Origin of the sequence: uncultured Parasphingorhabdus sp., assembly GCF_963975555.1 — a bacterium.
GTDB lineage: Bacteria > Pseudomonadota > Alphaproteobacteria > Sphingomonadales > Sphingomonadaceae > Parasphingorhabdus.
In genome coordinates, this window is the sequence record NZ_CAXBHH010000009.1 from 56,804 (window position 1) to 114,474 (window position 57,671).

A 57,671-nucleotide genomic window follows, 5' to 3' on the forward strand; every position below is an offset into this window, starting at 1 on the left:
GGGCGTCTGCCGGTACCACTCTGGGTACTAGCGAGACGCCCTCTTTAGCTATCTGGCCCGTAAGCTCAAACAGCCTTTCTAATGCATTTTTCAATGCGGAATAAGCTGAGCTTACTCGGTAACTGCGTCAGCAGCTGCACAAGCGGCATCGCCGGTTGCATCAGCAGCGGCACAAACAGCTTCGCCAGTTGCTTCAGCAGCGGCACATGTTGCTTCTTCAGCGGCACATGTTGCTTCTTCAGCAGCACATGTTGCGTCTTCAGCAGCACATTCAGCTACCGCAGCAGCGTCGTCAGCCTGTTCTGCGCATGCAGAAAGAGCAGGAACAGCAAGTGCAAGGCCGCCGGCTACAGCCAGCATTTTACGGAAATTGGTTTCGGTAGTCATTTAATATATCCCCTTTGGATGAACTAGACTTTTCCCTTTATCTGGAAAGATATGGGCATGGCAAGTCTATTTCGTAAATATTGCATTAATCTGAGCGATATCCGGTCGGTGATCCGGTTTTGGGACACTCGTTCAGGCCGATCATAACGGCTGTGATCATATGACCGGTTCCTATCGCTCGACGCCGCGAATTTTCCCCCATTGTCGGGTCACGGTATAGCCGAGATAACCAGTGCCGAAGAGGGCATAAAGCGGCTCCGGTATGCCGGCGAGATAGGCGTTCATGCCTGTGGCTATATCGCGAGCGGCCTCTGGGCGGAACGCGGCGATAAGCCCCATTGGTACCGACCAGAGTAGCAGAAAATACATGACATAGAGAAAACTGGGGCGCGCCCGACTCGTCCAGGGATCGGCCGATTGGGCCTCTGCCAATATGGCGGACATCTGGATACGGGCTTCCTCCAGTTCCTGACTGCTTTCCAGTTTGAGCAGTTCCAGCTTGGCTCTGTCACGCGCTTCCTTGTCGGGAATGATCTTGTCTATGATGTTTGAAACGGGTCCGATCAGGGTCGAGAGAATGGACATTTTAGAAGTTTCCTTTCTGTGTGTCAGATTTCTAGAGTTTGCTAAGCTTGGGCTAGAACCGGACTCTTCAACGGGCTCTTCGGGGGAGGGAAAGTGAAGAAAGAGTCTGAAGAGGCTCGCTGAACTTTACAAACTTTACACTGTTATAAGAAAAATAGATTTTGGCGGAATTCAGCCGATCCGGTTGGCCAGCCAGCCGTAGAGGAAGGCCTGGTTAGCCGGACGTGTTTCCGCAAGTTTGATATAGCGGGCGGCCTGAAGCGCCTCGATGGCCTTGAGCAGCACGGTTTTGCCCTGAGGGCCCCGTTTACGAAGAAAAGCGTCGAGAGCAGCCAGCGTTTTCCTGCCAATTGCACAATCGACGGATATATCCTCATAGTCGCGCCCGTTGCGGTTGAGCGCATTGAGTGCGCGCTGCAGGAAGCCTGAAGCTGTACCCGTGCCCATATTGATCCCGGTATCGAAAAGTTGGGCCGCGATGTCCGGCGCATGTTGGGCGATCTGGTCAAAACCGGGCCGCAGCCAATATTTGCGTTTGTAAATTGCGGCGGCATCCTCGCGCGGGAAATGTCGCATATCGCCAGCATAGCCATGAGCCCGTGCGACGGCTTCGGTAACGCCCCATCGGGTCGGGCCACCCCGGTCCGCGGGATGATTGGAGTAATCACCTTCAAGTTTTATGACTTCGTCGATCAACATATTGATATCCTGGGAACTGGTCATCGGGGAATCGCCTTTCGTGGTTGAAAGCCAAACAGATAACCTATTTGGTTATATGTAGGAAAGCATCGACCACTGCCTACAAACGGATCGCAAACCTTAACATTGCAGGTTTTACGTAGGTTTACGGAGTTATTCGGCTTTTTTCCGTGTGTATCTCGAGGCAAATGTTGGAAACTTCCCAAAGGATAATTTAGATGTCATTACATATTGGCGATACCGCTCCAGACTTCACCACAGACAGCACAGTTGGAACGATCAATTTCCACGAATGGGCAGGGGAGAGCTGGGTGTTTTTCTTCAGCCATCCTGCCGACTTTACCCCGGTGTGCACAACCGAGATGGGCCGGACGGCGCAACTGGCGGACAAGTTTGCCGCGCGCAATACCAAGCCGCTAGGGTTGTCAACGGATACTGCAGAGGAGCATTTGAAGTGGATATCGGACGTCAATGAGACGCAGCATACCAACCTGCAATTCCCGATCGTCGCCGATGCCAGTCTCGAGGTCGCCAAGCTCTATGACATGATTCATCCGGAAGAGAGTGATACGGCGGCCGTGCGTTCGGTGTTCATCATTGATCCGAAGAAAAAAATCCGGTTGATGATGACCTATCCGATGAACGTCGGCCGGAATTTTGATGAAATATTACGCGTGATCGACGCGCTGCAACTCTCGGATGCAAAACGCATCGCAACCCCGGCAGACTGGCGTCCCGGTGACAAGGTCATCATTCCCCCGTCCATCTCCAACGACGAAGCTAATAAACTTTTTCCTCAAGGTTGGGACGAGTTGCGTCCTTATCTGCGCCTGACTGACATTGCTTGAGGATTATCAGCATGGAAGATTCCAAAATATCCGAAGTCAGGGAAGCGGTCGGCATATTCGATGGCGAGGAAAGTTTGCAGGCGGCAATTGATGATCTGCTGAGCCACGGATTTGATCGCGCGGAAATTAGCGTGCTCGCGCCGGTCTCAGCGGTCGAGGAAAAGCTCGGGCACCGTCTTAAATCGGTGGCAGAAATCGAGGATGATCCGGAGGCGATGTCAAAAGCCTATATTCCGGTCGAAACGATCGGCGATGCCGAAGGGGCGGTGATCGGCAGCCTGCTATATGTTGGTGCCTTTGCCGGGATCGTGCTTGTGGCGTCGGGCGGCGCTTTGGCTGCTGCATTGGCGGCTCTTGCCCTGGGCGGTTCAGGTACGGCCGTTGGAGTTGCTCTGGCGCGGTTTATCAAACAACATCATGCTGATTATATCGCGGAGCAGCTTGAGAAAGGCGGTTTGTTGCTATGGGTGCGGACATGGGATCAGAAAGATGAAGAAAAAGCAGTAGAATTGCTGTCTGCCCATTCCGGTCATGACGTCCATATCCACGCGCTTCCGGCACAAGATTAGCATTCGACCTACGCAATATTGCGTATCGCGCGGGCGGGTGCACTCGTCCAGACACGATGCATGACCTGGAAAACAATCCGCCTTGAACTGGCCCGAACCGCTGACCATCCCAATGGCTCGTCAGCCCATGCATATGTCTTCCGCGTTCCGTTGAACGATGAAGGCTTCATTGAACCGGAGGCGCTGAAACAGGCTGAAAAACGGCCTGTTGTGCGGCGGTTCTGGCCGGGGGAAGCCGATCAGAGCGGGGTGGTAATTGCATCACCCAAGGGATGGGTCTTTTCCTACAAAGTCGGCGATGATGATGATGAAAGCATTTTTCGGCTCAAGGATCATCCGCTCAAGGTCGGTGAATATCTTACAATCACGGAAACCGATGGCAGCGAGCTGCCGTTTCGCGTCATCAGCTGTCACGAATAAAGACCAATTGAGATATTACGGGGAAGATATATGTCTAAGAGATTGAACATTGCCGGCTTATTGTCGGTCGCAGCACTGGCGCTGACACTGGCGAGCAGCCCTGCCGCAGCGCAATGCGCGATCGGCTCTGAGCCGTTATCTGACCCGTTCGCGCCCTATGAAGAGCCGGGCGCAATCGTTCACAAGGACAGCGGCTTCGTATTTCCTGCAACAGTCGCGGGATTTCGCCGCCAGTGTGAAATGACAACCGATTTTTCCGGCAATAATTTCGAAATCGGCTATTTGCGGGATTTCGAAGATCATGAAATTGAAATTAAGATCGCGATTATTCATCTCGAGCAATTGAATGCCGAGGATCACTATAAAATCGTAAAACCCGACATGCTGTCCCACTATTCAAGCGCGGCCGTCGTTTCGGAGGGCGAGTATTTCGTATCGGGACGTCCCGATATTGCTGCCTATCAGGGCATTTTCGACGGTGACAGCGATGGAGTGCCTTGGCATTTCAGCGTGACCGCGCTGGACTACGGCTATTGGGATGCGCGATTGACGGCTTCCTATCCGCAGGAAATCGATACCGCAGCGCAAGAGGCTATCATGGAATTGATCACGGCCTTCCAGTGGCAGACACCGACCGGTGGAAAGACAGAAAAAGCGGCGCCGTGAACGGTGAGGGAATCTCTATCCGTATTATTCCTTATACAGGTCAGGGATTTGGCTAGCTAGTCTTCACCCAATGACTGGTCCTGAGCGGGACTTGCAATTCCGGGAGATTATATATGAAATCCGTGCTGCTATATATTGCCGATGATGAGGGTTTTGAGGCCCGCTTTCAGGCCGCACTCGATTTGACCCGTTCGCTGGGCGGGCATCTTCATTGCCTGCGCGTCAATCCCTATAACTCGCAAGTGGCTTTTGACGGCGTCACCGGCATATCGGTGATGTATGATGTCAGCCAGATGTCGCGTGAATTGGATGAAAAACTGCGGGCGGAGATCGAAAAACGTCTCGCTGATGAAGATGTTTCATGGGATTATCGGGAAGAAAATGCGGATCCCGCGCGCGGGCTGTCCAAAAACTCCTCGTTGGTCGATATCATTGTTCTGAGCTCTGCCAGCCAGGATAAAGATAACGCCTTGCCGCTAGGAATTTTGGGCGACGTCCTGTTTAATGCGACCGCTCCGGTCATTGTTCAGCCTGATGACGTGAAAAAGTTCGATGCCTGTGGTGCTGCTCTGGTTGCCTGGAACGGCAGCTTTGAAGCAGGCAATGCGTTGCGCGCTGCGGTGCCATTGCTGAAAATGGCCAGTGACGTCCATATCCTGACGGTCGAGGAGGACAAGGATCACGATCTTCCGCAGCTCGCCGCATCGGAATATCTGGCCTATCACGGTATCAAGTCCGAAATTCACAGCCCACCGGCCGGCAAAGCCCCGGTGGATGCCACGCTGCTCGCAGAAGCGAAAAATGTGAAGGCCGAATATATCGTGATGGGCGCTTATGGGCACAGCCGGGCGAGGGAATTTCTATTTGGCGGCGTAACACGCAACCTCTTCAAAAACTGCCACATACCGCTTGTTGTCTCCCACTGAATGACAAAATATCGTAGCATCGGCAGATCAGATTTTCTTGTGGCAATGCCTCCATTCTGTGTAGGACATGCATATTCGCTAGTTGCGATGGGGCAGCCAAGGGATAGACATAGCAGGTGCGCGAAACGATTGCCTTTGACACAAAGCAGATTCCCTATCTGGAATCTATTCTGTCCGGGCTACCCAATTGTGTTATGATTGTCGGGCGCGATCTCCAGGCAATCAATTGCAGTTTTGCTGGGTTGAGCGTCTTGGGCGTCTCCAGCTTTGCGGAGCTGCCACAAGGCGCGCCGGGCACTTGCGTCGCCGAGGGCCATCGACCTTTTTTCAATGAAGCCATGCTCAGTGCATTCGATGTGCGTCCGAACATGGATATTGAGCCGTTTGAAGTGAAGCTCGAGTTTCCGGATGGCCGTTCCATGCTTGCGCTGTGCAATCTGGCTCCACTGGCCAATCCACAGGGTAATGTCGACGCCGTGATGATATCCTTTCAGGATTTAACCGCGCTCCGAACGACCGAAAGCAAACTGGATCGCGCCAATTCCATATTGAAATCGATCCTGACAACCATACCCGACGCCATGATCGTGATTGATGAAGATGGCTTGGTCAGTTCTTTCAGCGCGACGGCAGAAAAGATGTTCGGCTATGATCAGGAAGAGATAATCGGTAAAAATGTCAAAGTCTTGATGCCCGAACCTTATAGAGCGGCGCATGACGGCTATATCGAGCGCTATATAGAAACCAATGAAAAGCGGATTATCGGTATCGGGCGAACCGTCGTTGGCTGCCGGAAAGATGGCACAACCTTTCCGCTGCAACTGGAAGTCGGGGAAGCAAAAATCGGTGATGAGCGCTATTTTACCGGCTTCATTATAGACCTGACCGAGAAAAAGCAGACGGAAGCGGAGCTTCAGTCGCTGCAGGCGGATCTGGCTCATGCCTCGCGCTTGAGCGCCGTTGGAACATTGGCCTCTGCGCTCGCCCACGAGATCAACCAGCCGCTAACCGCGATCGCGAATTATCTTTCGGCCGCGCGGGATATGGTGGACGGCGATTTGGCGGAGAACCGGGAGCTTTTCCGCGAAGCACTGCAGGAAAGCGTGTCCGAGAGCTTGCGGGCAGGAACCATTGTCCGGCGGCTGCGGGAATTTGTCTCGCGGGGGGAGATCAACCGGCGGGTTTTATCCATTGCCCAGGTGGTGGAAGATGCGAGCGTTCTCGGTCTGATCGGAGCGCAGGAAAAAGGCGTGCAATTTTCGATTGATATCGCGCCCGATACCAATCATGTTTTTGTCGATCGCGTGCAAATCCAGCAGGTGATGGTCAATCTGATGCGCAATGCCATCGAAGCGATGGCCGATAGCGTTACCAAAAATCTGCATATTGGCGTTACGTCGATCGATGATGACCGGGTAGAAATAGCTGTATCAGATAGCGGATCCGGCATTGATCAGGAATTGGGGCACAGGCTGTTCGACCCTTTTGCCAGCACCAAAGGCGACGGCATGGGCCTGGGCCTTTCGATCTGCCGGACGATTATCGAGGCGCATGGCGGGACAATCGGTGTCGAACCCAATCCCGAAGGCGGGACGATATTCAGGATAACACTGGAAAAGGCAGGACAGGAGCAAGATGATGAGCAATGAGCGGCTGGTCTATGTCGTCGATGACGATGATTCCGTTCGGCGATCCGCTGCATTCATGTTGCGGCACGCCGGTTTCAAAGTCGAACCGGTCGAGTCCGGGGTTGCCTTTCTGAAGCTGGCGAAGGGCGCGGAACGGGGCTGCGTGCTGCTGGATGTGCGGATGCCGGAAATGGACGGCCTGCAGGTTCAACAGCAGATGATCAAGGATGGCATCGACATGCCGGTGGTGATCCTGACCGGTCACGGTGATGTTGAAATCGCAGTCCAGGCGATGCGGGCCGGAGCGATCAATTTTCTCGAGAAGCCCTATGAGAAAGAAGCGCTGATCGGGGCGATGGAAGAAGCGTTCAGCCGGTTGGAAAATAGCAATCTCAAGGAAATGGCCGCATCAGAAGCGAAAGTCCGGCTCGCCTGCCTGACCGGACGGGAGCAGGATGTGCTCGACGGTTTAATGACTGGCTATCCCAACAAGACCATCGCTTTTGATCTCGGTATCTCGCCAAGAACGGTTGAGATTTATCGCGCCAATATGATGGAGAAGCTGCGCGTTCGCAGTCTGGCAGAAGCCCTGCGGATCGGATTTGCAGCGGAAAGTGGTGAAGACCATGATGCGCGGGCTGAATAGCGGGCTGTTGAAACTCAGCTTTTCGGACTTTTCTTGCGTGACAGGCAGGCGTGGCACGGTTTCGCGCAATCATTCTTGCCATCATTCTGTTCGACAGGAATGGAAATAGTTCGCACCTGGCCATCAGCCGAACAAAGCTCGATATTCATCATTTCGGATTTTGCCGAGAGCGGCATGGCTGCAAGCGGCAGCGCAATCGCTGCGATTGCAAATTGGCTGAACCGTGAATTTCTGATGATAGCGATCATGATGGCTCGTCTTCCTCGTCGTCGATCAGGACCCGCTGGGCGGCGCCGTCGAGATCTTCGAACTGGTCGTTTCGCATCGCCCAGAAGAAGAATACCAACCCGCCAAGCCCCATGAACAGGGCAACCGGTATCAGGATTGCCAGACCGCTCAATTGGCCGCTCCGTTGAGGCGCAGGGCGTTGCCCACGACGATCAGCGACGATAATGACATGGCAATCGCCGCGATCAGCGGCGTGACCATGCCGGTGAGCGCCAGCGGGACGGCGAAGATATTATAGCCGATAGCGAGAGCGAAATTCTGGTGGACGATCTGCATGGTGCGCCGCGCAACCCTGACCGAAAGCGCTACCGGCATCAGGGATTCGCTGGTAAAGACGGCATCGGCGGCTTGCTGACCGACATCGCTGGCCGTACCGGGCGCAATCGAGACATGGGCTGCGGCAAGGGCAGGGCCGTCGTTCAGGCCATCGCCAACCATAAGGACTTTGTGGCCACTATCGGTCAGCCGCGTGATTGCTTCGACCTTGTCCTGAGGCGAGGCACCGGCTTGGGCGGTGATTCCAAGAGCGTCGGAAACCTGAGATACAGACATGGCATTATCACCGGATATGATTGACGCAGGCAATCCCAGCATCTGCAATCTTGCAATGGTCTCTGCTGCATCCGGCCGGATTTCATCTTGTAGCTGGAGCACGACTATTTCGGTTCCAACGGTCAGCTGGCTGGAAAGATGGTCCTCGGATTTCTCGGGCTTGCCGAGCATTACTTTTATGCCGTTCCAGCTTGCCGCCATGCCTTCGCCGGGCAATTCCTGAATGTCTTCCAGCGCGGCCGGTTCGATATCGAGCGCCAGCAATCCGGAGCGTATACCTTTGCTTACCGGATGACGGCTGGCTTGGGCCAGGGCCAGAGCAATCTGCTTTTGCGCCAGGCCAAGATCATCGAGATTGACCGGTGTCGGTCGACCGAGGGTGAGTGTGCCGGTCTTGTCGAAAAGCGCATAGTCGACCTCTGCCAGCCGTTCCAGTGCGCTGCCGTCCTTGACCATCACGCCTTTGCGCAACAGCGCGCCCGAGGCCACGACCTGTGCTGCCGGTACTGCAAGGCCCAGAGCGCAGGGGCAGGTGATGATCAGCACGGCGACCGCGATGAGCAGGGACTGGTGCCAGCCGGCGCCGGCAAACATCCAGAATATAAAGGCGAGCAGGGCGAGGCTATGCACCGCAGGCGCATAATAGCGGGCAGCCCGGTCGGCGACGCGCACATAGAAGGAACGGCGCTGACCAGCTTCGTCCATCAAACGGGCGATGTCCGATACGCTGGTGTCTTCGCCAGTCGCAGTGACCTGCACAATGACCGGCGATGAAAGGTTGAGCGTACCGGCAAGCGCCATATCGCCTTTGCCTCGTCGTTGTGGTTCGCTTTCGCCGGTCATCAGCGAACAGTCAAAGCTGCTTGAACCGGACTCAATTAGGCCATCTGCCGCCAGGCTTTCTCCGGCTGCAACCATCATCCGCATATCGGGAAGCAAGTCCTTGGCGGCGACCCACCGTGTCTTGCCGTCATCGTCCAGCACCATGGCACCCGGAGCGGCCTGTTTCAGCAGCGCGCCAATGCCTTCGCGCGCGCGGTCGCGCATCATGCCGTCGAGCACCCGCCCCGCGAGCAGGAAGAACAACAGCATCACCGCTCCGTCAAAATAGGCATGTTCGCCGCCGGTTGCGGTCTCGTATATACTGAGGCCGGTTGCCAGCAATATGCCGATCGAAATCGGCACATCCATATTGGTCCGGCCATAACGCAGCGCCATGGCCGCAGAAGCAAAGAACGGGCGTCCTGAATAAGCGATCACCGGAATCGCGATTAGCGCGGAAAGCCAGTGGAACAAGTCCCGCGTGACACCGCCTGCGCCAGCCCAGACGCTGACCGACAGCAGCATGATATTCATCATCCCGAAGCCGGCAACCGCGAGCGCGCGGATCAGCTTGTCTGTGCTGCCTTTTTCCTCGGACAAAGGATTGTCTGCCAGAATCTGGACATCAAATCCCAGCGCCTCGATTTTGCGCTTGAGCTGAATTTCGTCCAGTTCCGGGAGATGCGATATGGACACCTGTTTGGTCGAAAAATTGACCCGCGACGATAAAATGCCTGGCACATCACTCAGGCCATTCTCAATTTTCGAAATACAACCGGCGCAGCGAATTGCCGGTACTGCAAAGCGCGATACAAACTCCTGTGATCGATCGCCGCCTATCGGTGCAATTGCGTTCACCTTATATCCCGAACCACGCGCATCATATTGTCATTCTGGCTAACGATGATCTTCAATTTCCAACGGCCCTCGGGCAACGGCTCGATACTCTGAAACTCTCCTTCGCCGATATTGGCAAAACTGATCTCGAAAGGCTCCGTCCGACCAATGGGATGCTCTGCCAGGGCCTCCATTGTTGCGCTTTGCAACCCAGCACCATCGGGTCCGGTTACTGTTATACTGGCCTTGTCCGCTTTTCGAACGGCCGGAGAAACGGTCCAGCCGTGCGCTTTCTGTGTGCGGGCCTGTTCCAGCCATTGATTATATTTCTGGCTCGCGACATAACTATTGTCGACCACCGTGCCGCTGAATGTCGAAAGCGCGAACCGCGCCATAATCATATTCACCGTGATAACGACAGCAAAAAACGAAACGATCATGATCGTGGCGTGATAGCCCGTAAATTTTTTCACTTCGCCCGAATTCTTGCTCATTCACCTGTCTCCGGCCGTTCAAAAAATACCTCGTCAATATCATTGGCCTCGGCATCATCGACCGCGGTAACCGTTACGGCAAAGTCCTCGCGGACAGGCCCTTCGCCGGGTGCCGCTACATAGAGCCGCAGTCTGGCTACGCTATCGGCCGGTACTTTGGTTATCAGTGTCTGTCCTGCGGTTTCGCGTGATCCACTATTGGACCACATCACTCCGCCTTTAAGTTCCGTCATGCCGATGATCATGTCGCGCGGCCGGTTCTGCATATTGCGCAGGTTGATTGTGTAGCTGTTGCGGACGTGGCCGTCGGCAAGCTGGACATAGACCGGGTTGCGGTCCTTGTTGGCACTGATGTCGATGCGCGTCCGATTGCCAACCGCAAACAGCATTGCCAGACCAATCGCGCCCCAGATCGAGAAATAAGCGATCGTACGAGGACGAAACAGAGTTTTCAGAACCGGCTCGTGGGGCTTTCCGGCTTTTTCCAGCTCGGCATCTTCCAGTGTCGCATAGTCGATCAGCCCGCGTGGGCGTCCGACCTGATCCATCACCTTGTCGCAGGCATCGATGCAAAGAGCGCAGGTGATGCAGCCGATTTGCGGTCCTTCGCGAATGTCGATGCCGGTCGGGCAAACCGCGACGCATTGATTGCAGTCGATGCAGTCGCCAAAGCTGCCCGGCTGGGCTTCCGCCTTTTTAACGCTGCCGCGTGGTTCGCCGCGCCAGTCCTTATAGGTGACGGTCAGCGATTTTTCGTCCATCATCGCGGCCTGGATACGGGGCCAGGGACACATATAGATGCACACCTGCTCGCGCATGAAACCGCCGAGTATGAAGGTGGTCATCGTCAGTACGCCGACCGTCGCATAAGCGACGAAGGCCGCCTGACCGGTCCAGAAGTCGACAACCAGAGTGGGGGCATCGGCGAAATACATGATCCAGGCGCCGCCGGTCCAGAAGCCGATGAACAACCAGACCGACCATTTCAGCAGGCGCTTGCCGATCTTCTTTGGTCCCCAGGGAGCGTCCTTCAGCCGGAACTGGGCGTTGCGGTCGCCATCAATGGCGCGCTCGACATGCTGGAACAGGTCGGTCCAGACGGTTTGCGGGCAGGAATAGCCGCACCATGCCCGGCCCACGGCAGAGGTGACGAGGAACAGCCCGATACCGGCCATGACCAGCATACCCGCAACATAATAAAATTCATGCGGCCAGATTTCGATGCCGAACATGTAAAAGCGCCGGTTGGCGAGGTCGATCAGGACCGCCTGATCAGGCGCATAGGGACCCCGATCCCAGCGGATCCACGGGGTGATATAATATATGCCGAGGGTGATCGCCATAATCACCCATTTTAAGCGGCGGAAGGTCCCGTTAACCGCCTTGGGAAAGACATCCTTGCGCGCTGCGTATAGCTTCAGATCGGGATCCAGAATTTCCTTAGGATTGTTCATCATCTCCGCTCTCAGCTTTTGGCTCAGCCGCTGTATCTGCGGCCAGAAGCTTTTCACCGCCACCCAGAGAATGCACGTAGGCAGCGAGCATCCGGATCGTCGCTGGGTCAAGCCTCTGGCCCCAGCGCGGCATTACGCCATAGCGGGCATTGGTAATCGTTTCGGTCAACGTAGCGCGATCAAGGCCGTAGAGGCTGATCGCATCGGTGAGGTTGGGCGCACCCTGAACCCGGTCACCTGTGCCATCGGCACCGTGGCAGACTACGCAATTGGTTTCGAACAAGGCGGCTCCCCGCGTCGATGCTGCACTTTTCTTTTCCCGACCGGACAATAATCGGACATAAGAGACCAGATCCTGAATCTCTTTCGATTGCAATATGCCGTCTCTACCGAACGCCGGCATTTGCGAGAAACGGGTCTTGTCATGGTCCGGGTTCCGGATACCGTGGATCAGCGTATATTCGATCGTTTCGAGATCGCCGCCCCAAAGCCAGTCATCATCGTTGAGATTGGGATAGCCCTTGGAACCCGCTGCACCGAACCCGTGACATTGTACGCAGTGGACCTTGAAGGCTGATCGTCCACCTTCAATTGCCTGTTGCATAAGCTGCGGATTATCTTCCAGCGCGCGCATGTCGGTCGAGACCAATGCCTGTCGAATCGGCTCCAGTTCTGCTTGTCGTGCGGCCATTTCCTGCTCGAGCTGACCCCGGCTGGTCCAGCCTAGCGTACCTTCGGTGGCGGAATTTAACATGGGCCAGGCAGGATAGAGAATGACATATCCGATCGCCCAGACAATGCTTAAATAAAGCGCCCACAGCCACCAGCGTGGCATGGGCGTGTCCAGTTCTTCGATACCATCCCATTCATGGCCAACGGTTTCTGTCCCGGTCGGTTCGTCAATGCGCTTTTTATTGGTCATCATTGCCACCTTTTTCATGGCTATCATCAAAGATTATATTGGCGGCGTCCTTATGGTGCCGGTCCGCGTTCGGGCGGAATGTCCATCCGATAAAGGTCAGGAACACCAGACCCATGAATATGAGACCCCAGCTATCGGCAAAATGACGCATGGCATCATAGCTCATCTTGCCTGCTCCTGCGCTTCTCCGCTTTCAAAGTCGACCAGCGTACCCAACATCTGGAGATAGGCGATCAGTGCGTCCATCTCGGTCAGCTTGTCGGGATTGCCGTCGAAATCACGGACTTGTGCCTTAGGATAGCGCATTTCCAGATCGGTTGAATTGGCCATGGGATCGGCCTGTATCGCCATATCTTCATTTGCTTTTGCAACGTCATCCTTGCTGTAGGGGACACCAAGCCGGACCATGGCTTTGAGGTGAGCGCCCATATCGCCCGGATCCAGCTCCTTTTCCGCAAGAAATGCATAAGGCGGCATGATCGATACCGGCACGACAGCGCGCGGGTCCGTCAGATGCTGGACGTGCCATTCGTCGGAATAGCGTCCGCCAACCCGCGCCAGGTCCGGTCCTGTGCGCTTCGATCCCCACTGGAACGGATGATCGTACATCGATTCTGCGGCCAGTGAATAATGGCCATAGCGTTCGACTTCGTCGCGGAACGGACGGATCATCTGGCTGTGACAGGTATAGCAACCCTCGCGGACGTAGATATTGCGTCCGGCCAGTTCGAGCGGCGTATAGGGCCGCACGCCTTCCACTTCCTCGACCGTATTGTCGATCCAGAACAGCGGAGCAATCTCGACAATTCCGCCAATGGCGACGGCGATGAAGGCAAAGACCGCCAGCAGGGTTATGTTGCGCTCAAGCTTCTTATGGTGATGTGCAAGTTTTGACATATCCCGCCTCCTATTCCGCTGGCTCGGCAATGATCGGCCGATCGGCCTCGGCATTGTGAGGAGTCTCGGTCATCGATTTTTCCACCCGCTGGTGACCGGCAATGGTCATCCAGACGTTGTAAACCATGACTGCGCCTCCGGCGAGATACATCAATCCGCCAGCTGCACGGATCAGATAAAGCGGTTCCATTGCGGAAACGACTTCGCTGAACGCATAGACGAGATAGCCATCGTCACCATATTCGCGCCACATCAGGCCCTGCATGATACCGGCAACCCACAAGGCAGCGGCGTAAAGCACGATACCGATGGTCGCGAGCCAGAAATGCCAGTTCACCATGCGCAACGAATAGAGCCGTTGCTTGTCCCAAAGGCGCGGAACCAGATAGTAGATTGCCGCAAATGTGATCATGCCGTTCCAGCCGAGCGCACCGGCGTGGACGTGGCCGATTGTCCATTCGGTGTAATGGGAAAGGCTGTTAACGGCCTTGATCGACAGCATCGGTCCTTCAAAGGTAGCCATGCCGTAGAAGGCGAGGGCAAGCACCATCATCCGGATGATCGGATCGGTGCGGATCTTGTCCCATGCGCCGTTCAGCGTCATCAGGCCGTTGATCATCCCGCCCCAGCTTGGCATCCACAAGACGATCGAGAAGACCATACCGAGCGTCTGAGCCCAGTCCGGCAGCGCCGTATAATGAAGGTGATGCGGGCCCGCCCAGATGTAGAGAAAAATCAGCGACCAGAAGTGAATGATCGAGAGCCGATAGGAATAGATCGGTCGCTCCGCCTGTTTGGGGACGAAATAATACATCATCGCCAGGAACGGGACGGTCAGGAAGAATGCCACAGCATTATGTCCGTACCACCATTGGGTCAGGGCATCCTGCACGCCGGCAAAGGCGCTGTAGCTTTTCGCGCCCAACAGGCTGACGGGCATCGACAGGCCGTTGACGACATGCAGCATGGCGATGGTCAGAATGAAGCTCAGATAGAACCAGTTTGCGACGTAAATATGTGGCTCGGTTCGCTTCACCAGCGTGCCGATAAAGACCACGGCATAGGCGATCCAGACGATGGTCAGCCACAGATCGACATACCATTCCGGTTCGGCATATTCCTTGGACTGGGTAATGCCGAGCAGATAGCCGGTGGCAGCCAGTATAATGAACAGCTGATAGCCCCAGAAAACAAAACGGGCGAGACGGGGGAAGGCCAGCCTCGCCCTGCACGTGCGCTGCACGACATAATAAGACGTCGCGATGAGCGCATTGCCTCCGAAAGCAAAAATAACCGCAGACGTATGCAGCGGTCGCAACCGTCCAAACGTCGTATATTCGAGCCCTAGATTGAGCGCCGGAAACACCAGTTGCAGGGCAATATAAAGGCCGACTGAAAAGCCGGCGATGCCCCAGAAAATGGTCGCAATCACACCCCAGCGGATGGGATCGTCGTCATATTTCCCGGGATCGGCGGGCGCTTTCAATATTCCGCGACCGATGGCAGCATAATCCGCCTTGCTCACGGTGACCCAGAGGGCAATCAGGCAGGCAAGCATGATGATTGCCATATGGATAGCGAAGCCACTGTCCACAGCCAATACCATCGCAATGAATGCCAGAAATACGAGCGCCAGCCATCCGCCAGCCTTCAGCAGTAAATTGTCCATAACGTCCTTCCACGTTTAGTCGGAATGCCGCTACCAGCCCACCGTTGAACGCGACATAGGTAGAGTTACGTATACGGTTAATCGAACGGGAACAAGTTGTCAGTCGACCGCGATTTGGGCCCAGACCGGCAAATGGTCGGATGCCTTGCGGGCCGCCGGACTGTCGTGAACACCCGAGGCCGACGATTGGATGTCGTCGGAATGCATGATCCGGTCGAGCGTCGCGATCGGACTGCGGGAATGAAAACTGCGGCCACAATCGACCATCTCGAAGGCCTTGCCAAAATCCTTCAGGCAACCGCTGGCAGCGCTCCATTCATTGAGATCGCCCATCAGCACGACCGGGACATCGCGTTGCTTTTCCTGCGCGAGCTTGATGATCGCAGCGGCCTGCCGTCTGCGCCATAGGCCAGACAGGTCGAGATGCATGCCGAAAATCGCCAGCTCTTTGCCCTCCCACTCGCAATGGGCCATGATCGCGCCGCGTGGTTCGAGGCAGGGTATATGCATGACATCGTGCGCGATCACCGTTGCGGATTTGCGGACCAATATTGCATTGCCGTGCCAGCCCATGGAATCGATCTGTACATCCAGCGGAATCGCCCGATAGTCGCTGTGCATCTCGAGCAGCTTCTCGGGAATAGCAGCGGCCCTTGCGCCAAAACGGCGGTCAGCCTCCTGCAGCGCGATAATATCGGCGTCGATCTCGTTCAGCACGTCTACGATCCGGCCGGGGTTGCGACGCCTGTCGGTGCCCACCCCCTTGTGGATATTATAACTTGCGACCTTCAACATTAGTTTTTTCGCTGAATTAGAATGGGTTGATCGTGTAGCCTTGCTGTTGCAGCAAAGCGTGCGCGGTCATTGCTGAGAGCGACATTTTTACGCCCGGCAGAAGATCATCATTGCTAATGCCATTGGCTGCTGCGCTTTGGCCGCACAGGTAAAATTTGACGCCATGGTCCTGCAATTGTGCGATGGCAGCAGCACTGGCATTTTTCCTGCCGTCTTTTTTTGCCGCGAAGAAATTCTGATTGGTCAGGTCGACGGATGCGCCGCCATGTACAACGATGGCGAGATGGATATTCTCTTCCGGAACCCCGGCTTTCACTTGCATGTTGATGAAGCGGGCAGCGCTTTCGATAGTGCGGTTGATCTTGTCCGGATCAGCCGCCGTCGAGACGTCGAAGGCAATGTGAAATGTCGAGTCTGCAGCCAGGGGCTCGCTTTGCTCAACCGGCGCAGTCGGACCGAAATCCGTAAAAACCGGGCCGGGCTTGAAATTTTCCATCTGGGCCGACGCGGGTTGCGCGAGGGCCAGTAGCGGCAACAGGGCGACAAGAAGGGTTTTGTGCATTTTCATTCCATTTCATTATGATATTTGAGGCAAAAGTGATGCTTGCTTAATATCCAATCGCCTGACCATCTTTGCGCATTTCGGTGGCGCCGGTATAGACGCCTGTCTCTGCGTCGCGGGTGATCGCCTGATAGCCGCCGAACATCGCGCCGTTATCAACAACTTCTACAACATGTCCCATCGCCCTCAGCCTTTCGATCGTTTCCGCCGATATGCCCGGTTCGACATTGAGTATACCCAGCAGATCGGCACCGGTTCCAGCCAGATCATCGGTTGGCTGGCGTCCGCCGTCATGGTTCAGGCGCGCCGCGTCTCCGGCTTCCTGCAGATTCATGCCATAATCGACCAGATTGATCATCACCTGGACATGGCCCTGCGGCTGCATGCCGCCGCCCATCAGGCCGAAAGACATGAACGGTTTGCCGTCCTTCTTCATGAAGGCGGGGATGATCGTCTGGAATGGACGTTTGCCGGGCGCGTAGGCATTGGGATGGTTGGCATCGAGCGAGTATAATTCTCCGCGATCCTGAAACATGAAGCCGAGCCCGTCTGCGACCAGCCCGCTGCCCATGCCGCGATAATTGGACTGGATCAGGGACACCATCATGCCATCCTTGTCGGCAACGGTGAGATAGGTCGTGTCGCCTTCGCCTTCCAGCTTCGGCTCGCCCGGACCGAAGCCGGGTGTGGCTTTGGCCGGATCGATCAATGCGAAACGCTCCTTGCCATAATCATCCGACAGCAGCCAATCCAACGGGGCAGGGGAGGCCTCTGGATCAGCGTAAAAGCGTGCGACATCCTCAAAGGCCAATCTTTTCGCTTCGGTAATATAATGCAGCACCTCGGCGCTGCCGCGCGGCCATTGGGTCAGATCGACATTCTTGAGGATATTCGCCATCTGCAGCGCCGCGAACCCTTGCGAGTTAGGTGGCAGTTCGCACAGCTCATAACCCTTGCGATAGTCAACGCAGCCCGGTTCGACCCACAGACTGCTGTGCGCGGCGAAGTCCTCGTAACGCAGATTGCCGCCAATCCGTTTGAAATAGCTATCGATGGTTCTCGCAATTTCGCCTTTGTAAAAGGCATCGCGGCCACCGGTGGCTATCTTGCCGAGCGTGTTGGCGAGATCAGGATTCTTGAAAATCTCGCCCGCCTTGGGCGCACCGTTTTTGAAATAGGTGTTCCGCGCATTGTCAAAATCACCAATCATATCGAGGCTTTGCTCGAATCTCTTGAGATTGCTGTCGAGATAATAGCCGATCACCGGCGCTACCGGATGGCCTTCCCTGGCATAGGCGATGGTCGGCGCGAGGATATCAGCCATGCTCAGCTTGCCGAATTTTCCGTGCATTTCGAACCAGGCGTCGACGGTCCCGGGAACGGTAATCGGCATCGGGCCGAAGGGCGGGATGGTCTTGCTGCCCTTGAGCTGCTTGATGAACTGCTTGTAGCTGGTTCCCATCGGGCTTTTGCCCGATCCGTTGAGGCCGTATAATTTCTGTGTTTTCGGGTCCCAGATGATCGCGAACAGATCGCCGCCCATGCCGTTGCCGGTCGGCTCCATCAGACCCAGCGCCGCGTTCGCCGCAATCGCCGCATCGACCGCCGTGCCGCCCTTTTTGAGAATATCTATGGCGATCTGGCTGGCCAGTGGATGAGCGGTCGCCGCCATGCCATGCTGGGCATATACCGGACTGCGCGACCAGGCTTCACCTACTGGCCGCCCGCCGGCACCTATATCCAATGCCGGTTTCTCAGGAGTTTTTGTGTCCTGCGCAGTGGCAGGGCTGGCCGTGAACGCGGCGAGGGCGATGGTGGAAAGAAGCAGGTTGCGCATGTTATCATCCGTCTTGAAGGGGCGTGTGTATGGCGTGGTGCGTGAAATGCCCACTCTAACCAGTCTGCTTCCCGCATCAAGTAGGAACGATGGTTGTAGTCTCGATTTGAATTGCCGCTTTTGGGTCTCGGCGGCTATTCAGCCAGATATAGACTCATCGCCCACGGTGGGCCCACGAGCGGACATTGAAATGTTGAAGCTGTCAGTCAGCAACCGCCCCAATTGCAGCCGCTGGTATTTATGATAATGGAAGACCCATGAGCTTACTAACTCCACCTTGCCCTAGCTGTGGAATAGCAGTGCCGTTCAAAAAAACTCAGTGGGGGTTGGGGAAGCCTTTTGCGTGTGAAGGTTGTAACGCCAAGCTACTGATCTCGCGCAACTACTGGATAGGTTTAGGGGCTTTCATAGTCTTTTGGCGTCTTAAAGGGCGTGCGGAAACCACGGCAGAAATTTTACTCCTGCTTGTTGGACTTCTATTAGCTGTTCTCATTCTCTCCCGCGTCTTTCTTACCCCGAGAATCGTTTGATCCCAATGGCCGCTCGCCACCCAAGTTCGGTCATTCAGCCGCAAATTGGGATGTGCTAAGAGCGGAAGACCCTCGCTTACCCTTGATGAGGTCAGGCGCTTTAGATGCAAGCGGCCAAGCCGCTAGTTGAATTTTTACGAAGCAGGGAATATCTGTGCTGTGCTAGAATTTTAAACATCGCTCGAGCACATCGTGTATCCGCCAAAATCCGAAGCGGCGTTCTGGCAGGACTTACGGTCTGAGAATCGGTGGATCAATTGATGCGAGAAAATTATTGTTTGAACGATTGAAAGTCGCGTCCCAGTACATGCTGCCAAAGCGGGGCCTTACTGCCTTTGCCGGGCGCGTTGCCGAAGCAGAGCGAGGCGAGCGAACGACCCGGCTGATACGCTGGTTCGTCGACAAATATGCTGTCGATATGAGCGAGGCAGAAAATCCGGACATCTCGAGTTATAACAGCTTCAACGCCTTCTTCACCCGTCCGCTCAAAGCCGGCGTGCGACCTATATCGGAAGCGGATTTTGCCTGCCCGGTGGATGGCGCGATCAGTCAGGTCGGTGCTATTGATGACCACCACATTCTTCAGGCTAAGGGCCATTCGTTTACTACGACCGAGTTGCTTGGTGGCGATACAGCATTAGCAGCAAAGTTCCGCAACGGCAGCTTCGCCAATGTTTATCTGTCGCCCAAGGATTATCACCGCTTGCATATGCCTTGCGACGGCAGGCTCATGAGCATGATCTACGTGCCGGGCTCGCTGTTTTCCGTTAATCCTATTACTGCGCGCGGCGTGCCTAACCTCTTCGCGCGAAACGAACGGGTGGTATGTATATTTGAATCAGCGGAGCATGGTACGTTCGCGATGGTCCTGGTTGGTGCTACAATCGTCGGTAGCATGGCAACGGTTTGGCACGGCGTAGTCAGACCAAAGCCTGCCAAGAAGATTATGCAATGGAATTATACGGATCTGAATGTCACGCTCGAAAAGGGCGAAGAGATGGGGCGGTTCCTGCTCGGCTCCACGGTGATCATGCTGTTCCGGCCACAGACCGTCGCTTTCTCAGCTGACTGGGCACCGGAGAAATCGGTGCGTCTCGGCGAAAAAATGGGCAATCGGCCGCGTTTGTGAAGTTTCATCGACCAGCATCGCAAGTCTTCCAACTTGGCAGCGTCTGGCAGTTCGCTGCTATTCGTTGAACCATCCGTTTAGTCCGCTTTCGTGGGCGGCCTCGACCGGTGGGATGCGTTGCGGAGCTATGTAGCCACAGCGGCGCGAAAACGAGAGCGCAGCTTCACTCCGAGCGGATCAATCCCGCCTCGCGCATCAGCGTCTCCAGCTTGATCCCGCCAAAACCATAGGCCTTTTTATAAGCTTCATATTGCTCAAGATATTTGGGGGACGGCTTGTTCTTCTTGATGGCTGTGATCAGCGTGTTCTTTTGCGTGTGCTCGGTAGAGACGAAATCGATGACGTCGACTTGGTAACCCTGAGACCGGAGCAGCATCACGCGGCTGTTGTCGGTGATCAGGTCGGCCTGTTTTTGCAGAAACAGGCCGTGCGAGATGAACTTCCGGTTTTCGGTCTCGCTTTTTTGCAGGTCCACGAGAACTTCGTGCTGGCAGCAGGGGGCGCAGACGATCAGTTTGGATTTCGACCTTATGCCATAGAATAAGGCATCATCGGTCGCCGTGTCGCAGGCGTGCAGGGCGATGATCGCATCATAATAGCCCTGAACGAAATCCTCGGCTTTCATATTGTGAAATGCCAAATTTTCAAAACCGGACGTTTGCGCCGCTTCATTGCAAAGGTCGACCATCTCCGAGCGTGTATCAACACCGTCTATCTTCGGGTTTAGTCCGGCCTGGGCCAGTTGGTCATACATCGCAAAGGTGAGATAGCCCTTGCCCGATCCGATATCTAGAACCTTGACCCGCTTCTGTTTGACCGCCTGCGTCCGCTCGATCCGTTCAATGAAAATCTCGACGAAGCGGCAGATCTGGCGATATTTCCCGTATCTATTAGGCTTGATCTCTCCGGCGTCGTTCGCAACGCCTAGCGCCTTCAGAAAGGGGCTGTCGCTTTTGATCCGGTAGTTCTTGTCGCGGTTATGGGGCTTTGTATCGGTCATCGGCTAGGCCATAAATATATTTGTCAGGATTGATAGTTTTTTGGTGATTACCGGGTTCGGGAATTGCCAATCGGGTTAGTGGTGCCGCTCCTAACAACGCGATTACCCGCAGGGCTTGCGCCTCAAGCACTATGAGGAAAATCATCCCAAAAGCTGTAAGTGATGGACCCTATCCACAGAGGACAGGCTGGCCCACAAGATTTTCGTTCCACCTATAAGGTGAGGTTATACCTTTAGTGCTGCATATGATATTACCGCTGGAGCCCAATCGCCTACCAAAGGGTCGAACTCTAACAACGGTCGGCGCTATGATACAAACTCCATATCTACTTTATCTCGGATCCACGTCAGATCCTTTATCGATCAAGACCTCCCGCGGGATTGCGATGTTTCGTCCTGATGATTGCGTCGGAGAATTCGTGCATGAAGGCAGTCCCCTGACCCTCGGCTTGCCTCAAATGGCCTTCTCGCAAGCAGTGCAAGCGGGAGCCAAGACACTGGTCCTCGGAGTTGCGAGTGCAGGCGGGGCGCTAACCGACGAACTTATAACAGATGCGGAAGCCGCGCTGAACGCAGGGCTGGACATCGTCTCGGGATTGCACAGCCGTTTGCGGGACGTTCCCAAGCTTGCGGAAATAGCCGCGCGCAATGGGCGCAGGTTGATTGACGTGCGCGATCCCGCCACGGATTTGAAGGTTGGAACCGGGGTGCGCCGCGAAGGACTACGTCTTCTTACCGTCGGCACCGATTGTTCGGTAGGAAAAATGGTCGCAACGCTTTGCATTGAAAAGTCGATGCGGGCTCGCGGCTATCGCGCGGACTTCCGCGCCACCGGTCAGACAGGCATAATGATCGCCGGGTCCGGCGTGCCGGTTGATGCCGTTATCGCCGATTTTATTTCCGGTGCGATCGAGCAGCTTGCGCCAGAGAGAAATGACGGTGGATGGGATCTGATCGAAGGGCAGGGTTCGCTTTTCCATCCGTCTTTCGCCGGCGTTTCAACGGGGCTTCTCCATGGCGCCCAACCCAGCGCGATTGTTATCTGCCATGAACCGATGCGGACACATATGCGCGGGCTTCCGCATTATCCGATGCCAACCCTTGAAAGCACGATCGCCGCAAATCTCGAACGGGCACGTCTCACCAGTCCGGACGTAATCGCGGTCGGGGTTGCGGTTAACACCTCCATGCTGGCCGAAAAGGACGCTCGGATTGTGTGTGACAGAATTGCGGAAACGACTGGTTTGCCTTGCGTCGATCCATATGCACAAGGCGCTGATCCCATAATTGACAGGATTGAAAAATGCTTCGCCATCTCTCGGCCATCCACGTCCCTTTCCGCCTGAAGCGGCCTTTTCGCATTTCGCGGGGGATCAAGTCGGTATCCGACACCATCTTCGTGGAAATTCGTGATGGCAACGATATAGGGCGTGGTGAAAGCGTGCCTTATGCCCGTTATAATGAAACGATTGACGGAGTGCTTGCCCAGATCGACTCTGCTCGCGGAGAAATTGAAGCGGGCGCTGATCGTGAACGGTTGTTGGAGATCATGCCGCCGGGCGCTGCCCGCAACGCCATTGACTGCGCGCTTTGGGATTTGGAGGCGAAGCAGACGGGCCTATCCGTTACTGAACGGATAGGCTGGGAAAAGCTTAAGCCCGTCTCTACGGCCATAACGGTGAGCCTGGATATACCCGAGAACATGGCAGCGGCAGCACAGCAGTTGAAAGATGTGCCGCTGCTGAAAATAAAGGTCGATGCTTCCAATCCGATAGATGCTGTGCGCGCGGTTCGTGCAGTCGCGCCAAATCCTCGAATAATAGTAGATCCTAACGAAAGCTGGTCCATCGAGCAGCTCGCATTGTGGCAGCAACAGCTTGTAGACCTGCGGGTTGACCTGCTCGAGCAACCTTTGCCCGCCGAGAATGACGCGGAACTGGAAGGTTTCGAGGCGCTTATTCCGCTCGCAGCTGACGAGTCCGGCCATGTAGCCGACGACCTGGCGCAGTTGGCTCGCCGCTATGACTATGTGAACATTAAACTCGACAAGACAGGTGGCCTGACTACTGCGCTCGCGATGCTGGAGGCGGCTGAACGCGAGGGGCTTGGCCTGATGGTCGGCTGTATGGTTTCCAGCTCGCTTTCCATCGCACCCGCCATGGTAATCGCGCAGCGTTGCGCCTTTGTCGATCTCGATGGTCCGACGTGGCTTATGGACGATCTCAAAAACGGGGTGATAGAAAATTGTGGAACTATGACTCCTCCAGCGCCCGGCTTCTGGGGGTAGGTATATCTTATGGTTATACTGCACTGCACAAAAATCATTGGCTTAAGCATAGCGAACGTTCAAACTGCACATAATATAATTATCATTCGGGGGTTATTATGAAGAATATTATACCAGAAACCGCACGGGCCGTCGCAAGTTCATTGGCGGTCGGGTTGCTGTTGAGCGCCCCGGCAACGGCACAAACCCCGGAACCCGCTACATCAGTTGATATTCTTATAGCAGGCGGAACGATTTATCCGGGCGGCGCTGAACCCTATGTTGGTGATATCGCCATTTCAGGGGACCGGATTGTTTTTACGGGGCAGCATTATGCCGGAAAAGCGCTGCGCACTATTGATGCAAAAAATATGATTGTGTCACCCGGCTTCATAGACACACATACCCATGTCGGCGATGCGTTAACGTCAGATTTGCCGGCCGCAAGGCTGGTAATGCCGTTTCTAACCCAAGGTGTGACCACCGCGTTTATTGGCGTCGACGGCGGAGGGGAAACTGATATATCAGCGGTTTTTGCCAAGGGTTCCGGTCGTGATTACGGTATCAATTTCGCGAGTTATATCGGTCTGGGCGCGCTTCGAAAAAATGTGATCGGAAGCGATGATCGTGCTCCGACGAAAACGGAGCTGACCGAGATGACGACATTGGTCGACGAAGCCATGTGTCAGGGAGCCCTCGGGCTGTCGACTGGTCTATTCTACGCACCTCAAAGTTACGCCAAAGAAGGTGAGGTCGTCACATTAGCGAAGGTGGCGGCCAAACACGGCGGAGTTTATGACAGTCATATCAGGGATGAATCGAGTTACACAATAGGACTCGAAGGTGCTGTTTCCGAGGCGATAGCCATCGGGAAAGAAGCCGGAATTCCAGTACATATTGCGCATATCAAGGCGCTGGGTGTCGATGTACATGGCAAGGCATCCGCTATTATTGAAACGATAGAGAAGGCTCAATCGGCGGGGCAGGTCGTTCATGCCGATCAATACCCGTGGTCAGCGTCAGGCACTGGGCTCGATGCGTCGTTGCTTCCCCGATGGGCCCAAGATGGTGGCCGAAAATCAACTTTGGAGCGATTTGACGACCCTTCACAACTGGCAAAGATCAAAACAGAGATGGCTGACAACCTGCGGCGACGTGGTGGCCCGGATTCGCTGTTGATTACAAGCGGTCCGGCCGATGTAAAGGGCAAGACCCTGGCTGAGCTGGCTCAGGAAGCGGGGGTTGACCCTGTGCAGGCGGCGATCGATTTGTTGCGCCGGTTTGATCTTAGAGTCGCCTCGTTCAATCAGGATGAGGCTGATATTGCTGCCTTTATGAACCGGCCCTGGGTCATGACCAGTTCGGATGCGTCATTGGGGCACCCGCGTTACTACGCCAGCTTTGCCCGGAAGTACGACACATATGTGAAGGATCTCGAGGTAATCAATCTCAGGCAGTTTATCGACCAGAGCACTGCGGTGCCGGCAAAATTATTCTCGCTGGAGGGCCGTGGAACGCTTTCAAAGGGCGCCTATGCCGATGTGCTTGTATTTGATCCTGAAACCTATGCGCCGCGAGCAACGTTCATTGAGCCGACGCTTTTCTCGGCCGGTGTGCAAACCGTGTTGGTCAACGGTGTTCTGGCGATCGACAAAGGAGTGCCCACAGGCAAGGCCGCAGGTCAGCCATTGCCGCGGAAGCCGAAGAACAATGGTTGTTAAGTACCAGTAGGAACGTACTAAATTAATATAATTAACCAGATTTAATAGATACATTTACGCCAAGTAATATGGTGAAATGATTCTAGTGATATAAGTAAAAATAGGGAGTTTAATAATGTCGGGTAAACTAATCACTTCACATATAGCGCTGGCGGCCAGTCTGCTTTTTGCGCCGAACAGCATAGCGCAAGCCCAAACCCAATCGGACGATAGTCAGAAAATCGAAGATAAGGGTAGCGCGCCGATTGTGGTAACCGGCACGCGTATCCAGCGAGATGGCTACAGCGCGCCCACCCCGCTAACCGTATTGAGCACCAGTGACATTGAAGCGAGCGCGCCAGCAAACGTGGCCGACTTCGTAAATGAAATTCCTTCGGTGGTCGGGAGCGCCACGCCTGCTAGCACCAACCTCAACATGAGTTCGGGTACTTCCGGTCTCAATACCATCAATCTTCGCGGACTGGGTTCCAGCCGGACACTCGTTTTGCTCAACGGACAGCGCTCGGTCGGTTCGGCACTTGGCGGACAGGTCGACGTCAATACATTTCCCCAAGCCCTGATTTCCGGAGTTGAGGTTGTAACGGGAGGCGCTTCGGCTGCCTATGGTTCGGACGCGGTCTCCGGTGTGGTAAACTTCATTCTTGATGAAAAATACACAGGTTTGAAAACTAGCGCCGAAGCAGGCATTTCAACATATGGTGATGCCGCCAATCGCAAATTTGACGCCACCTTTGGGACGCCATTTGCCGACGGACGGGGCCATATTCTTCTCAACGGCGAAATAGCGGTTCGTGATGGTCTGAATAGTGTGCCGAGAGACTGGAACAATAAGGGCTGGTACCAGATAACCAACCCTGCATATGTGGCAGGAAACGGTCAACCCGAGCGACTAATCACCGACAAGGCTGGTCTCAGCCTTGCGACACCCGGTGGCCTTATTACAGGCGGGTCTTTGCGTGGTACGTACTTCGGCAATGGCGGTACGATTGGGCAGCTAGACTACGGTACGGTTAGTGATCCATGGTTTGTCGGAGGGGACTGGGCGCTTACTCAGGTCAACAACACCCAATCACTGGATCCTGAAGAAAACCGCAAAAATATCTTTGGTCGGATCAGTTATGAAGTAGCACCCTGGTTGAACGTGTTTGCACAGGCGAGCTATTCTCGATCAGTCAATAGCGGGCAACTCGGTATCCACCGTAATCAAGGCAATGTAACGATCCAGGCCGACAATGCTTTCCTCCCAGCTAGCATCCAGACCCAGCTTGCTGCCGCAAATGAAACTTCATTCAGGTTTGGTACCACAAACGCCGACCTCGGTATTCGGACTAATGAGACAAAGCGTGGAGTACAAAGATACGTTGTAGGAGCAGATGGAGAATTTAGTCTGTTCGGCAATCTTGCCCGCTGGGACGCATATATCCAGAAGGGTATTGCCAAAACGCGGGAATCAGCGCTCGGCATTGCAAATAACACGCGACTTACGCAGGCAACCGACGCAGTATTCGCGCCGGCCGGAAATAGCCTGGGTGTTGCAGCAGGCACGATCGTCTGTCGCTCGTCGCTGACGACCCCTGATAACGGTTGTGTCCCCCTTAACCGCTTCGGGACCAATGTTGCCGATTCAGAAGCAGTCGACTGGATCCTGGGCGATCTCTATCGTTTGCAGCGATTCGAGCAAAACGTCTATGCGGCCAATCTATCCTTCGATGCTTTCCAATTGCCTGCCGGGGCCGTTGCTGTCGCCATCGGCGGTGAACACCGTACGGAAGAAGTCTCCGGTTATGTTGAAGAGCAATATCAGTCAGGCTGGTTTACCGGTAACTTCCTGCCAAGCTTTGGTGATTATTCTGTAACCGAAGGATATCTGGAACTGCTTGTACCTGTTCTCGACAGTCTTGACGTTAATGGTGCGATCCGTGCCACCGATTATTCCACGTCGGGATTTGTAACGACCTGGAAGGTCGGAGCGAGCTTCGAACCCATTGAGGGTCTTCGGTTCCGCGCTACTCGTTCGCGCGATATTCGGGCACCTAATCTGGCGGAATTATTCACGGCGGGTTCCACTCGATCAAATACTGTCCTTGACCCGTTCAATAATAACCAGTCGACACCATTTGCGGGTACCGCGACAGGTAATCCTAATCTTGACCCCGAAAAAGCGGATCAATGGGGCGTGGGCGTTATTTTTCAGCCTTATTTCTTGCCAGGATTTTCTGCCTCGGTTGATTATTACGACATCAAGATCGATGATGCGATTGACTCTCTTGATGCGCAAACGATCATCGATCGATGCTTTGAAGGCGTCACGCAATATTGTGCTGCTATAGTGCGGGGAGCGAATGACTTCGGTACCAATCTGCAGATTTTTGAAAGCCCCTTCAACTTTGCTTCGCAACGCGCGCGCGGACTCGACTTCGAGACGTCTTACCAGACCAGTCTTGGCTCAGGTTCTTTAATGCTCCGTGGGATTGCGACGCTCTATCTTGAAAATACCGTCGACAACGGGCTGGATCCGGCAGTTGATATCGTTGGACAGAATAGCAACGGTGGCAATCCGGAATTTCTGTACAGGTTAACGGCATCTTACAAAAACGGACCACTGCGTCTCAACCTGATTGGACGTGGAATTAGCTCTGGTACCTATGACAATAGTTTTGTCGAGTGCGTCGATAGCTGTCCGGTATCGACTTCCACTGCACGTACGATAAATACGAACCATATTGATGGCGCATTCTATCTTGATGCTTCGGTTTATCACGATTTCAGTTTCGGATCATCTGACCTGACTATGTTCCTGTCTGTATCAAACCTTCTGGACAAGGATCCTCCGGTCGTAGCTTCGGGACCTGCTGGTAGCGCCTATGCAACGCCGGCAACCAACCAGTCTCTCTATGACCTGCTCGGGCGGTCATTTCGGATCGGTGCGAAGATCAATTTCTAACGTCTAGATTTGATGTCTTTAGTGCAGGGGTGGCTAACGCCGCCCCTGCCAATTCATGCTTCGTCAATACATGTCCGGAATATATTGAGAAATTCTTGCGCGACATGGGAAAATGGCCTGCTCTCCAGAGTTATCGCAAACACGTCGAAAGCCAGCGTCGGTTGCAGCGGACTAAATACCAGGGTGTCGTCCACTGTTGCCTGGGCGGTAAAATTGTCCAGCACCGCCATGCCAATTCCTTTGCGGACGAGAGCGGAACCGATATAAAATGTGCGCGCAGATACAACTTCGTTCAGTTCGACACCACTCCTGCCCAATTCGCGACGCAGCAAATCGCCTATCGGGCCGCTTTCTGCTAGGCTTATAAACCTCTCGTTGCAGACTTGTTTCAGCGAAACTCTTTCCGGTAGATCGGGCAGATCTTCCCGCCGATACAGCAGTCCTAGCTCGCCTTCTCCGAGCCAGTTGGAAATGACAGGCAATCCGGGCGGCGCCTTGTAGGCTACCACGATATCAGCCTCCCGTTCGTACAGCGAGCGCGCGATTTCCTCGTGATGCAATGTTTGAAGGTCGAAATAAACGTCAGGGTATTTTTCGGAAAACAAGCTGACGGCCCTTGGCAGAATATCTAGCGCTAGCGAGGGCAGAACAGAAACGCGTAAAGTTCCACTGCCATTGCGAAGGTTTCGCGTAACCTGCCGGAGTGACGAGACGCGTTGTTGGACGTCAGCAACCTCAATGAAAAGCGTATGTGCGTCGTCAGTCGGAACCAGCCTGCCACCGCGCCTGTCGAACAGAGGAAAGCCCAATAGCTGTTCGGCGTGCTTCAAGGTTTTCGTTACAGCCGGTTGGGAGATGTTAAGCGCTCGGGCAGCGGCGCTGACGGTGCCGTGAAGATAAACGGCGTGAAATATCTCGATATGACGCAAACGCATGTTTTGACCTACTTAAGTAAAATGGTGTCCATAAGTTCGCAAAGCTCATAGACGATAATAGGGAACTCGCCGGTAGCCATGATTGCTCTCATGTTGGCAACATCGCTGTAATGCTAGGCGAAGCACAGGAAACTGTATACCGCAATCTTGGAACCCGCTGTTGGCCAAATCAGGCCGATATCAGATTATCGCGTCACGATATAACGTCGGGTTATATCCGAGCATGGAAATGGCTCTAGTTTGAAGTCTGACTGCTGCTAGGCTGCATTATATTTACGGAGAGCTTAATTCGATATGATAAAATATTGGTTCACCACGCCTCTATGGAAACGGGTTATACTGGCGCTGGTTCTGGGCGTTGTTGCGGGCGTGTTGATGGGCGAGCAGGCGGAATCCATCAAATGGATTGGTGACCTGTTCATACGATCAATCAAGATGCTTGTGGTTCCTCTGATTTTTTTCTCCCTTGTTTCGGGCATCACGGCAATCGGTGATATCGGCAAACTGGGCTCGGTAGGGGGAAGGGCAATAGGATTATTCCTCGGCACTGCAGCTATCTCTGTCTCTTTGGGCATGCTCCTCGCCGAGCTCGTCCAGCCTGGTGCCGGACTGATAATCAGCTTGCCCGAGGGGAGCGCAATACCCGCTCCGCCTGATCAGTCGGTAATCGAGATGATCGTAAACCTCGTGCCGGAGAATCCGGTTATGGCGATGGCGCAGGGCAGTATTCTTCCGGTGATTGTATTTGCAGTGCTGTTCGGTATTTCGATCCTTGCGACGGGCGGCGAAGGCGCTCCGCTGGCAAGGGCGATGGATGCCGGTTCTATAGTCATGCAGAAAATGACGATGATCGTGATGGAACTGACACCTTTCGGCGTTTTTGCCCTGATCGCCTGGGTTGCTGGCACATTCGGATTTGAAGCACTGCTGCCACTGGGCAAGTTGGTGATGCTGAATTATGTCGGGTGCGGCCTGATTCTCGTGATCGTTTATCCGCTCATCATTCGCTTCATTGCCCGACTGCCGGTGATTGATTTCTATCGCGGTATTATTGACGCGCAGGCCATCGCATTTTCCACGGCTTCATCGAATGCGGCGTTGCCGGTCACTCTGCGATGCGTTGAACGGAATCTTGGTGTGTCCAACTCGATAGCCAGCTTCACCGTGGCATTAGGGGCCACGATCAACATGAATGGCACCGCCATGTATTTGGGTGTCATCGCACTGTTTGGTGCGCAAGCTTACGGTATCGAGCTTACCTGGATTTCTTATGTAATCATCGCTCTCACATCCACACTCGGCGCGATCGGCGCAGCGGGTGTGCCCGGGTCCGGGCTGGTGATGATGAGTCTTGTGCTTTCGTCCATTGGCGTGCCGCTAGAAACAATAGCTTTCGTCGCAGGGATTAATCATCTGCTGGATATGATGCGGACCATGACGAATGTTACAGGCGATGCCACCGTGGCAGTGGCCGTTGGCCGCATGGCCGGAGAAATCGATGTCGAAGAATATCGGTCGGCTGATGACATATAGGGCGTTCTCGTGACTTTGACGCGTCATCCCTTGGCAGTGCCCTACCGTCTTCTCCTCGTCGCTTCGCTGGAGTTTTTATCAAAACAGGCCCAATCACTCAACAACACCGCTTGACTTAATTACAAAAACATCTATGTTGCATCGCAGCAAAGGCGGCAATTGAAATTGACCGTCTGGCGAGAGTTCTGCGTGAGAGGTGACAAGATCATCTCGAACCTATCGCCTTCATTGCTTCTTTCTTTCCGGCAGCCTGATCACGCGGGTCGTCTTAACAGACGGCGAACACGCGTATAGCTTCCATGCTGTGCGCTGGAAACTTGCTGCTATTACAAGGTATAAAAAATTGACTAAATTTTCTGATTTCGCATTGGCGGAACCTATTCAAAAACGCGTGGCCGAAGGCGGCTACACCACTCCTTCACCGATCCAGCAGCAGGCGATTCCCCCAGCGCTTGAGGGTAAGGATATTCTTGGTATTGCGCAAACCGGTACCGGCAAGACCGCAGCTTTCTCGCTGCCAGCCATTCACCACCTGTTGACCGACAAACGGCGCGCTGGTCGTTTCGAATGCCGGATGCTGGTGCTGGCACCGACCCGGGAACTCGCACGGCAGATTGCCGACAGCATGACCGGCTATTCCAAAGGCCTCGGTCTGTTCATAACCTCTGCCTTTGGCGGCGTACCGATCAACCGGCAGAAGCGCATTCTGGAACGCGGTGTTGACGTATTGGTGGCGACCCCAGGTCGTCTGCTCGATCTGATCGACCAACGTTTCCTGACTCTTTCCAAAGTCGAAATCCTGGTGCTCGACGAAGCCGACCAGATGCTCGATCTCGGTTTCATTGTTCCGCTGAAGAAAATCGTTCCGATGCTGCCAAAACAGCGTCAGAGCCTGTTCTTCTCGGCAACCATGCCCAAGACCATCTCGCAACTGGCCGACCAGTTTCTGACCAACCCCATCCAGGTATCGGTTGCTCCGCAATCGACAACCGCCGAACGGGTTGACCAGCGCGTCACCTATATCAACCAGGATGACAAGCAGCGTCTGCTGAAGGATTTCGTCAACAACGAAAATCCCGATCATATGCTGGTGTTTACCCAGACCAAACATGGTGCCGACAAGGTTGTGAAAAATCTGATGGCCGTGGGCATTCACTCTGCTGCCATCCACGGCAACAAGAGCCAGCCACAGCGCGAACGCGCATTGGGTGACTTCAAAAAGGGTAAGATTAATATCCTTGTGGCGACCGATATTGCCGCGCGCGGTATCGATGTCGATGGCATCACCCATGTCATCAACTTCGACATGCCCAATGTGTCCGAGCAATATGTCCACCGGATCGGCCGGACAGCACGGGCAGGGGCAAGCGGTATTTCCTACTCGCTGGTGGCTCCGGACGAACGGCAGTTCCTGCGCGATGTTGTGAAACTGACCGGCGTGAAGCCAGACGTTATCGCATTGCCGGAAGGTTATGACGAACCGCCTCGCGAAGAAGTTGCTTCGCGTATCTATGGCCAGAAGCCGAAGAAATATGGTGCAACACCGACCCGCAGCGGACCGCCCAAGAACAAGCATAGCGCTCGCAAAGGTCGTCCAGGCGGCGGTGGCGGTTCCGGACGCGGTGGCCCGGGTTCCAGCGCAGGAGCCGGCGCCAAGAGCGACGGACCGAAGCATTGGAACAATGGTGCGAAATCGTTCAAACGCCGTCAGGCGCGCAACGGCGAAGCCTAAGATTATCCGGAGATTAGCGCCTTGCTCTCGGCAAGTGCGCTGATTTCCTCATCACCCATATCCAACCAATCCCGAAGCGCGGCGACATTATGTTCGCCGCGTTTTGCGGTTTTGCTGTCGGCGTCGATGCCGCTCTTCGAATTGGAGAAGCGATAGGGAGACTGGATGGTCCGGCGGGCATTGCCTTCATCGTCCGTTACGTCGACCACCACGCCATTAGCCTTCACGGCGGGCTGTTCATAAACGTCCGGCCCGAACGGGAAGACTTCGCCCCAGGCAAGATTGAGGCGGTCCAGGGCGGCAGTCAGCGTATCGAAATCATCATAAGAATAGATATGTTCTTCCATGGCCTCAAGGCGCAACCGGACCTTTGTCGGCACGTCCGCTCCTTCAGGTGTAGGATCCTGCAGACCGTCTTTCGTCGAAAACATGATCCAAAGCCACTTCATGTCACCGGTAATCAATATCTGGCGGTCTTCCGGCGCTTTCCAAACTAAAGTCTCGGGCGCTTTCGGCCAGATGTCGTCGAGTGCAAAATGGGCATAATCGTCCGAAGAATGCAGCACGTTGAGCATGGCGAGATCAATATATTGACCCTCTCCGGTTTGATCGAGCGTACGCAAGGCGGACAAGATAGCAATGATACCGTGTAGAGAACTGTAGCTGTCCGCCATCGCGAACTGCATATCGGTCGGCTTGCCACCGCTCATCTCTGCCTGCCGTGCAATCAAGCCGCTTTCCGCGTGCAGCACCGGCGCATAAGCCGCCCGGCCGCGTTCGGGACTATTCTGGCCGTAACCGGAAATGGAGAGCATCACCAGCCGGGGGTTGACCTTCGAAAGGTCGGCCCAGCCGATACCGAATTTGTCCATGATGCCGGGCCGGAAATTCTCGACGACAATATCTGCCTCGGCGGTCAGCTTGTGGATTAGCTCGCGAGCGCCTTCGGCCTTCAGATCGACACAGATATTTTTCTTGCCGATATTGAGCTGCAGATAATTTCCACTAACCCCGCTTTCCCGCTTGGCGAGCTTGCGCGTCACGTCGCCTTCCGGTGGCTCCACCTTGAGCACTTCTGCGCCCAGATCCGAGAGCATCCGCGTGGCATATGGCCCCGCCACGACACGTGAAAAATCGAGGACCTTGAGCCCTGCTAACGGGAAATCTGCCATATGTGCCTGACGTTAGAGTTTCATTTGCTGTTTCATGGTCTTTTCCGTACCCGCGCCATAGGGGGGCAGAAAACCGGCAATTTTGGCAATATTGATCTTCGGCTGGCGATAGACGGCCTTGGCGTGGCTGAATTCCTTGAATCCATCCGGGCCGGTATAGGCACCCATGCCGGAAGGTCCGACCCCGCCGAACGGCAGGTCATGCTGGGCGATATGGAAGATCACGTCATTGACGGTGACACCACCGGAAATAGTGCGATCCAGAACCTTGCGCTTGTCGCTCTCCGTTTCCCCGAAATAATAAAGCCCCAGCGGCCGGTCATGATCGTTCACATAGTCAATCACTTCGTCGAGATTGCGATAGGTCTTCACCGGCAGCACCGGACCGAAAATCTCTTCCTGCATCACCCGCATGTCGTCACTGACATTCTGCAACACGGTCAGCGGCATCTTGTTGCTGTTGGTGTTGGAGAAATCCTCGTCACCGGGATTGACGATGGTTTGCTTTGCGCCCTTTTGCACCGCATCGTCGATCAGCCCCTGTAGACGTTCCTTGTGCCGCCCGTTGATCACCGACGTATAGTCGTCATTGGCGATCAGGGTCGGATATTGCTCTGCCACATTCGACACGATAGCTTCGACAACGGCATCTTCCTTGTCCTGCGGGACCAGCAGATAGTCCGGCGCCAGACAGATCTGCCCGGCATTCATCATCTTGCCCATGGCGATGCGCTGGGTCGCCTTCTGGATATCCGCATCCGGCCCGATGATCGTCGGCGACTTTCCGCCTAGTTCCAGTGTCACCGGTGTAAGATTTTGCGCGGCGGCCGCCATCACATGTTTGGCAATCCCGCCACCGCCGGTGAAGATCAGGTGATCCCATGGAATTTCCGAGAAGGACTTGCCGGTTTCGGGACCGCCGGTGATGACGGTCATTTCCTCGGGTGCGAAATATTCGGCGACCAGTTTCTTGACCAGCTCGCCGGTCTCGGGACAGAATTCGGAAAATTTGATGATCACCCGGTTGCCCGCGCCAAAGGCGCCGATTGCCGGATCAAAGGCAAGATTGATCGGAAAATTCCACGGCGCGATAACGCCGACAACGCCCTTTGGCTGATATTCGACCTGACCGCTGGCACCCAGCAGGCCGAGCGGGAAATCCATCTTGCGTTTCTCGGGGCGCATCCACTTTTTCAGATTCTTTTTGTGATCCTTGGCATGGCCGACAATCGACATCAGGTCAGTCATCACGGTCTGGACGCTGCTGCGATGGCCGAAGTCATTGGATACGGCTTCGCAGAGCGCATCCTGATTTTCGATGATCATCTTGGCGGTGCGGTTGATCCGGTCCATCCGGGAATCATAGCTCACTGGCAGCTCGGCATGAAACGCATCGCGCTGGGCCTGAAAAAGCTTCATGATTTCATCTTTGCTGACTTCGCCAGCGGCTGCTTCCAATGCTTCCATCTCTGCTCTCCAAAGGGCAGGGCATTGATGCCCCGTCAAATCCATTTCAATCGACCACTTAAACGGTTTCTTGACGACTTGTCGAGGGTGAACCGGCTATTTTCCCAAAGCGCCGATTGCTTCAGCGGTCGCGACCAGCTGTTTCGCCTGTTTGAGATGCAGCAACTCCGTCATCTTCCCGTCAACGACAATCACGCCTTTGCCGGCGTTGACTGGGTCTTTAAAGGCCGCGATGATCGCTTCGGCCTCGGCAATCGCCTCCGCATCCGGGGCAAAGATCCGGTTCGCAGTCTCGATCTGCACCGGATGTATCAGCGACTTGCCGTCAAAACCAAGCTTTCTGGCTTCCAGACATTCGCTTTCAAGACCAACGGGATCGTTGAAGTCATTGTAGACGCTGTCGATAATGTTGATGCCATAAGCTCGTGCGGCGATGACCGACTGGATCATGACCGGACCGAAAATAGAGCGATTATGGACTGCCCGCATTTCTTTCGCCAGATCATTGAAGCCCATGACAAAGCTGGTCAGTCGGGTGTTCGGGCCAAGCGCGGCAATGTCTCCCAGATTCAATATTGCCTGCGGCATCTCGATCATAGCCCACAATTTGGTGGTGAGGCCTGTGCCCAGTTCGTCGATCGAACGATTGATCTGGATAATGTCATCTGCGCTCAATATTTTCGGCACCAGAACGGCATCGGCTTGGCTCAGGCACGCTTGTTTGAGGTCCTTAGCGAACCAGGGCGTATCCATCGCATTGATCCGCACGACCAGTTCACGGTCGCCATATTCATCGGACTGCAGCGCCGCACAGGCTCGCTCCCGGGCGGCTTCCTTGGCATCCGGGGCTACCGCATCCTCGAGATCAAAAATAATTGTGTCGGCGGCAAGGGTTTTTGCCTTCTCCAGCGCACGTTCGTTGGACGCCGGCATGTACAGGCAGGATCGGCGAGGGCGAAATTTTATCTGTGTCATGTTGGCGCTATATCCAATGCGAGACGCTGTGCAAACTGATCTGGAAAGGACAGCGGAATTTTCCTTCGGTGCAGTTTGGCAAACCAAGATTTTCCATCTTTGTCCGAGAGGCGATCCGGTGATGTCTGGTTGCACCCGAAGAGTAATATGTTTCGATAAGTTCCTGTTAACTATAAATAGGTAGAGGTCACTCATTATTACTGGGACTTGAAGGGTTTCCGGGAGTTCAAAAAGTTGATTGAAAGTCAGAAATTACCGGGAAAGCCGGTCGGAAAAGTGCTGTCATCGCATGCCGCCTTCATATGCATTGCGGCCATTTTTATGTTGCCTCTTTTTCATGTAGCCTTCCTGACCTCCTGGGATGGTAGTTTCTCCGACTGGCAAAGCACGGCACGACTGTTCTTTTTGCCTGCGCTTTATGTAGAAATCGCCATATGTGTCGTTGCGGTTGTGCGAGGTCTGAGTTTCACCAAATTTATTGGCAATCTACCACTTTCTGCTCAGATATCCCTCAGCTCTTGGTTGCTGCTTTTATGCATTTCGACTTTTTTTGCGGATGCCAATCCCGGGGTAGCGATTCTGGGGGCAGGTATCTGGTTTGTGCATCTGCTCTTTGCCATAGCGATCCTTTATCTGGTCCGGGACACTGGGCTCGAAGCGCTTCTCCTTGAAAAACTGACAATCATATTGTCGACAGCCGCCGCAGTTGCTGGATTGGTCGTATATGTATTTGCCAATGCCAAGGGGCTTGATGGCGATATAGAGTGGGTTTCCTATCTACCGGGCTTCGCCAATATTAGACATACTGGGTATATTTTTGCGCCAGCCATTGCGATCAGCCTAGCCAGTATAGCTGCCAAGCCGTCGGAATTCGTGAAAACGCACATGCTGCTCATAATTGTGAACTCCGCATTGCTGCTGTGGCTAGGCTCCCGGGGGGCGGTATTCGGAATATTGGTCGCATTTGTGGTTTGTCTTGTCTGCTTTTCCGAAATGCGATCCATCCGGTTTTTGTCAAGAGCCGCTTTTGCAGCAATTTCCGGTGCCATTTTATCCATTCTTGCACCTTTGCCACAACACGGTGCCTTTGGCGCTTTACAGAGATTTTGGAATACAAGCCCAGGTACGGCTGAATTTTCCTCCGGACGACTGAGCTTTTGGGTGGAGGCGTGGGAATTGATTGTTCAGCGGCCACTGGTCGGATACGGCCCCTTCCAGTTTCAGTTTGTCAGCAGGAATGCCGCTGGGGTCTTCAAACATCCACACAACAGCATTCTCCAGTTTTTGTTTGACTGGGGAATGATTGGCGGTCTGTCTTTTCTGGTATTGATCGGGCTGGCGGTTTACGCAGCGTTTTTCACGGCGAGAAGTCCATCATATGTGAAGCTTTTGTCGGTGATGGGCTTTACGACAATGTTTGCCTATTCATTGTTAGACGGATTGTTTTTCTACGCTTATCCAATTGCTCTCTCGATAGTCTTTCTCGCCATACCGATTGCAACCGGCTTCCCCTGGAAAGATAAGTTCGGCTAATAACGTGTTGACGATCCGAAAAGCATTGACCCCTGCTTTCGGCTAGACCAATCGGATTTTCATGCAATGGTACGAACTTAAAAACTGGATGGAATTGTCAACCGGGCTGGATCGCGACTCCCTGCATATCTACGCGGGTGTCGGGGTCCAATTGACCGCTGCATTATTCTGTCGTCGGTCGCTTGCGAGCCTAATCCCGTGGTTATGCGTGGCTGCAGTTGCACTGGGCAATGAATATAGCGACTATATTTTTATAGCCGAGGTCTTGGTTGAAAAGCAGATATATTATGACGAAGCAATTCGAGATATCTGGAATACCTTGCTCTTGCCATCAACGCTCTTGTTAATTGCAAAATTCTGGCCGCATTGGTTAACCGGGAAGGTCGATATTAATCGGAATTCTGATGCTTCGGAAGAGGGGAAACCTTCAGGCTAGTTGTTCTCTTCAAGCTTCTGTGCCATTTTTTTTACATCCTGAGATTGCCCGCGGGGTAAAATTACGACCTTGGTTCCATGGGTTACGATAATCAGATTTTCTACGCCAAGAACGGCGACTTCCAGGTCGTGACTGTGGATCAGGTTGTTGCTTGAATCGATTGTTTCGGCTCTGCCGAAGATGACATTCGAATTTGGATCCTTGTCGGATATCTCGAACAGAGAATCCCAGCTACCCACATCTGACCATCCAGGATTGACGGGGGTGACCGCAATCTTTTCCGCTTTTTCCATGATCGCATAGTCAATGGAATCCGATGGTGCTGAGGAAAATGCATCGGGATCAGGATAATGAATCCCGTTCTCCGTTCGTTTGCCGCTCATCGCTGATCTACAAGCCGCGAGCATCTCAGGTGAATGTTCTTCCATGGCGGCCAGATAGGCGTCTGCCCGAAACAGGAATATCCCCGCGTTCCAGAAATAGCCGCCATCCGCGAGCATTTTCTCGGCTTTTTCCTGATTGGGTTTCTCGACAAATCTTTTTGCGGCGAGACTGCGGGTGCTTCCGACAATCTTGTCGCCCTGCTGGATATACCCATAACCCGTTGCCGGTCCGGTGGGTTCGATGCCGAATGTCACCAACCAGCGGGCTTGCGCGACCGAAATGGAATCCTGCACCGCCTTTTGAAAAGCCGGGACATTTTTGATGATATGATCGCTCGGCATTACCAGCAATAAATCGGTCGGGTTCTCGGCGGCGAGTGCGGCTAGCGCAATCGCGGGTGCCGTATTGCGGGCACAGGGCTCCAATATGATCGCGCTGGGTGTCGCGCCTATCTCCTGCATCTGTTCCTGCATGATCTTGGCGTGGCTGGAAGCGCCGACAATGATCGGACTGCGATAGACAGAGGTTTCGGCGCAGCGTTGAAACGTTAGCTGGAACATACTGAGCGGACCAAGAAGGTTCAGGAATTGCTTTGGCTTCTCTTGAGTGGAGAGTGGCCATAACCGGGTCCCGGAACCACCGGACAATATGACCGGTGTAATGAGTGTTGTTTGCGGCATGATCAGGATCTCACGGCATTATGCAGGCGACAAGGGATTTTTTATTCTTGGAGAAATCTATATCAGACGATTGCGGGCATATACCACATTCGCCAGCCTTGATCAGCTTTCCGCGAACATTGGCAGATCCCTCCAAGGGGATGACTTGCCATTCCTTGCTTCCAGTTTGAGGCAATATCTCGTCGTCGGTACCGACAATCTGGAATAATTCAAATGCGGAGCCCGCGGGGATGCGGGACGATTCATCTGTTGGAATTTCTGGATTATATTTCGGGTCATAAGGTGATAGCTTGACTGCCGCCATCGCTTCCTCGAGGTGAAGTCCGCGCGGACGCCCGTAGTCGTAAATGCGATAGGTAACATCGATATTCTGCTGGATTTCTACTGCTGAAATGCCGGGGCCAATCGCATGGATCGTTCCCGGCGGAACATAATAGAAGTCACCTTTTTTGGCTGGCTTCCATTCTATGAGCTGCTCTATCTCTCCCAATATTGCCGCGGTTCTTAGCTTGGTAGCGCTGACGGGCTTTTTCAAACCCAGGCCCAATACGGCATCCGGTTTTGCATCCAGTATATACCAGCATTCTGCTTTGCCGTGCGGCAAGCCAAGCCGGCGTGCCTGCCGGTCGTTGGGATGCACTTGAATCGATAGCTTCTCACTCGTGAAAAGATATTTGGTCATGAGTTGAAGCGTAATAGCTTTCGGAGCTTCAAACCAGATTTCTCCGATTTTCTTTCCATTTACGGCACCAAATATATCAGGCAATATTTCCTGACCCCATGGCTTTTCAACGAATTTTCGTTTCAGCTTCATGACGTGATATCAAGATTCACTGGTTTCGCCCGACGCTCGTATATGCCAAACCGATTTGCGCAACTTCCACGGGATTGTAAATATTTCGCAAGTCGACCAGCACGTTGCCTTTCATGACTTGCGCGAGTTTCTCAAGATCCAGCGCGCGAAATGCATCCCATTCAGTCACGATGACAACCGCATCCGCATCTTTTGCAGCATTGTAGCTGCTATTTGTCATCTCGACTTCCGGCATGATCTCTTTTGCCAATTTCATGCCCTCAGGATCATAAGCAGTCACTTCAGCTCCACCGTCGATCAATGTTTGCGCGATAGCGATCGAAGGCGCATCTCTCATGTCGTCGGTATTGGGCTTGAATGTGAGGCCGAGCAAAGCCACTTTTTTACCGCGTGCTTCACCGCCGAGAGCATGAATTACCTTGCGGCCCATGGCGCGTTTGCGCTGGTCATTTACTTGTACCACCGCTTCGACGATGCGAACCGGACTATCATTGTCCTGTGCCGTTTTCATCAAAGCCAGCGTGTCTTTGGGAAAACAGCTGCCGCCATATCCTGGGCCCGCGTGAAGGAATTTCGATCCGATCCGGTTGTCGAGACCGATCCCACGGGAAACTTCCTGGACGTCGGCGCCAACTTTCTCGCATAAATCGGCGATTTCATTGATGAACGTGATCTTTGTCGCGAGAAATGCATTCGCGGCATATTTGATCAGCTCCGCGGTGCGCCGTCCAGTAAACAATATTGGTGACTCATTCAGGAACAGCGGACGGTAAATTTCGGTCATCACATCTTTCGCCCAGTCATCTTCTGTACCGATGACGATACGGTCGGGCTGTTTGAAATCACGGATGGCGGCGCCCTCACGCAGGAACTCGGGATTGGAAACCACGGCAAACTGCTCGCGGGGTTGCTTCTTCTCGAGTATAAGCTCAACTTCGTCCCCAGTTCCCACGGGCACGGTCGATTTGGTTATGATCACAGTCCGTTTTGTAATGGCATCCGCGATTTCTTCGCTGGCCGCGTAGACATAGCTCAGGTCAGCATGGCCATCGCCTCTGCGGGAAGGGGTCCCCACGGCGATAAAAATTGCGTCACAGTCTTTTACCGAATCGCCCAGATCGGTCGAAAAGGACAGCCGTTCCGCATCAACATTGCGTTTGACCAGATCGGCGAGCCCAGGCTCGAAAATCGGCATGATATTCTTGTCGAGGTCCGCTATTTTGTTTTCATCTTTGTCGACGCAAACCACATCATGGCCGAAATCAGCGAAACAGGCGCCCGAAACGAGGCCAACATAGCCAGAACCTATCATTGCAATTTTCATTAAATTCCCTTGAATATTTGGCGTCTAATCATGAAAAATCTGGCGGCTTGTGGCCCGTAGGCTAATCTAGGTCAAGTTCGTCGCAGCCAGATTATGTTAGATCGCCTTTTACAGCAGACTATGTGAATGTATCTTTAAACAGCATTCGGAAGGCATGATGTTTCAAGCCCAACATCAGCAGATCATGACAATTAACGGATAGACAAGTATTTTTAAAATGCTTGGCCTATTCGATTCTGATCGATAAATACGCCATTTAGCGTCATATGTCTGTAAACGGAATGCCAGCTTTGAGAAGTAAATGATCGAAAATATCACAACTGCTATCACATTGTTATTAGAGAGAATTGCCCGGCTGGCACGCTGGAAGAAAAAGGCGATCGTGTTCCTGCTCGACATTCTACTGTGCGTGCAGTCGATCTGGATCGCCTATTCTCTTCGCATTGGTGTGTGGGTGTTGTGGGATATTGCCGTCCAGAAAATCCTGCTGGTCTGCCTTTTGACGATGGTCCCCGTCTTTGTTCTGAGTGGCGTTTATCGCGCGATTTTTCGTTACGCGGGCACCGGAATGATGAAAACTTTGGTCCGCGCTTTTGCGATATATTCTGTGCTGGTCGCATTTATATTCGTGGTGGTCGGGCTGGACGGCGTGCCGCGTACCATCGGGGTTATCCAACCCGTAGTGTTTTTCATCCTCGTCGGCTTTGTCAGAGTCGCGGCACGATATCTGATGATCGATATTCTTGGCCGCAATCGCTTTGCGGGGGAGGTTAAAAATGTTCTGATTTATGGTGCCGGTAGCGCCGGACAACAACTCGCAGCCTCTATGCGGTCTGAACCCGGCATGCGATTATGTGGTTATGTCGATGATGATCGGCGGCTCGATGGTCAAAGACTGGATGGATATAAGGTTTTCTGGAGCGAGCATCTGCCGGAACTGATCAAGAAAAGGGAGATTACGGATATCTTGTTGGCCTTGCCGACAATAAACCGGAAAAAACGACGCAAAATTGTCGACCAGATTCGCGCCTTTAAAGTTCACGTCCAGACATTGCCGGATATGAAGGCAATCATAGCCGGTAAGGTTTCCTTCAGTGATATTCGAGAACTCGAGATCGAAGACCTGCTTGGTCGCGAGCCTGTGAGGCCGAATGAATTATTGTTCGGGCGGACGATCGTCGGCAAGACAGTTTTGGTGACAGGGGCAGGCGGGTCTATCGGCGGGGAGCTTTGCCGCCAGATCGCGAAGTCGGGAGCCCATCGCCTGATATTATTGGATCTGTCCGAATATTCGCTCTACCAGATCGAAAAAGAACTGCAGGAATTGCTGGTTACGGAAGGCAAAACAAAGCTGGAGTTGATACCGGTTCTGGGTTCGGTTGTTGATGCAGTCAGGCTACGGGAAATATTCACGCTGTGGAAGCCGGATACCGTGTTCCATGCGGCAGCATATAAGCATGTGCCGCTTGTCGAGGCTAATCCCATAGAAGGCATTCGCAATAATATATTGGGCACGCAAACTTTGGCGGCAGCTGCGGAAGAAGCACGGGTCAGCGATTTTATCCTTATCAGCACCGACAAAGCGGTGCGGCCGACCAATGTGATGGGCGCGTCAAAGCGCGCAGCTGAACAGGTGATTCAAAATTTCGCCGAGAAAAATGGCGCAACCAAATTTTCCATGGTCCGGTTTGGCAATGTCTTGGGTTCTAGCGGTTCTGTCGTGCCTTTGTTTCGCAATCAAATCGAGCAGGGCGGTCCGATCACGCTGACAGATCGCAACGTTACCCGATATTTCATGACGATACCGGAAGCGGCTCAGCTGGTTATTCAAGCGGCAGGTATGGCCAAAGGTGGTGAAGTGTTCGTGCTTGATATGGGGAAATCTGTGAAGATTCTGGACTTGGCCGAAACGATGGTCCGGTTATCAGGATTGACGGTTCGTGACGAGATCAATCCAGAAGGCGATATTGAGATAGTAGAAGTTGGGTTGCGTGCCGGCGAAAAACTCTATGAAGAATTGATCATCGGAAATGATCCCCAGGCGACACAGCATGAAAGAATTATGAAGGCGCATGAATCTTATATTGCGGCAGATGTACTAAATGAGCTTATTGCACGCTTGATGGACTGTCGGGATCCGAAAGCTGCCGTAGCATTGCTCAAATCTCTGGTGCCTGAATTCGCCCACGAACGGGACAATGTTGACATGGAAAAAGCCTCTTGAATATAGGCTAGCCGCCAATGACATGAACGTTCTGTTCCGGCTGATTTGTCAGATGTCGAGCAATCCAAACGGAACAACGCGGTTCTGGACATCGTGACCGATGTCGGACCGGCCTAAGAAGGCGATACCATTCTGCCGCGACCATCGCTCGGCAATCGCTTCCGCATCTTCGCCAAAGGGCCGGTCATTATCGGGAATATCACTGACGCGGCCCAATTTTATTCCGGTCAGACCATGATCCGCCAGATTGCTGCACAGATGAAACATCGCGCGATCAAAGGCGTATAGATATTCGGATATTTCCTCGATGATCAGAATATGATCTCGCAGATCGGGCATCAGCTTTGTTCCGGTCATCATCGCGAGAGTCATCAAATTGAAGGCAGCATATTTTTGACCACGGATCAGGTCCGGCTCGAGGGCATCCGGCTTTTTATGCACGATCCAGTCCAGAGCCCTCCCTATGGCTTCCTCGCCGCCGGTTCTGCCGATATCAGACGGCATGGGACCATGGGCGATTTCACCGATGCCTGCGCGATAGAGCGCCGCCAGCATATTGCCCGCATCGCTATATCCGAGATAGGTCTTGCGTTTCGCATTGCTGTCCAGACGAGCGGTTGCGGCTTCCGCTATCCGTGCGGCACCATAGCCGCCGCGGGCAAACCATATGGCGTCAATGGTCGGATCGTTGGCCAGGGCGACGAAACTGTCGAGCCGCTGTTTGTCGCTGCCGGCAAAATGTCCGTGCTCGAAAAAGCACTGCTCATCGAATATCAATTTCGCTTCCGGATGACTTACCGCAGCAAGCGCGATGACACGCTCGGCCCCTTCTTGTGAAAAAGGGGTCGACGGCGCACAAATACCGATGCGTAGTGATGAAGAGATGGATTTTGTTCCTTGCGCCATTGCCAAATAGATCGAGAAGCAATAGCGCGAAAAAATGAGTGAAGACAAATCCTATTATTTTTGTGGAATCGGCGGTTCCGGAATGTTGCCGCTGGCAATGATTGTCAAAGCGGCAGGCGCGCGGGTCGCAGGGTCCGACCGGGCGCTGGACCAGGGACGACTGGCTGATAAATTCCAATGGCTGCAGGATCGCGGAATCAAGCTGTTCCAGCAGGATGGCAGCGGCCTGGTCGATGGTGGCCAGATATTGATAGCCTCTGCCGCGATTGAAGATAGCGTGCCCGATGTCGCGCAGGCGATTGCACTCGGCTGCAAGCGAATGACACGGGCTGAACTTCTGGCAGAGCATTTCAACGCGGTGCAACGTAGCATCGCGGTAGGCGGCACTAGCGGCAAGTCGACAGTCACCGGAATGATCGGCTGGATATTGACCGAGGCGGGCCGCGACCCGACGATCATGAATGGCGCGGTGATGAAGAATTTTGTCAATGACGATGCTCCATTTGCGAGCTCTCGTGTCGGCGTCGGCGATTTGATGGTTAGCGAAGTCGACGAAAGTGATGGTTCCATCGCTTTATTCGATCCTGAAATAGCGGTGCTCAACAATGTCAGCCTGGATCACAAGAGCCTCGAAGAGCTGAGAATATTGTTCGGAAATTTCATTGCCAAATCTCGGCACGCGATCTGGAACCATGATGACGAAGAATCGCGTATGCTGGTTGCCTCATGCCGTCTGGCAAAATCAACCAGCTTCGGATTTTCAGAAGATTCGGATTTTCGGGCCCTGCAAGTCCAGGAAGAATCTCTTGGCAGCAGTTTCACGTTGCGGACAGATGGCGCAGATCACCATGTCTCTCTGCGAGTGCCGGGCAAGCATAATATCGCCAATGCACTGGCAGCCGTTGCGGCTTGTTGCGCGATTGGCGTGCCGGTTGACCGTGCTATAGCGGCGATTGAAACATTTATCGGCCTGGCGCGCCGATTTGATATCGTCGGAACCGAGAACGAAATTAGCGTGATCGACGATTTCGGTCATAATCCCGACAAGATCGCTGCGACGCTTGCGACCCTGAAGGCTTTTCCTGGCCGGGTTGTGGCTTTCTTTCAGCCGCATGGATTTGGACCGATCCAAAAAATGGGTGCAGAGCTTGCCGGAGTTTTTAGCGAACATCTCAACGGCGATGATCGCGTCATATTGTGTGATCCGGTATATTTTGGCGGAACGGTCGATCGCACGCTTGGCAGCGAATCCATCGTTGATGCGATAATCGCCGCGGGTGGTGCGGCCGAATATTTTGCGACACGCGAGGACTGCGGAGACAGAATAATCGAGATTGCAAGAGCCGGCGACCGTATCGTCATCATGGGCGCGCGGGACGATACTCTTCACAGCTTTGCCCAATCCATTCTGGCTGCGGTCGCGAATAGTCGGGCAGAGGTGAGTTGAATCCGGTAAGACATGCCCGAGGCGTCCCGGCGAATTCAAGATGGTCGCACAATCCAGTTGTTCTTACACCTCTCAAACAAATTCCGTAATCGGTTGTTTTTATACACCTAGTGATACGGGGCAAATTGCCTTCGGGCTTTGTTCAAATGCCATCACCCGAGATGGTAGAGGGTAAATGAAATGGTAACCTATATGAAGAAAGCGTAAATGCTCGCGACTTAACGTTACACGTTTATAAAAATATTTGTTTAAATATAATGGGTTACGAATACGAAGCCGTAACAAACTGTAACAATAGCCGTATCTAACTGCAGAACATTCCGATGTTTAGGCAGAAGGAATGGGCAAGTGGGGCAACTCGGCTCTTGTCTGTGGTAACCCAATGAAGCACCACAGTTGCCCCGGCGTTGGTGCGATATTCTGGTCAATATCGTACCGATTATTTCCTGGTGGAGTGGATAAGAATATTATCCGCTCCACCATCGGAGAGACGCCCGAGCGCTTCCCGCTTGCACATAAGTTGTGGGGAGTTTCATGCAGTCAGCCGGCTCAATATTGTTAGAACGGAATGTCGATTTTTTGCGCTCATTATGTGGCGTGAAATTCGTTTCGCTCACTATATTATTTGCCATGACCTTGTGCAGCCTGCCGGCACTGGCATCGGCACCAAAGCAGACGGATCCGACTGTTAAGGGAAAGGGGCGCGCTGCGGCTATAGCAAGTGCACGGGTGGTCAAGCCTTTCACCATGATTGCGTCAGCGCAGGCCGCAACCAAATCACAGAATTACGGACTCACTGTCTTGCGGCGCACGACACATCGTGACTGCTCGAATCTATTGGGTGTCGAGACTGAACAAGGCACTGCTGAATCGTGCGAATTGCGCTTGATAGAATTGCAGTAAGCAGGAAAATATGGGAAATTTAATGCTGAAATCCCTCGTGGAATATGAGGAACCAACGTCCGGGCCGGGCACTCGGGAGCTATGTGAGACACGGCGCCTGCATATTTTCCCGTTGCTCATCGCTCTGACGTATTTTGCTGCGCCAGCCCCATCCTTGGCAGAGGCAGGCCCTCGCGAGAATATCGCCATCGCATTGTCGAACAGCATTGTTGCTAGTCCGGTGGGGACGGGTGATGCCCCGCGGGCGGTCCCGGGAGCCCTGGTCGACTATTCCGTTGCTGTGACGGGTCCGTTGGACCAAGCGACCCCTGCCACATCCTTTGCCATCACCGATACGATCCCCGATCAGCTGTCGCTTTTCGTGGGTGATCTGGCGCAGGCCGGGACCGGGCCGGCTGCTTTCATCGACAATGACAGCGGTCTGGAATTCGGCTTTGATGGCCTCGCCAGTTTGACGGATTCAATCGAATTTTCCAGCAATGGTGGCACGACTTTCGATTATATTCCCGTCGCTGATGCGGAGGGATTTGATCAGAATGTCACTCATATCAAGCTTCGTCCGCGTGGTGAGCTGATGCCGGTCAACGAAAAATATGAACGTTTCTCCATACGTTACAGAATGAAAGTGAAGTAAATGAAAAATGGGATTCAAGCTGTCACCCTCTCGATGGAGCCTGCCGATGACGTCTTGACGACAGCAGATCGGCGGAAACAGGATCGGCATATTGCGATGCTACGCCTTGCCAAGATTAGAGCGGAATCCGGAGAAGGGTGGGGCTTTATCAAAAATCTCTCCGCCACCGGGATGATGCTTGAAGTGCATTCTGATTTTGAGCTGGGGAAGCAAGTGTCGGCCATTTTGAGCGAAGATCAGGAACTGGCCGGTGCCGTGCGGTGGCGCGACCAGTCACAAGCCGGTATCGAGTTTTTTGAGCCCATCGATGTTGCAAAGCTGTTGTCCAAACCAACCGCTGACAAGTCCGGACGAGTTCCGCGTCTGCCCCGTATCACGATGAAACATCCGATAAACCTCTATCTGGGTTCGCAGCTGATCCACGCCGATATATGTGATATTTCGCCCGCGGGTGTTTGTATAAGAACAGACTATTCTTTCGAGATGGGTAAAAGCTTGCGTCTTTCAGTGCCGAATTTGCTGGATATCAGCGGCACGGTTCGGTGGCAATCGGCCGATCGCGTCGGGATCGTGTTCTCGCAGCGGCTTCCTTTGGATGATTTGATGATTTGGTTATCGACTTTCTACAAGGCAGACAAAATCGAAACTTCTGATGTCGTCGCTCTCAATCACGGTGAAGACATAGCGGACACCATTGATCCGGCATCAAATTCTTTGCCTTATCAGGTCATCGGACATGACGATCTGGATAAAGAGATTTTGATTGATAAAGTGGGTTCGGCGACTGAAGCTCTCATTCAGTTCAAAGCCACATCGAAATTTTTCTACAAGGTAAGCATCCGCAATGCCGATAATGTCCCATTGTCGATAGGTACGATCGTGCTGCGCGCGTCTGATGAAGAAATGGCAGCCGCCCGATCTCAAGTCGGTTGAATATTTATATACCGCTGGTTTTGCTATTCTCAATCAAATCGAGCCGTTACATTCTCGTTTTTGGTTAGGCCGGCAAAGACTTTGCTATACGTGACGATATAAGTTGTGCATAAATATCGTGGAACCACATCAATATTAAGAATTTTTTAGCCATGTTTGCAATATTGTCCGGTTCATGAATTTACTCAAATTGTGCTGACTGTTGCGTAAAAATATTGCAGCGCTAAATTAATGGTCCTCACAACGGGAAATAATCCCGGTGTGATGCGGGGATGTGGTCGCTCTATGTTATCAGTCTATTTATTATATTCACTGGCATTGGCCTTGTGTGTAGTCATTGTCGTTTTGGTTCTTCGGTTGAAAAATCTAAAAGCCGACTTGAAGTCTGCGGAACTTGATCTTGATCGCTGTCAACTGACACTTGAAATTTCGGAAGATGTTGGTCGCTTTGGATCCTGGCATATTGATGTAGCGACAAATGTTGTAAGATGGTCAGACTATATTTTTGACATGCACGAACGGCGCCATTCTCTCGGGAATCCGATGCTCGAAAACGCGATCGATTATTATCATCCGGATGATCGACCCATGGTTGAAGCGGCGGTTCAGCTTGCGCTAGACGAAGGTGAGGATTTCGAATTTCGCGCTCGTATCGTTACCGAACATGGCAATGAACTTCCGGTTCTGGCCCGTGGCACCTGTCAAATAAGTGTTGATGGTGAGATTCTGGGAATCTTCGGTTGCTTTGTCGATTTGAGCACACCGGAAGATCGGTCGCCCTCTTGAATTTCGAACATTATTTCCACATTCTGGAACCATCTACTTACAAGCGGGTTAGTAGTAGTGGACCGCTACACTTGCTCTGAACAGATTTAACAGGGGAGGTCGTTGCTAAGCGCGAGAGGGCCCTGCCAGTTTTGAATGAAGAAGATAAACTACAACTTTGCCTAGAGCGCGACCGCTTGCTTTGCAGTCCCGAATTTGCGCGCTCTCCTACAATGAGCAAGCTGCTGCGTTTTTTGGTCGATTATAAATTGCAGGGAGAGAGAAAACCGCTAACGGCTTACACCATTGCGGTCGACGCTTTGGATCGCGATGATGGGTTTGATACCCAGATTGATAGCTATCCCCGCGTGCAGATTGGCCGTCTTAGGCGGATGCTCGACCATTTTTATCTACGCGAAACCAGCGAGAAACGGCTTTCGATACCTTATCAATATTATGAGATCGTTCTGGAAACCAATAAACCGGTAGAAGCATCGTCTCACTTGCTTGGGGACGCTCGTGTTGAGAAATCGCTTGCTTCACCGACCGTGAGCCAAGGTAGTTCGACGGGGCAGTCTGATGCCAAAACGAGCCCTGCTCGCCGTTTGTTGTCGGTCGTTCGCAATTATATCTGGGCGGTTATTGTCGTCGGTATGCTGGCGGCAATTGGGACATTTTACTATTTGCAACACACCGCGCCGGTAACGGCAAAAACAATTTCTTATCCTGCGATCATCGTGGAGGGGGCAGAAAACATTGCCCGTTCTTCATCGCGTGCAAAAACCCAGATGACTCACAGTTATCTTATCGGAGCGCTGAAGAAGTTCGACCAATTGCGGGTCTTTGATGAAGATGTAAATGGACCGAATGGCCACCAATATGTGCTCGAATCTTCGATTTTCAACGAAGCCGCGGATCGTATTCAGCTTCGTCTCGTCGACAGCGCAACCAGAGAGGTGATCTGGTCCAGCCCGATTGATGTCGGAACGATTGAAACACTGGAGGATGATCTCGATCAGGCCGTCATTGCCATAGCCAGTCCCCATGGGAAGGTCGCCCAGCACGAGTTGTCGAAATATCGTGGCGATTATTCACCCGGATATCCGTGCCTGCTGCAATTCCATCAATTTTTACGATACCGTGAGAAAGCGCTGTTGAGACCTGCTTTGCAATGTATGGAGATTTCCGCAGAACAGTTTCCCAATGACTCCTATCTGATGAGCATGCTTGTCGTCGCGAAAAGTCTATCGGAAGAATTTGGTGGTCAATTTGAAATTGAGGGCGTTAGCAGGGATTTCGCGCTGAAAGCCGCAAAACTTGACAATGACAGTGCCTCGGCAACATTTGCCGTTGCGCAAAGCGCCTTTTTTGACGGTGACTGTCGCAGGGGTGTGGCATGGGGGGAACGTGCCGTCCGGCTTAATCCGTTAAATTCCAGAATAATGGGCTATTTGGGTTTATACATGCTGGCATGCAGAATGCCGGAAGGCGAAGCTTATTCGACGAGAGCTTTGCAAATGGATCCCGATGCGGATCTGGTGGTCGCGGCAACTTTAGCGATGCAAAAACTACGGCGCGGGGACGCAAAAGCGGCCCAGCAGCTGGCATCAGAATATATGGATTCGGCACCAGGTTCCACACCAGGACTGGAGATAAGCTATATTTTGTCGACCGCAATGCTGGGTGACAAGGATGAAGCAAGAAGAGTCTGGCGCGGTTTGACCGAACGATCCGGTCTGTCAGAATCCGCTCCGCCACGCGAAGTGCTTAGCAAATGGATGTCAAACCCATTGCTGATCAGCGAACTAGAGGCGGATTTTGTAAAAGCCGAGCTCTATTAAAGGGTTGAACAACGACTGTTGTTCGGTGTCTGATCCGGGTTGGCTCGAATATGTAGATGTTACGATCACCAAAATCCGCCCATTCTTCTGTCCGCTCCACGAAACAATCACCGATCGGCAACAAGAGCTTGCTGATTACTCTTCGGCTGGAAGCCGGTATTCGCACGATTTTCGCTAAGAGATCGCGGGGGTAATATTCCATAAGGAACATCACGGATACCGCGCGTCGATGAGGAACATCATAATATTGCGAAATGGGCGAGCAGTGGTTGCAAGTCTGATGGTCAGGAGCGGGAATTGAGAAAAATCGGCCCATTTTCATCAACATATCTCCTGACCGTACCATCCCGATCCACCCCGGCTAAGGGAGTGTGACAGGATAGCGGACCACGTCTTCTTTCTTCCCCACCCCCCCGGGCGAGGAACGGCGATGTGGTCCGCGATTTGAGTCAGGATCGTGACGAGATAGAAAGTAGAGGCAGGACCATGAATCACAGATCAATTCTTCTGGCCACTGACCTGTCGGCGCGTTGTGATCGCCCGCTCGACCGGGCTCTGATGCTGGCAAAGGAATGGCGGGTCAAATTGGTCCTGCTTTACGTTATGGATCCCGGTCTGGCGAACGATCCCGTCACCAATATCCGTGATATCGAGTTGAAAATCGCCGATCAATTGCCCAAGACCAAAGTCGATGTCGAGATATTGGTCAAATTTGGCGATGTCGCTACCACGGTCATCGAAACGGCAAAGACAAAGAAATGCGATCTGATCGTGACCGGTGTCGCACGCTACAATAGCATTGGCGACATCATTCTTGGCAGTCCAGTCGATCAAATAATCCGAAACGCTTCTGTCCCGGTGTTGGTCGTCAAGCGGCGGCCCAAACATGCTTATAAAAATATTCTGGTCGCCACCGATTTCTCGGACTGCTCGCTGCAGGCGTTGAACGCTGCTGCCGAATTATTTCCGGATCCCAGACTTCATTTGGTTCATGCCTATCAGGAGCCTTATAGTGCTTGGTTGAGTTCCGATCAGGTCGCTCAGGACGTGAAGTCCGAAGAACAGACAGCGATGACCCGCTTCCTCGCCAAACGGGCGATTTCCGATGCGGTTTTCGACCGGGTCAACGGATCAATCGAAAAAGGTGATCTGGGGACCGTGCTATTCCGTAAGATCGCAGCGACCAAGTCGGATCTGGTGGTCTTGGGAACCCATGGCCGCGGCGCGCTGTCGCGTGCAGCCCTGGGCAGCAATGCGCAGCAGGTCCTCGGATGGGTAGAGGAAGATGTAATGATGGTACGGGAAAGAAAATAGGGCTTTGTTCAGTGCACGCTATCGAGCGCTCGTTTGAGCGCCGCCAGTATTTTCTCGCGATCCTGAACGGTCGGCTGTTCCAGTATCTTTTTGTCCACTTCGTTACGCAATGCCGCAAGCTTTGATATCCAGTCGCGCGAGGCGGTCAGGTCGGCTGCATCGGAACGGCCGGCAGATTTGCGGATAGCCGGTTTCGCTGGTTCCAGTTCCCATGTTTCGCCCAGAGCCGGAATTATTGTGGATGGCATTTCCAGAATTTCTCCCACTTTTTCAGCGAGACTTGTCAGTGCGGTCGGGTCTCCGTGGACCAGGAAGAGCGAGCCTCTGATCGGTGTGCGATCCTTGATCCATTCCACCAGTCCGCTGCGGTCGGCATGGTTGGAATAGCCATCAAGCGTCACAACCTGCGCTTTCACGATAACATCATGTCCGGATATGCGAACCCGCTTGGCTCCGTCCCTGAGCACCGATCCTAATGTCCCGCCTACCTGATAGCCGGACAGCAAAACCCGGGATTGCCGGTTCGGCAGGTTACGGATCAGATGATGTCTTATCCGGCCGCCTTCGCACATGCCCGATCCGGCAATGATGACAATTCCCGTCATCCGGTTGAGCTTCTTCGATTCAGACGTGTTCTCGATGAACCGGATGTTGGTCCGTTTCAACATGTCGGTTCCGCTGTCGCGGTAACGCATGACCGCCATGGTCACTTTCTGTGCCAGCGGGGAATCCAGAAAAACATTTACCGGCGCGAGCCGCTTGGATTCAAACAGTGCATCGAAATCTTCGAGTATCGCCTGCGTGCGTTCCAGAGCGAATGCAGGGATGAGCAGATTGCCGCCTGCCGCCATCACTTCCTCGACATGACGGGCGAGTGTCTCGCGACGCTCGCTGACCAGCACCAGTTCGCGATCCCGGTCACCATAAGTGGATTCGCAGATGACATGATCATAGCCGCCGATTTCAGAGGTCGTACAATTGATCGATCGACCGGGGCCGACATCGCCGGAGAACAGCAACCGCTGACCGGCGATATTGATTTCAATCGACGCCGACCCGACGATATGGCGCGCATCCCAGAAGCGGAATGACACGTCGTTGCCGAGGCCGACTTCCTCGCAATAGGTGACGGCACGGACATTTTTGTGCAATTTGGCAATGTCCTTGCCATCATAAAGCGGGATGAAAGGCGGCAGGCCTGCGCGGTCCGCCCGGCGGTTGCGGCGCTCGGCATCCGCGGCCTGTAACTTGGCGGCATCCTGCAAAAGCGGTTTGATGATATCGGCGCTGGGCGCGGTGCAATATGTTTTGGCCTTGCAACCGCTGGCATAGAGATAGGCCAGCCTGCCGCTATGATCGAGATGTGCATGGGTCAACAGCACGGCATCGATTTTCTTCGGGTCAAAAGGCAATTCTTCATGGTTCAACGCCTCGAGCGAACGGGTGCCCTGAAACATGCCGCAATCGACCAGTATCGTCTTGCCTGCACCCGTGACTTCAAAGCAGGAACCGGTGACGGTTCCCGCTGCACCATGAAATTTGATTGTTACTCCACTCATTCTGATCTTCCTCTCGGAAATTATATTTCCAAGATTAATGGGCGACGAGCAGCGGTACCGGGCAATCCCGGAACAGATTGCGCGTTACGCCGCCGAACAGAAACTCGCGGGCCCGGCTGTGGCCATATGCGCCCATCACCATATAGCTGGCATTCAGCGCATCGACGGTCGATAGCAGGACCGCCTGCACGGACGACTTGTCGGCCGCAAGTTCGTGGATTTTGGATTTGATGCCATGCCGTGACAGATATTCCGACGCTTCCAGAGGCGGCAGGTCGTGATCCTTGTCTTCCTCGACCACCACGATATGCACATCACTGGCAAGCTTCAGCAACGGAACAGCGGCGCGCAGCGCGTTGCCTGCCTCGAAGCTGCCATTCCAGGCAACCACAACCGGACCGGCTGCATCAAATTTCTTGAGGCTGTCAGGCTGGACAATCACGGGAATATTGGTGTTGAAAACCACGTCCCCCAAAATGCCTAGCGGTTCGGTATTGTCCTTTATGCCGCTGCAAGAACTGAGCACGATCAGGTCGGTCAGAGCAGAGCTTCTCGATAGCCCCCGTGCCGGCTCGGCATTGGCTGTGTGATAATCCCACGGAACATCCTCGCCTGCCAGCCGCTTCTCGATTTCCGCCTTCAGCAGCGTATCGGCTTCCAGCGCATATCTGCTGATGTCGTACATCACCGACATGCCGGTGACACCGTCGAACGCCATTTGCGGTTGATAGGGATTGGCGCGCAGGCAATGAAGATGGCCCTCAAGCGCGCGGGTCAGATCCAGCGCTGCCTGATAGCGTGCATCAAGTCCGGAATCGTCATTCACATAAAGCAGCACGGATTTCATCTTGTCTCTCCTATTTGATAACCTGTCCGCGAAGTTTGTCCGGAGAACCGACTGGTACGCCTGAATCCATTCGCCACATCATTATTCGTGGAGATGCCGGAAAGGCGATGGGCAAGCCATCCGTAGTGTTACCTAGCGGTGGCGTGAAATTCCTCGCCGAGATATAAATGGCGCACGATCTTGTCGTCCAGCATGGCTTCGGGCGTCCCGCTGAATACGATCCGGCCTTCGTGCAGGACATAAACACGGTCCAGAATATCAACCATCTCGCGTACATTCTGGTCGGTGATCAGGATGCCGACTTTATGCCTCTCCAGACTGGCAATCATCGCCTTGATATCCCTGACCGAAAGCGGATCAATCCCGGCAAATGGTTCGTCGAACAGCATGATACCCGGATTGGCTGCCATCGCTCGGGCGATTTCGCAGCGCCGTCGTTCGCCGCCTGACAAGGCGCGCGCCGGGGTTTTGCGGACATAGTCTATATGAAACTCAGTCAGCAACTCATCGAGCTTGTGCGCCCTCGAAACCGGATGCTTTTCAAATAGTTCGAGCACAGTCATGATATTCTGTTCGACCGTCAGTCCGCGGAACACCGAAGCTTCCTGAGGTAGATATCCCAGGCCGCGAAGCGCGCGCTGGTCGAGAGGCAATCTGGTTATATCTTCGCCATTTAGAATAATCTGCCCCGAGTTTATCCGCAATAACCCGAGGATCGAATAGAAGGTCAACGTCTTGCCCGCGCCGTCACGGCCCAGCAGGCCGACAACCTCCGAAGGACGGACTTCGATCGAAACATCATGCAAGACCGTCTTTTTGCCGAATTTCTTGGTGAGCGAAACCACCGATAGTCCGGTGCTTTCCAGCGCTGTTGCTTCAGCAAAATGTGGCAAAGTGGGTAGAATGATATGCTTCAATGGCTCGCATTGCCCCGGTTGGAAAACGGACATGATAAGGGGAAAGCGCGCGCGACAATATCAGGGAGTTTACGTATGTTTTCGCTGGCTTCGGTCGATTTAGAAGGGGATCATGGCCAATGTTCTGAAAGCTGGCGTTCTCTATTTTCTTGGCGTGTTCGCGCTCGGATTTATTTTAGGCGCGATCCGAATTTTTTTTCTGGTCCCCTATAGCGGACCGGTGGTTGCGGTCCTGGTCGAGCTCCCTTTCATACTTCTCGTTTCTTGGTTTTTCTGCCGGTTCCTGACCAGACGATTTACAGTCCCGGCTGAGCCATATGAGCGTCTGATTATGGGGTTGGTTGCATTTTCCTGCTTGATGATCGGCGAGGCTCTGGTCGCGGTGTTCCTGCAACAGGGCCGTATGACAGACTTTCTCATGACCTTTGATTTGCCGGAAAACCGGATAGGGCTTGCCGGCCAGATCGCTTTTGCTCTGTTTCCGTTGTTGCAATCCTATGCGGATAGCAAGGCCGGACGATAAGCTGGCAGGGTATTTCCTTCGAAGGTCTTCGCCGCAAATTATGTGGAGCGATCCTTACAGACCGTTGGCCAATTCGTCCCTGAACTTTGGATGGGCGAGGCCGATCAGCGCTTCCGCGCGCTGGATCAGCGATTTTCCCTTCAGGTCGACCGAGCCATATTCGGTGACCACGATATGTGTGTCGTTGCGCGGGGTGGTGACTGGACCGTCCAGCCGTGGGACAATGCGCGAGACTGTGCCGTTGCGGGCCGTCGACTGGCAGGCGATGATCGACTTGCCACCTTTCGATGCGTTAGCGCCGCGCACGAAGTCGAGCTGACCGCCCGAACCGCTATATTGCCGTCCCATCATATGTTCCGAATTGCATGCGCCACCGAGATCGATCTGCAACGTTGCATTGACGGACACGACGTTCCTGTTCTTGGCAATATGGCGGGGATCATTGACGATATTCACCGGCGCGCTGTGGAACGCCGGATTGTCATCGAGGAAGTCGTAAAATGCCCGGTCACCCATGGCGAAGGTGAAGACGCTGAGACCACGGTAGGTGGTCTTCGCCTGATTGGTGACCGCGCCGCAATGGATAAGCCCGGCCAGGGCAGGGGTCATCAGCTCCGTATGGATGCCAAGATCCTTGCGATCGTGCAGCAAGGCACAAACGGCACCGGGAAGCGCCCCTATGCCCATTTGCAGACAGGCTCTGTCGTCGATCATGTCCGCGATAATGGCAGCTACCTTTGCGTCTACCGCCGATATTTCGGGCGGGTGAACCTCGGTTATTGGCGTGCTGTGTTCAACAATCGCATCGACTTCCGACACATGCAGCAGGGAAGCGCCGAACACGCGCGGCATATTAGGATTGACCTCGACCACCAGCTTTTTTGCGCTGCGAGCGGCGGTGGTGGAATAGTCGTTGCTGGTGCCAAAGGTGAACCAGCCATGCTTGTCCATCGGCGAAACGGTCGTCACAAAAAGATCGAGCGACACTTCTTGTTCAAATAGCCGGGGGGAGTCGCTGAACGCTACCGGAACAAATTCGAGCGGACTTTTCTCGCCCGGCTGCTTTGTGCTGAGCAATTTCCGGTCAACAGAACTCAGAAACATGCAGCGTGGACGGATACGGCCCAATAGGTCAGGCCGCAGCACCGTATCACCGGCATGATCCATGGAATGGAAATACCATAGCTTCAGATCCTCTACAGCGCCATTTTCCGCCATGTCGGCGATTGCGCCGAGCAGCGCCGGCGGCTCCGCAGTCGCCATGCCCATCGCCATATGCGCTCCGGACTTTAATCCTTGCACAGCCTCGGCGGCGGTCCTGATCCGGGATTTATATGCTTCTATATGCGTCATTATCAATGCCTCGGATGGAGAGAAAACTGCCGGAACGGCCGGCTGCTGACAGACCGGATAAACGCCACCCGAGTCAATAGGGACCATTACGGATATTTGCAGAGATACGTTGGTTTACGGATGGCGAGCGTATCGCGACACCGGCTAGATTAGTTTCATCAAATTTGAAATTCCCCCTGGTTCCTTGAAAGGAAATCCCATGTCCGATGCAAAATCATCTTCCACGCAACCGACTCCCGCAGAACCGATCCGCCCTGACCATGCGGTAGTCGTGAGTAACAGCATACCGCTGACCACCCGCACCGGCTTCGAGTTTCATGTCCGGCCCGTCGAACCATCTGACAAGGAAGCCTTGGCAGAATTTTTCACGCATGTTTCAAAAGACGACCTGCGGTTCCGCTTTCTCTCCGCGATCCCGGAAGTTCAG

The 57,671-nt window shown here is 53.7% G+C and carries 54 protein-coding genes (2 of these 54 running past the window's edge); 25 read left to right on the forward strand and 29 right to left on the reverse strand.

Annotation, left to right across the window (positions count from 1 at the left end):
* The 4 genes from AAC060_RS14705 to AAC060_RS14720 form a co-directional block, all read right to left on the reverse strand.
* Nucleotides 1-19, reverse strand: partial view of a hypothetical protein gene (locus AAC060_RS14705; protein ID WP_339827547.1) — the 5' portion only. 533 nt of this gene lie to the left of the window's left edge; only the first 19 of its 552 coding nucleotides appear in the window; the start codon lies at nt 17-19; its stop codon lies off the left edge, out of view.
* A gap of 46 nt (nt 20-65) precedes the next feature.
* Complete coding sequence (locus AAC060_RS14710; RefSeq protein ID WP_339827550.1) at nt 66-269, reverse strand: hypothetical protein; 204 nt, start codon at nt 267-269, stop codon at nt 66-68.
* A 289-nt stretch (nt 270-558) separates the two neighbouring features.
* Complete coding sequence (locus AAC060_RS14715; protein WP_339827551.1) at nt 559-972, reverse strand: holin family protein; 414 nt, start codon at nt 970-972, stop codon at nt 559-561.
* A 171-nt stretch (nt 973-1,143) separates the two neighbouring features.
* Nucleotides 1,144-1,695: a glycosyl hydrolase 108 family protein gene (locus AAC060_RS14720; RefSeq protein WP_339827553.1), complete on the reverse strand. Its 552-nt coding sequence runs from the start codon at nt 1,693-1,695 to the stop codon at nt 1,144-1,146.
* 194 nt (nt 1,696-1,889) lie between these two features.
* Between AAC060_RS14720 and AAC060_RS14725 the strand changes: the two genes are divergently transcribed.
* The 7 genes from AAC060_RS14725 (at nt 1,890) to AAC060_RS14755 (ending at nt 7,374) form a co-directional block, all read left to right on the forward strand.
* Complete coding sequence (locus AAC060_RS14725; protein WP_339827555.1) at nt 1,890-2,519, forward strand: peroxiredoxin; 630 nt, start codon at nt 1,890-1,892, stop codon at nt 2,517-2,519.
* Nucleotides 2,520-2,530: 11 nt separating this feature from the next.
* Nucleotides 2,531-3,088, forward strand: coding sequence for a hypothetical protein (locus AAC060_RS14730; RefSeq protein ID WP_339827557.1), 558 nt, complete (start codon nt 2,531-2,533; stop codon nt 3,086-3,088).
* Between the two features lie 60 nt (nt 3,089-3,148).
* Nucleotides 3,149-3,508, forward strand: a complete 360-nt coding sequence (locus tag AAC060_RS14735; protein ID WP_339827560.1) for a hypothetical protein — start codon at nt 3,149-3,151, stop codon at nt 3,506-3,508.
* 30 nt (nt 3,509-3,538) lie between these two features.
* On the forward strand, nt 3,539-4,174 hold the full coding sequence (locus AAC060_RS14740) for a hypothetical protein (RefSeq protein WP_339827562.1): 636 nt from the start codon (nt 3,539-3,541) through the stop codon (nt 4,172-4,174).
* A gap of 113 nt (nt 4,175-4,287) precedes the next feature.
* The gene (locus AAC060_RS14745; RefSeq protein WP_339827564.1) at nt 4,288-5,100 is read left to right on the forward strand and encodes a universal stress protein; all 813 of its coding nucleotides are present in this window, start codon (nt 4,288-4,290) and stop codon (nt 5,098-5,100) included.
* Between the two features lie 116 nt (nt 5,101-5,216).
* The gene (locus AAC060_RS14750; protein WP_339827566.1) at nt 5,217-6,749 is read left to right on the forward strand and encodes a PAS domain S-box protein; all 1,533 of its coding nucleotides are present in this window, start codon (nt 5,217-5,219) and stop codon (nt 6,747-6,749) included.
* A complete protein-coding gene (locus tag AAC060_RS14755; RefSeq protein ID WP_339827723.1) occupies nt 6,739-7,374 on the forward strand; it encodes a response regulator in 636 nt (211 codons plus the stop codon). Before AAC060_RS14750 ends, AAC060_RS14755 begins: the two co-directional genes overlap by 11 nt.
* A gap of 14 nt (nt 7,375-7,388) precedes the next feature.
* Here the strand turns inward: AAC060_RS14755 and AAC060_RS14760 are convergent, their stop codons facing one another.
* The 12 genes from AAC060_RS14760 to ggt form a co-directional block, all read right to left on the reverse strand.
* The gene (locus AAC060_RS14760; protein WP_339827569.1) at nt 7,389-7,622 is read right to left on the reverse strand and encodes a hypothetical protein; all 234 of its coding nucleotides are present in this window, start codon (nt 7,620-7,622) and stop codon (nt 7,389-7,391) included.
* On the reverse strand, nt 7,619-7,774 hold the full coding sequence (gene ccoS, locus AAC060_RS14765) for a cbb3-type cytochrome oxidase assembly protein CcoS (protein ID WP_339827572.1): 156 nt from the start codon (nt 7,772-7,774) through the stop codon (nt 7,619-7,621). The genes AAC060_RS14760 and ccoS overlap by 4 nt, the downstream gene beginning before the upstream one ends.
* Complete coding sequence (locus AAC060_RS14770; RefSeq protein WP_339827575.1) at nt 7,771-9,894, reverse strand: heavy metal translocating P-type ATPase; 2,124 nt, start codon at nt 9,892-9,894, stop codon at nt 7,771-7,773. Before AAC060_RS14770 ends, ccoS begins: the two co-directional genes overlap by 4 nt.
* Nucleotides 9,891-10,367 carry a FixH family protein gene (locus AAC060_RS14775; protein WP_339827578.1) on the reverse strand — a complete coding sequence of 159 codons (477 nt, stop codon included), beginning with the start codon at nt 10,365-10,367 and terminating at the stop codon, nt 9,891-9,893. Before AAC060_RS14775 ends, AAC060_RS14770 begins: the two co-directional genes overlap by 4 nt.
* Nucleotides 10,364-11,821 (reverse strand): cytochrome c oxidase accessory protein CcoG, encoded by a 1,458-nt coding sequence (gene ccoG / locus AAC060_RS14780; protein ID WP_339827725.1) that lies wholly within the window; start codon nt 11,819-11,821, stop codon nt 10,364-10,366. Before ccoG ends, AAC060_RS14775 begins: the two co-directional genes overlap by 4 nt.
* On the reverse strand, nt 11,808-12,743 hold the full coding sequence (gene ccoP, locus AAC060_RS14785) for a cytochrome-c oxidase, cbb3-type subunit III (protein WP_339827728.1): 936 nt from the start codon (nt 12,741-12,743) through the stop codon (nt 11,808-11,810). Before ccoP ends, ccoG begins: the two co-directional genes overlap by 14 nt.
* Nucleotides 12,733-12,909 carry a cbb3-type cytochrome c oxidase subunit 3 gene (locus AAC060_RS14790; protein ID WP_339827580.1) on the reverse strand — a complete coding sequence of 59 codons (177 nt, stop codon included), beginning with the start codon at nt 12,907-12,909 and terminating at the stop codon, nt 12,733-12,735. The genes ccoP and AAC060_RS14790 overlap by 11 nt, the downstream gene beginning before the upstream one ends.
* Nucleotides 12,906-13,640 (reverse strand): cytochrome-c oxidase, cbb3-type subunit II, encoded by a 735-nt coding sequence (gene ccoO, locus AAC060_RS14795; RefSeq protein WP_339827582.1) that lies wholly within the window; start codon nt 13,638-13,640, stop codon nt 12,906-12,908. Before ccoO ends, AAC060_RS14790 begins: the two co-directional genes overlap by 4 nt.
* A 10-nt stretch (nt 13,641-13,650) precedes the next feature.
* Nucleotides 13,651-15,309 (reverse strand): cytochrome-c oxidase, cbb3-type subunit I, encoded by a 1,659-nt coding sequence (gene ccoN / locus AAC060_RS14800; protein WP_339827584.1) that lies wholly within the window; start codon nt 15,307-15,309, stop codon nt 13,651-13,653.
* Nucleotides 15,310-15,408: 99 nt separating this feature from the next.
* Entirely contained in the window at nt 15,409-16,104 is a 696-nt protein-coding gene (locus AAC060_RS14805) for an endonuclease/exonuclease/phosphatase family protein (RefSeq protein ID WP_339827586.1), read from the reverse strand.
* 16 nt (nt 16,105-16,120) lie between these two features.
* Nucleotides 16,121-16,666, reverse strand: a complete 546-nt coding sequence (locus AAC060_RS14810) for a DsrE family protein (protein WP_339827589.1) — start codon at nt 16,664-16,666, stop codon at nt 16,121-16,123.
* Nucleotides 16,667-16,712: 46 nt separating this feature from the next.
* Nucleotides 16,713-18,503 (reverse strand): gamma-glutamyltransferase, encoded by a 1,791-nt coding sequence (ggt, locus tag AAC060_RS14815; protein WP_339827592.1) that lies wholly within the window; start codon nt 18,501-18,503, stop codon nt 16,713-16,715.
* A 948-nt stretch (nt 18,504-19,451) separates the two neighbouring features.
* On the opposite strand from ggt, the gene asd reads away from it, so the two are divergent.
* Nucleotides 19,452-20,162: an archaetidylserine decarboxylase gene (gene asd / locus AAC060_RS14820; RefSeq protein ID WP_339827595.1), complete on the forward strand. Its 711-nt coding sequence runs from the start codon at nt 19,452-19,454 to the stop codon at nt 20,160-20,162.
* A 163-nt stretch (nt 20,163-20,325) separates the two neighbouring features.
* On the opposite strand, the gene AAC060_RS14825 is transcribed toward asd, so the two are convergent.
* Complete coding sequence (locus tag AAC060_RS14825) at nt 20,326-21,162, reverse strand: SAM-dependent methyltransferase (RefSeq protein ID WP_339827598.1); 837 nt, start codon at nt 21,160-21,162, stop codon at nt 20,326-20,328.
* A gap of 308 nt (nt 21,163-21,470) precedes the next feature.
* Between AAC060_RS14825 and dgcN the strand changes: the two genes are divergently transcribed.
* The 4 genes from dgcN to AAC060_RS14845 all read left to right on the forward strand — a co-directional run bounded on the left by dgcN (nt 21,471) and on the right by AAC060_RS14845 (nt 28,093).
* Complete coding sequence (gene dgcN / locus AAC060_RS14830; protein WP_339827601.1) at nt 21,471-22,508, forward strand: N-acetyltransferase DgcN; 1,038 nt, start codon at nt 21,471-21,473, stop codon at nt 22,506-22,508.
* On the forward strand, nt 22,466-23,449 hold the full coding sequence (gene dgcA, locus AAC060_RS14835; protein WP_339827604.1) for an N-acetyl-D-Glu racemase DgcA: 984 nt from the start codon (nt 22,466-22,468) through the stop codon (nt 23,447-23,449). Before dgcN ends, dgcA begins: the two co-directional genes overlap by 43 nt.
* Nucleotides 23,450-23,547: 98 nt before the next feature.
* Nucleotides 23,548-25,149 carry an amidohydrolase family protein gene (locus AAC060_RS14840; protein ID WP_339827607.1) on the forward strand — a complete coding sequence of 534 codons (1,602 nt, stop codon included), beginning with the start codon at nt 23,548-23,550 and terminating at the stop codon, nt 25,147-25,149.
* A gap of 247 nt (nt 25,150-25,396) precedes the next feature.
* The gene (locus AAC060_RS14845; protein WP_339827610.1) at nt 25,397-28,093 is read left to right on the forward strand and encodes a TonB-dependent receptor; all 2,697 of its coding nucleotides are present in this window, start codon (nt 25,397-25,399) and stop codon (nt 28,091-28,093) included.
* A gap of 53 nt (nt 28,094-28,146) precedes the next feature.
* Here AAC060_RS14845 and AAC060_RS14850 read toward each other — a convergent pair whose 3' ends face one another.
* Nucleotides 28,147-29,028: a LysR family transcriptional regulator gene (locus AAC060_RS14850; protein ID WP_339827613.1), complete on the reverse strand. Its 882-nt coding sequence runs from the start codon at nt 29,026-29,028 to the stop codon at nt 28,147-28,149.
* 294 nt (nt 29,029-29,322) lie between these two features.
* On the opposite strand from AAC060_RS14850, the gene AAC060_RS14855 reads away from it, so the two are divergent.
* Both AAC060_RS14855 and AAC060_RS14860 read left to right on the forward strand, forming a co-directional pair.
* Entirely contained in the window at nt 29,323-30,561 is a 1,239-nt protein-coding gene (locus AAC060_RS14855; RefSeq protein ID WP_339827616.1) for a dicarboxylate/amino acid:cation symporter, read from the forward strand.
* A 343-nt stretch (nt 30,562-30,904) separates the two neighbouring features.
* The gene (locus AAC060_RS14860) at nt 30,905-32,293 is read left to right on the forward strand and encodes a DEAD/DEAH box helicase (protein WP_339827619.1); all 1,389 of its coding nucleotides are present in this window, start codon (nt 30,905-30,907) and stop codon (nt 32,291-32,293) included.
* A gap of 2 nt (nt 32,294-32,295) precedes the next feature.
* Here the strand turns inward: AAC060_RS14860 and AAC060_RS14865 are convergent, their stop codons facing one another.
* The 3 genes from AAC060_RS14865 to AAC060_RS14875 form a co-directional block, all read right to left on the reverse strand.
* Complete coding sequence (locus tag AAC060_RS14865; RefSeq protein WP_339827623.1) at nt 32,296-33,465, reverse strand: CoA transferase; 1,170 nt, start codon at nt 33,463-33,465, stop codon at nt 32,296-32,298.
* A gap of 12 nt (nt 33,466-33,477) precedes the next feature.
* A complete protein-coding gene (locus tag AAC060_RS14870) occupies nt 33,478-34,932 on the reverse strand; it encodes a coniferyl aldehyde dehydrogenase (RefSeq protein WP_339827626.1) in 1,455 nt (484 codons plus the stop codon).
* 96 nt (nt 34,933-35,028) lie between these two features.
* A complete protein-coding gene (locus AAC060_RS14875; RefSeq protein WP_339827629.1) occupies nt 35,029-35,907 on the reverse strand; it encodes a CoA ester lyase in 879 nt (292 codons plus the stop codon).
* 234 nt (nt 35,908-36,141) lie between these two features.
* On the opposite strand from AAC060_RS14875, the gene AAC060_RS14880 reads away from it, so the two are divergent.
* Both AAC060_RS14880 and AAC060_RS14885 read left to right on the forward strand, forming a co-directional pair.
* On the forward strand, nt 36,142-37,440 hold the full coding sequence (locus AAC060_RS14880) for an O-antigen ligase family protein (RefSeq protein WP_339827632.1): 1,299 nt from the start codon (nt 36,142-36,144) through the stop codon (nt 37,438-37,440).
* A gap of 61 nt (nt 37,441-37,501) precedes the next feature.
* The gene (locus AAC060_RS14885; RefSeq protein WP_339827635.1) at nt 37,502-37,876 is read left to right on the forward strand and encodes a hypothetical protein; all 375 of its coding nucleotides are present in this window, start codon (nt 37,502-37,504) and stop codon (nt 37,874-37,876) included.
* Here AAC060_RS14885 and AAC060_RS14890 read toward each other — a convergent pair.
* From AAC060_RS14890 to AAC060_RS14900, 3 genes are all read right to left on the reverse strand, one after another.
* On the reverse strand, nt 37,873-38,940 hold the full coding sequence (locus tag AAC060_RS14890) for a mannose-1-phosphate guanylyltransferase/mannose-6-phosphate isomerase (protein ID WP_339827638.1): 1,068 nt from the start codon (nt 38,938-38,940) through the stop codon (nt 37,873-37,875). The genes AAC060_RS14885 and AAC060_RS14890 overlap by 4 nt on opposite strands.
* Nucleotides 38,941-38,950: 10 nt before the next feature.
* Complete coding sequence (locus AAC060_RS14895) at nt 38,951-39,622, reverse strand: class I mannose-6-phosphate isomerase (protein WP_339827641.1); 672 nt, start codon at nt 39,620-39,622, stop codon at nt 38,951-38,953.
* A 148-nt stretch (nt 39,623-39,770) separates the two neighbouring features.
* Complete coding sequence (locus AAC060_RS14900) at nt 39,771-41,078, reverse strand: UDP-glucose/GDP-mannose dehydrogenase family protein (RefSeq protein ID WP_339827644.1); 1,308 nt, start codon at nt 41,076-41,078, stop codon at nt 39,771-39,773.
* A gap of 301 nt (nt 41,079-41,379) precedes the next feature.
* Here AAC060_RS14900 and AAC060_RS14905 point away from each other — a divergent pair, with 301 nt between their 5' ends.
* Nucleotides 41,380-43,302, forward strand: a complete 1,923-nt coding sequence (locus AAC060_RS14905) for a nucleoside-diphosphate sugar epimerase/dehydratase (RefSeq protein ID WP_339827646.1) — start codon at nt 41,380-41,382, stop codon at nt 43,300-43,302.
* A gap of 48 nt (nt 43,303-43,350) precedes the next feature.
* On the opposite strand, the gene AAC060_RS14910 is transcribed toward AAC060_RS14905, so the two are convergent.
* Nucleotides 43,351-44,208, reverse strand: coding sequence for an LD-carboxypeptidase (locus AAC060_RS14910; RefSeq protein WP_339827649.1), 858 nt, complete (start codon nt 44,206-44,208; stop codon nt 43,351-43,353).
* Between the two features lie 34 nt (nt 44,209-44,242).
* Here AAC060_RS14910 and AAC060_RS14915 point away from each other — a divergent pair, with 34 nt between their 5' ends.
* From AAC060_RS14915 to AAC060_RS14940, 6 genes are all read left to right on the forward strand, one after another.
* Nucleotides 44,243-45,655, forward strand: coding sequence for a Mur ligase family protein (locus tag AAC060_RS14915; RefSeq protein WP_339827653.1), 1,413 nt, complete (start codon nt 44,243-44,245; stop codon nt 45,653-45,655).
* 925 nt (nt 45,656-46,580) lie between these two features.
* A complete protein-coding gene (locus tag AAC060_RS14920) occupies nt 46,581-47,192 on the forward strand; it encodes a hypothetical protein (RefSeq protein ID WP_339827656.1) in 612 nt (203 codons plus the stop codon).
* Nucleotides 47,193-48,125, forward strand: coding sequence for a PilZ domain-containing protein (locus tag AAC060_RS14925; RefSeq protein ID WP_339827659.1), 933 nt, complete (start codon nt 47,193-47,195; stop codon nt 48,123-48,125).
* 231 nt (nt 48,126-48,356) lie between these two features.
* Nucleotides 48,357-48,911: a PAS domain-containing protein gene (locus AAC060_RS14930; protein ID WP_339827661.1), complete on the forward strand. Its 555-nt coding sequence runs from the start codon at nt 48,357-48,359 to the stop codon at nt 48,909-48,911.
* Nucleotides 48,912-49,042: 131 nt separating this feature from the next.
* Nucleotides 49,043-50,731, forward strand: a complete 1,689-nt coding sequence (locus tag AAC060_RS14935) for a hypothetical protein (RefSeq protein WP_339827663.1) — start codon at nt 49,043-49,045, stop codon at nt 50,729-50,731.
* Between the two features lie 486 nt (nt 50,732-51,217).
* The gene (locus tag AAC060_RS14940) at nt 51,218-52,045 is read left to right on the forward strand and encodes a universal stress protein (RefSeq protein ID WP_339827666.1); all 828 of its coding nucleotides are present in this window, start codon (nt 51,218-51,220) and stop codon (nt 52,043-52,045) included.
* Nucleotides 52,046-52,053: 8 nt separating this feature from the next.
* On the opposite strand, the gene AAC060_RS14945 is transcribed toward AAC060_RS14940, so the two are convergent.
* From AAC060_RS14945 to lptB, 3 genes are all read right to left on the reverse strand, one after another.
* Nucleotides 52,054-53,604 (reverse strand): MBL fold metallo-hydrolase, encoded by a 1,551-nt coding sequence (locus tag AAC060_RS14945; RefSeq protein WP_339827668.1) that lies wholly within the window; start codon nt 53,602-53,604, stop codon nt 52,054-52,056.
* A gap of 34 nt (nt 53,605-53,638) precedes the next feature.
* Nucleotides 53,639-54,451, reverse strand: coding sequence for a universal stress protein (locus AAC060_RS14950; RefSeq protein ID WP_339827671.1), 813 nt, complete (start codon nt 54,449-54,451; stop codon nt 53,639-53,641).
* 128 nt (nt 54,452-54,579) lie between these two features.
* Nucleotides 54,580-55,368, reverse strand: coding sequence for an LPS export ABC transporter ATP-binding protein (gene lptB, locus AAC060_RS14955; protein ID WP_339827673.1), 789 nt, complete (start codon nt 55,366-55,368; stop codon nt 54,580-54,582).
* A 112-nt stretch (nt 55,369-55,480) separates the two neighbouring features.
* On the opposite strand from lptB, the gene AAC060_RS14960 reads away from it, so the two are divergent.
* The gene (locus AAC060_RS14960; protein ID WP_339827675.1) at nt 55,481-55,891 is read left to right on the forward strand and encodes a hypothetical protein; all 411 of its coding nucleotides are present in this window, start codon (nt 55,481-55,483) and stop codon (nt 55,889-55,891) included.
* Nucleotides 55,892-55,945: 54 nt separating this feature from the next.
* Here AAC060_RS14960 and AAC060_RS14965 read toward each other — a convergent pair whose 3' ends face one another.
* Nucleotides 55,946-57,244, reverse strand: coding sequence for an acetyl-CoA hydrolase/transferase C-terminal domain-containing protein (locus AAC060_RS14965; RefSeq protein WP_339827677.1), 1,299 nt, complete (start codon nt 57,242-57,244; stop codon nt 55,946-55,948).
* A 199-nt stretch (nt 57,245-57,443) separates the two neighbouring features.
* Between AAC060_RS14965 and AAC060_RS14970 the strand changes: the two genes are divergently transcribed.
* A protein-coding gene (locus AAC060_RS14970) for a GNAT family N-acetyltransferase (RefSeq protein ID WP_339827679.1) crosses the window boundary here: on the forward strand, nt 57,444-57,671 show its start. 372 nt of this gene lie beyond the right edge of the window; the window shows 228 of its 600 coding nt (coding positions 1-228); its start codon is at nt 57,444-57,446; its stop codon lies beyond the right edge, outside the window.

Excerpts from the sequence above, each read along its gene's own strand:
- AAC060_RS14715 (WP_339827551.1), bottom strand. The coding sequence starts at position 972 with ATGTCCATTCTCTCGACCCTGATCGGACCCGTTTCAAACATCATAGAC.
- ggt (WP_339827592.1), bottom strand. The coding sequence starts at position 18,503 with ATGCGCAACCTGCTTCTTTCCACCATCGCCCTCGCCGCGTTCACGGCC.
- AAC060_RS14940 (WP_339827666.1), top strand. The coding sequence starts at position 51,218 with ATGAATCACAGATCAATTCTTCTGGCCACTGACCTGTCGGCGCGTTGT.
- AAC060_RS14875 (WP_339827629.1), bottom strand. The coding sequence starts at position 35,907 with ATGACACAGATAAAATTTCGCCCTCGCCGATCCTGCCTGTACATGCCG.
- dgcA (WP_339827604.1), top strand. The coding sequence starts at position 22,466 with ATGCTTCGCCATCTCTCGGCCATCCACGTCCCTTTCCGCCTGAAGCGG.
- dgcN (WP_339827601.1), top strand. The coding sequence starts at position 21,471 with ATGATACAAACTCCATATCTACTTTATCTCGGATCCACGTCAGATCCT.
- ccoN (WP_339827584.1), bottom strand. The coding sequence starts at position 15,309 with ATGGACAATTTACTGCTGAAGGCTGGCGGATGGCTGGCGCTCGTATTT.
- AAC060_RS14840 (WP_339827607.1), top strand. The coding sequence starts at position 23,548 with ATGAAGAATATTATACCAGAAACCGCACGGGCCGTCGCAAGTTCATTG.
- AAC060_RS14805 (WP_339827586.1), bottom strand. The coding sequence starts at position 16,104 with ATGTTGAAGGTCGCAAGTTATAATATCCACAAGGGGGTGGGCACCGAC.
- AAC060_RS14895 (WP_339827641.1), bottom strand. The coding sequence starts at position 39,622 with ATGACCAAATATCTTTTCACGAGTGAGAAGCTATCGATTCAAGTGCAT.
- AAC060_RS14960 (WP_339827675.1), top strand. The coding sequence starts at position 55,481 with ATGGCCAATGTTCTGAAAGCTGGCGTTCTCTATTTTCTTGGCGTGTTC.
- AAC060_RS14745 (WP_339827564.1), top strand. The coding sequence starts at position 4,288 with ATGAAATCCGTGCTGCTATATATTGCCGATGATGAGGGTTTTGAGGCC.
- AAC060_RS14735 (WP_339827560.1), top strand. The coding sequence starts at position 3,149 with ATGACCTGGAAAACAATCCGCCTTGAACTGGCCCGAACCGCTGACCAT.
- asd (WP_339827595.1), top strand. The coding sequence starts at position 19,452 with ATGAGCGAGGCAGAAAATCCGGACATCTCGAGTTATAACAGCTTCAAC.
- AAC060_RS14755 (WP_339827723.1), top strand. The coding sequence starts at position 6,739 with ATGAGCAATGAGCGGCTGGTCTATGTCGTCGATGACGATGATTCCGTT.
- AAC060_RS14825 (WP_339827598.1), bottom strand. The coding sequence starts at position 21,162 with ATGACCGATACAAAGCCCCATAACCGCGACAAGAACTACCGGATCAAA.
- AAC060_RS14910 (WP_339827649.1), bottom strand. The coding sequence starts at position 44,208 with ATGGCGCAAGGAACAAAATCCATCTCTTCATCACTACGCATCGGTATT.
- AAC060_RS14760 (WP_339827569.1), bottom strand. The coding sequence starts at position 7,622 with ATGATCGCTATCATCAGAAATTCACGGTTCAGCCAATTTGCAATCGCA.
- AAC060_RS14725 (WP_339827555.1), top strand. The coding sequence starts at position 1,890 with ATGTCATTACATATTGGCGATACCGCTCCAGACTTCACCACAGACAGC.
- AAC060_RS14730 (WP_339827557.1), top strand. The coding sequence starts at position 2,531 with ATGGAAGATTCCAAAATATCCGAAGTCAGGGAAGCGGTCGGCATATTC.
- AAC060_RS14945 (WP_339827668.1), bottom strand. The coding sequence starts at position 53,604 with ATGAGTGGAGTAACAATCAAATTTCATGGTGCAGCGGGAACCGTCACC.
- AAC060_RS14930 (WP_339827661.1), top strand. The coding sequence starts at position 48,357 with ATGGTCCTCACAACGGGAAATAATCCCGGTGTGATGCGGGGATGTGGT.
- AAC060_RS14890 (WP_339827638.1), bottom strand. The coding sequence starts at position 38,940 with ATGCCGCAAACAACACTCATTACACCGGTCATATTGTCCGGTGGTTCC.
- AAC060_RS14915 (WP_339827653.1), top strand. The coding sequence starts at position 44,243 with ATGAGTGAAGACAAATCCTATTATTTTTGTGGAATCGGCGGTTCCGGA.
- AAC060_RS14925 (WP_339827659.1), top strand. The coding sequence starts at position 47,193 with ATGAAAAATGGGATTCAAGCTGTCACCCTCTCGATGGAGCCTGCCGAT.
- AAC060_RS14950 (WP_339827671.1), bottom strand. The coding sequence starts at position 54,451 with ATGAAATCCGTGCTGCTTTATGTGAATGACGATTCCGGACTTGATGCA.
- AAC060_RS14870 (WP_339827626.1), bottom strand. The coding sequence starts at position 34,932 with ATGGAAGCATTGGAAGCAGCCGCTGGCGAAGTCAGCAAAGATGAAATC.
- AAC060_RS14740 (WP_339827562.1), top strand. The coding sequence starts at position 3,539 with ATGTCTAAGAGATTGAACATTGCCGGCTTATTGTCGGTCGCAGCACTG.
- AAC060_RS14920 (WP_339827656.1), top strand. The coding sequence starts at position 46,581 with ATGCTGAAATCCCTCGTGGAATATGAGGAACCAACGTCCGGGCCGGGC.
- ccoG (WP_339827725.1), bottom strand. The coding sequence starts at position 11,821 with ATGAACAATCCTAAGGAAATTCTGGATCCCGATCTGAAGCTATACGCA.
- AAC060_RS14855 (WP_339827616.1), top strand. The coding sequence starts at position 29,323 with ATGATAAAATATTGGTTCACCACGCCTCTATGGAAACGGGTTATACTG.
- AAC060_RS14885 (WP_339827635.1), top strand. The coding sequence starts at position 37,502 with ATGCAATGGTACGAACTTAAAAACTGGATGGAATTGTCAACCGGGCTG.
- AAC060_RS14775 (WP_339827578.1), bottom strand. The coding sequence starts at position 10,367 with ATGAGCAAGAATTCGGGCGAAGTGAAAAAATTTACGGGCTATCACGCC.
- AAC060_RS14810 (WP_339827589.1), bottom strand. The coding sequence starts at position 16,666 with ATGCACAAAACCCTTCTTGTCGCCCTGTTGCCGCTACTGGCCCTCGCG.
- ccoP (WP_339827728.1), bottom strand. The coding sequence starts at position 12,743 with ATGACCAATAAAAAGCGCATTGACGAACCGACCGGGACAGAAACCGTT.
- AAC060_RS14905 (WP_339827646.1), top strand. The coding sequence starts at position 41,380 with ATGATCGAAAATATCACAACTGCTATCACATTGTTATTAGAGAGAATT.
- AAC060_RS14720 (WP_339827553.1), bottom strand. The coding sequence starts at position 1,695 with ATGACCAGTTCCCAGGATATCAATATGTTGATCGACGAAGTCATAAAA.
- ccoO (WP_339827582.1), bottom strand. The coding sequence starts at position 13,640 with ATGTCAAAACTTGCACATCACCATAAGAAGCTTGAGCGCAACATAACC.
- AAC060_RS14790 (WP_339827580.1), bottom strand. The coding sequence starts at position 12,909 with ATGAGCTATGATGCCATGCGTCATTTTGCCGATAGCTGGGGTCTCATA.
- AAC060_RS14865 (WP_339827623.1), bottom strand. The coding sequence starts at position 33,465 with ATGGCAGATTTCCCGTTAGCAGGGCTCAAGGTCCTCGATTTTTCACGT.
- AAC060_RS14965 (WP_339827677.1), bottom strand. The coding sequence starts at position 57,244 with ATGACGCATATAGAAGCATATAAATCCCGGATCAGGACCGCCGCCGAG.
- AAC060_RS14900 (WP_339827644.1), bottom strand. The coding sequence starts at position 41,078 with ATGAAAATTGCAATGATAGGTTCTGGCTATGTTGGCCTCGTTTCGGGC.
- AAC060_RS14850 (WP_339827613.1), bottom strand. The coding sequence starts at position 29,028 with ATGCGTTTGCGTCATATCGAGATATTTCACGCCGTTTATCTTCACGGC.